This is a genomic window from Arthrobacter bambusae, from assembly GCF_030812595.1.
Taxonomy (GTDB): domain Bacteria; phylum Actinomycetota; class Actinomycetes; order Actinomycetales; family Micrococcaceae; genus Arthrobacter; species Arthrobacter bambusae_B.
The window spans coordinates 57672-114320 of the sequence record NZ_JAUSSZ010000006.1; the positions used below are offsets into that span (position 1 = coordinate 57672).

Here is a 56649-nt window from a genome sequence, read left to right on the forward strand (position 1 = left end):
CGCACCAACCAGGTTGAGCACCGCGGCCAAGGCAACAGCCGTCTTTGGCTTGATGGCACCCGTGGCGATCGGAGTCGCCATCGCGTTCGCAGTGTCGTGGAACCCGTTGGTGAAGTCAAAAAATAAGGCCAGCGCTATAACAAGCGCGACCATGAAGGTGATTCCCACCTAGTGCCCAATCTGCAGAGTCGACGATGCGCAGTTCCACTTCCCCGGGGCCTGCCTGATGCAAGCAGTTCAGAGAGTGTTCATCTGACTGTACTCGCGGAATTCATGATGGCGGGCGTGGAACCTTAAAAATCCTACGTGCCATTGCCAGCATGGCCAAACATGGAATCATCCAAGGAATTGCCGAACAGCCGCGATATCGCTCCGTGACAGTCCCCGCCGCGGGTCCGGGGAGATCCACAGCACCCGGGGGCCAAGGAATTCGGCCCAGGACCGGGCCGCGGCCTCATGGTTCAGCTGATCGTCCATCCATACGATGCGGTCGGCTCCGGACTCGTGGACATCCTTCAGCAAAACGTCCAGCTTCCACCACTCGCCGGACTGCTCGCAACCATCGCTGCTCAAGACGGTCCAATGCTCGCCATGCAGGCCAATAGCCGGGCACAGGAACTGCGGCGCAAGCTGCTGCCAGGTGGTCAGCCAGACAAACCTCGCCGCGGGATGGGTGGCCAGCTCATTGAGCTCGTCCACCAGTTCAGAGGCGTAAACGACGTCCAGGATCCCGGCGTCGGCGATTCTCCATTCAGTGCCCCAATCGGTGCAGCCCACGGGACCGAAGGGGTTCACCACGCCGTCGACGTCCAGATAGAGCGACACGGTGGTCATGCAGCCCCCTCCCGGATGTGCCCCCAAGGCCAGCGTAAGCCACTCGCCGGCGTCAGGGCAGTCCGGGGACAGCTTGCCGGCTCAGCTCGCGCGCAGGGTTGCCGCCGAAGACACTGTGCGCGGGGACGTCCTCCCCCTTCATCAGGAACGAATCGGCTTCGAGCACGGATCCTTCATTCATTGTGGTGCCGTAATGGACGAATGCACTTACGCCCAGTGTGCAGCCGGCGCCGATGTTGACGGCATCGAGCTTGAAGGTGCCGTCTTCCATGGAGTGGCATTGCGCGACGGCGTAAGCGTTGAGGGTGCAGTAGTCCCCAATGGTGACGAGGGTCTTTTCCGGCAGCCCGCAACCGTCGTCGAAGACCTTCTTGCCCATCCGGGCCCCCAGGATTCGCCAAATCACGGCTTTGAACGGCGTACCGTTGAACATTTGGACAATGCCCCCCGCTCCGAGTTTCCAGTAGCGCTCATGCCGCCAGAAGGGCACTTCGTAAATGGAACAAAAGGTCGGCGAAAGCCTCCTGAATCCGAGGGACGCCCACTCGACGAGGATCATCACGACGCCGGTGGTGATGACCATGGTTCCGACCGCGGCCAAGGCGGCGAGCGCTCCCAGGGAGGGCAGGAAAGCCTGCGATGCCCAGGCGGTGAGGAGAATCACATACAGCTCGGCCCAGCGGGCCAGCAGGTAGTAGATCACCGTCACGGTGTTGTGCAGGTTCTTTGCCGGGATCCGGCGCGCCCGTTCCTCAGGGGTCCTGAACCGGTCAAAGGTGCTGTCACGGTCCACAGTGCGCGGTATCTCAAAGGGTGGTGAGCCCAGGAGTCCCACCCCTTCGCGGAGCGGACCCTCCAAAGGCACCATCGTCTTGGTCCCCAGCAGGCAGTTATCCCCGATCCTGGCTCCGGCGGGGTAGGCGATGTTGTTCCCGAAGAAGCTCCTGGCCCCTATGACGGCAGGAGAGAGGCGGAATGCGGTGTTCGAGTAGTCGGCGTGGATGATCGACAGGCCATCCGAGACCATGGTGCCGCTGCCGACTGTGGTCAGGGTGGGGCTGTCATGCTTGAGCCCCACGCCGAAATTGGATCCGGTCTGCACGAGGTCCGGCTGGTGGTAGCCGAGAACGTTCAGGTAGTAGACGATCAGGGAGCTATCTCCGGTGAGCTGGAGGAGCGCCTTGAGGTTGGTCAGGCGCTGGGCTGTCCGAAAGAGTCCGAACCGGAAGCTGTAGAGCGGGTAGTCCTTGCCCGGGGCCAGAAGCAACGCAAGCAGCCTGGGAAGAGTGGCGGCGAGGGCGAAAGCGGCCAGGATGCTGCCGAAAAGAAGGACGGCCGAGATCAGCAGGAGCGCTTGCCAGAAAAGCGGCCGCGCCGGGTTCGTTTCTCCTGCGGGGAGCGAGGCGAGTACGAGGTCGATGGCTCCAAGCCCGATGGAAGACACCAGGACCATGTGGACCAGCAGGCTCCAGAAACTGAAGCTGGCCCGGCGGGCCGGCCCCGAATTGGCTCGTCCTGCCCTGCGGTAACTGACGTCGGTGGGCTCGGCAGGCGAGCCGGCCCACGCTCCCCCAGGCGGAACAGCCTGGAAGCGATGCAGGCAGGAGCTGTGCCCCAGTTGGGAGTCGTCGCCCATGGCCGTGTCAATGTCCAGCGTCGACTGTTCGCCGATCAGGACATTGCTGCCCAAAGTGACCGGCCCCGTCTGGATCCGGCCTGCCTGGGCACGGTAGCAATTGAAGGTGGTGTCCCTCCGGATAACCGTTCCACCCCCTACGGTCAGCAGGTCGGTGCAGGCGGGAATCCTTGACGAAAGGATCGTGACGCGCGGGCCGATCCTCGCCCCCAGTGCCCTGAGGTAGAGGGGGAAGACCGGGGTCCCGACGAACAAACGGAGCGGGCTTGTGTTGACTAAGGTCTTGACGAACCAGAAGCGGACATACCGCAAGGACCAGATAGGGAACTCCGCCGGCTTCCACCGGCCGATGAGCGCCCATTTGAGCGCAATGGGCATGACTGCCAAAGCCAGGAACGATATGGTGCCGACGACGGCGGAGCGCGCCAACAGGACGCCTGGCTGCCGGGACCCGCCGATCCACTGCTCGCCGGTGAAGGGGATGAGCACGACCACGTAGGCATAGAGCAGGCTGGCCAATGCCTGCAGGAGCCCGCACAGAAGGTACTGGGGAGTGCCTACCCGCAGGTACGGTTCAGCCGTCGCGGTTTCCGTGCCTTCGGCCGCGGACAGCGCACTCGCCCTGTCGTGAGCGGCGTCCAGGGCGGCTGCCAGCGCGGCGATGGTCGGATGTGCATAGATTTCGCGCATCGAGACTGAGGGTGCGTTGGCTACCTTGCGGACGTTTGCGCAGAAATGTGCCATCAGCAGGGAGTTCGCCCCGAGGTCGTTGAAGAAATTGGCGGTGGTGGAAACTGACGCGAGCTGGAGGGCCGCAGCCAAAGCCGGGGCGAGGGTCCGTTCCGTCGGTGTCACCGGCATGGTGTCGGCCACGTCCGTACTCACGGCGCGTGGGCCGGCCGGGGGTGGAAGGCGGCTGCGGTCAACCTTTCCACTCACCATCATCGGCATGCTCCGGACCGGCTGGAAATACCCCGGCACCATGTAGGCGGGGAGCCGCTCGCGCAGCCAGGCACGGATGTCTCCACCGTCCTCTTCGAGTGCGTTCTGGCGCAGCGTGTAATAGGCGGCAAGTTCGGTGATACCCGGTTCGGGCTCCCAGGTCTTCACGACAGCCATCGCTATCCCGGGCCTCTGCAGGAGGACGCTTTCGATTTCGCTCAGCTCGATCCGATAACCCCGGACTTTCACCTGCGTATCGGTGCGGCCGTGGTACTCGATCTCGTCGTGTTCGTTGAACCGGCCAAGGTCACCGGTGCGATAAATGCGATGGGACGGGTTGTCCTCCAAGCCAAGGAAATCGGGAATGAATGCCCTTTCCGTTAGTTCCGGCCGGTTGATGTAGCCCCGGGCCAGCCCCACGCCCGCCAGGCCGATTTCGCCCAGCTCCCCGTGGGGCAAGGCGCGGTCCTGGACGGGATCCAGGATGACCGCCGAATAGCCGGGCAACGGTTTGCCCAGGGTCACGGGCTTGCCCGGCTCCGCAGTGCCCCACGTTGCTGTCACCGTCGCCTCGGTTGGGCCGTAGACATTCAGGAAACGCCGGCCCGGCCGATGCCAACGCTCCACAAGGTCCTCCGGGCAGGCTTCACCGGAGACGAGCAGGAACCGCAGCCCGGGGACGTCGTCGTCGAGCGTGGCGAGCAGGGTCGGCACGCAACAAAGGGCCGTGATGTTCCGGGCCTCGATGAACTCGGCAAGATCCGGACCGAGGAGGTTGTTCCCGGGCGGCCGGGGCACCAAGGTGGCCCCCACCATCCAAGGCACCCAGATCTCCTCCACCGAGAAATCGAAAGCCGTGGTCATGCCCTGGTAGACCCGGTCGAGGGGTTCGTAGCCGTACGTCTCGGCCGCAGTTCTCACGAAGTGGCAGATGCTGGCGTGCGCTATCGCGACTCCCTTCGGCCGTCCGGTGGATCCCGAGGTGTAGATGATGTAGGCCAGCCCGTCGGCAGGGGACTCCTCCCCCGCCCAGGCCAAGCGGGCAGGGTCGAATGCGGCAATGCGGCGGTCCTCCTTGTCCACACGGACCGCAAGCGCCGCAGTGCCGGGCGGCAGGCCGTCCGCGAGGCGGGAGGCAGTCAAGATCATGGTGACATCGGCGTCGGCCGCAATGTAGGCAATTCGCTCGGAAGGGAACGCCGGGTCGAGGGGCACGTAGACGGCATGGGCCTTGAGGACCCCCAGCATGCTGACATAGGTCCGCACCGGGTCATCGAACAGCAGTGCGATCCTGTCGCGCGGCCTTACCCCACGGGCTAAAAGGTAGCGGGCGAGCCGGTTGGCCCGGGCGTCCAGTTCCTGGTAGCTAAGCGACCCTTCCGCAGTCTCCACGGCGGGATGACTGCTGCGGCCTTCGGCTCGTTGGCGGTCGCACCGGTCTTCGAAGAGCTCCTCAAGCCTCTCGCCGGGACTCCACCGGATGGATTTCCCGGGGGCCTTGCCGAGGAGGACCGGAGCGCCGTCCCTGAGGTGGATCATAGCTCCCGGCCCGGCAGCCGCTTCCCCGGGCGGCCGGCCTTGGTGAATGTGCCTTTCCATCTGCCCCTCCTGGTCCTGGGTCCGGCGCTAGCGGGGCGCCCTCGCGGTCCTGCCTTGGGTGACGGTGCCCTGCTCCGCCCTGATGCTGTGTTCGGCGATGGCGCTGTGTTCGGCAATTGCAGTTTGTTCGGCAATGGCAGTTTGTTCGGCGATGGCAGCCAGAAGGAGTCCGCAAGCGGCATCGACGATTTCTTCCGTGATGTTCAGCGGAGGCAGGAGCCTGACCACGCAGTCATCCCGGCCGCCGCATTCGAGTATCAGGCCCCGTTCCAAGGCATTACGCTGCACTGCGCGGGCCAGGCCGCCGGCAGGACGGCCTGTCTCCGGATCGGCGAGCTCGATTCCCCACATCAGCCCACGGCCCCGAACCTCGCGCACCCACCGGTTGCCTGCCAACGGCTCGAGAAGCCGGGCGATCTGCGCACCGCGGCTGCGGACGTTGCCAAGAACGTCGTCACGCCGGATGATCCCCACGGCTGCAGTCCCCGCGGCGAAGGCTAGCTGGTTTCCGCGGAATGTCCCGGTGTGGGCGCCGGGAAGCCACCGGTCGAGGTCTTTGTTATAGATGATCAGCGCAACGGGGAGACCTATTCCGCTGAGGGCCTTGGATGCAACGATGACATCGGGCTCGATTCCGTACTGTTCGAACGCGAACCAGGTTCCGGTGCGTCCGCACCCGGTCTGGATCTCATCGATGATCAAGGGGATTCCCAGCTCACGGGTTACCCTGCGCACGGTTCGCGCGAATTCCGCGGTAGCCGGCACGACTCCCCCTTCACCTTGGACCATTTCCATGATGACGGCCGCGGGAAGAGGTATGCCGCCGAGCGGGTCTTTGAGGGAATGTTCGAAGTACTGCACACAGTTGGTCGAGCAGGTCTCCGGGTCCAGGCCCACGGGACACTGTGCACAGTAGGAATAAGGGAAGAAGTGCACTCCGGGGATCCCGTTCGCCACCGGTTGCTTCTGTCCAACCAATCCGGTGAGCGCCATCCCGACAGCACTGCTGCCGTGGAATCCACCTTGGAAGCACACGATGTCCCCGCGCCCGGTGGCCGTCTTGCACAATTTGATGGCGGCGTCCACAGCATTCGCACCGGTCGGTCCGCAGAAGTGGATCTTCATCCGCTCCGCGAGTCCCCAGGGAAGCATGGACAGCTGCGCCCTGATGAAGGCATCCTTTGCCGGCGTCGGGAAATCAAGCCCGTGGCTCAGGTTCCGCACTTGTCCGGTCACGACCTCAACCAGTTCCGGATGACTGTGCCCGAGGGACAGAACCCCGGCACCAGCCAGGAAATCAATGAATACATTGTCATCGACGTCCCGCACGAAGGCTCCGGAGCCCTCGGCGATCGCGATGGGAAGATGCCGCGGATAGGTGCGTGCATTTGATTCGTTGGCTTCCTGGCGAGCCAACAATTCGGCTGATAAGGGTCCGGGGAGGGGCCCGGTTACGTGTGCCGTCAAGGTCTCCTGCTGGGGGTGTGTGTACATGGCGATCGGGTCCTTATCCCGTGGATCCGCGGTGGCGGATCAAATGACTGAGCGCTTCCCGCGCCGTTGCCTTTCGCGATGCGGGAAGGATGGGGTGGCGACGCTCCGGCCCCGTTACGTCGCTTTGCTGGCCTCCTCGCCCGCTTGGTCAAGCCCGAAGGCCAACCGCACGGCGCGCCGCGCGTCCTCAAGCACTGCGGCACGGACAACGACGTCGATGCGCATGTCCGACGCTGAGACCAACTCGATCTCGGCTCCCGCTTCCGACAGGGCCTTGAAGAGCTGCGAAAACACTTCGGCGTCGGTGCGCATGCCCAGCCCGATCAGCGAAAGCCTGCCGATCTGGCCGTCGTACTGGAGGTCCATGAAGCCAATGGCCCCCTGGGCAGCGGACAGGGCGGTGCGGACACGGAAGCCGTCCCGGCTGGGAACCGCCAGGGAAATGTCGCTCCCGCCGGCGCGCGCGAAGGAAGCGTTTTGAACGGCCATGTCGACCTGGGCGCGCTCATCGGCGAGAAGCCCGAAGATTTCCGCGGGCTTTCCCACGCCATCCGCGACGCCTATCACCTTGAGCTTCGCCACCGACTTGTCACTGAGAACCGCGGAGACCACAGGCCGCTCAACGGCGGGAGCCCGTTCCCAGACCGGCTTATGGTCCCACTCCGCTACCTGGTCCTGGCCTGGGAGGATCAGGGTTCCCATGCCACGGGTGAAGGACGAGCGCACATGGAGGGGGACCCCGAAACGGCGCGCATACTCGAGGCATCTGGCGTGGACGACTTTGGAACCCGACGCAGCCAGCTCCAGCATTTCCTCGTTTGAGATGACGTCGATTTTGCGCGCACGGGGAACGATGCGCGGGTCAGCGGTATAGACGCCGTCGACGTCGGTATAGATCTCGCACATGCCGGCACCCAGCGCCGCGGCCAAGGCGACGGCCGTGATGTCCGAACCTCCCCGGCCCAAGGTGGTGATCTCTTTTTTCTTCAGGCCCTTCCCCTGGAAACCGGCCACGATGGCAACTTCTTCGCGCTTCAAGCATGCGCGGATATGGTGCGGATCCACGTTGACAATGTGGGCCTTGCCATGGATTCCGTCGGTGATCAGTCCGGCCTTTTTTCCACTGAAGGTGCGGGAAGGAACACCCAGGTCGGACAATGCAATCGCCAAGAGCGTCACGGAGATCCGTTCACCCGTGGTCAGCAGCGCGTCCAGTTCGCCGGCGGGAGGACTGGGACTGAGGGACACGGCGAGGTCAAGCAGTTCGTCGGTGGTGTCACCCATGGCCGAAACCACCACCACCAGCGGATGTCCGGCCTCGCGGGTCTCGGCGATCCGCCGGGCCACTCGCTTGATGCCTGCCGCATCGGCAACGGAGGAGCCCCCGTATTTCTGCACTATGAGGTCCCGGGCCCGAAGATTTGTGCGCGTACGTAGCGCCGTCTGTTCGAGACCGGGGAAATGTTCTGGTCCGTCTACCTCCGGATGCCGACGGTCTGCTGGTAAGTCACGAATGCTGACTGCCTGCCGGTACATGGAGCCTCCTGCAGCCCAAATACCCCCTTGCCGATCTTACAACGTATCGGCCTCGCCAGCGGTTCACAGAGACGACAAAAGGAACTTTAAGATAATTCACTATCTTGACGTTCGTCACAAGAATGATATTCTGAATGCATGGAAAATCGCACCGGCCACTCCGCAGCGAGCATCAGGACCCAAGGCGTCAGGCCACTCGAGGACACAGTCCGCACCGATTTCAGCCAGGCAATGTCCTACGGCGGATATTTGGACCTTGATCGCCTCCTCACCGCCCAGCACCCGTTGAGCACCCCCGAACACCATGACGAATTGCTGTTCATCATCCAGCACCAGACCAGCGAACTGTGGCTCAAGCTGATCCTGCATGAGCTTCTCGAAGCCCGCCGGCTCCTCGACGTGGACAACCTTGCCAAAGCCCTCAAATGCATCGCACGGGTCAAGGCGATCCAGCGGACCATGACCGAGCAGTGGTCTGTGCTGGGCACGCTCACTCCGCGGGAGTACTCCGAGTTCCGTCGCTTCCTGGGCAGCTCCTCAGGCTTCCAGTCCCACCAGTACCGCGGCGTAGAGTTCCTGCTCGGGAACAAGAACCGCGCCATGCTCCGGGTCTTCGAGAGCGATCCGTCGGCGCACAGCCAGCTCAGCACCCTCTTGGCGGAACCGACGCTGTATGACGCCTTCCTGGCGGTGCTGGCCCGGGCCGGTTACGCCGTCCCGAAGAGGATCCTGGAACGTGATACGAGCGAACCGTGGACTTTCCAGGAAGACCTGGTCCCGGTCTTCCAGGAGATCTACGAGTCGGACGCCACCCCGTGGGGTTTCTACGAGGCTTGCGAAGACCTGGTAGACATCGAGGACAACTTCCATGCCTGGCGCTTCCGCCACTTGCGCACGGTGCAGCGGACCATCGGATTCAAGGTGGGCACGGGCGGTTCCTCAGGCGTCGATTTCCTCAAGCGGGCCCTTGACTTGACCTTCTTCCCGGAGCTTTACGCCGTCCGCACCGAAATCGGCAACTGAACGGTATTCCAAGAAACCCCATCCGTCACTTCAGGAGAGACATGAACAGCGCGCAGCAAACGCAACGGCCGACGTCGGCAGAACTCGACGCCACCGATCCCCTCGCCGAGCAGCGTGAGGCCTTTTACGTCCCGTCCGACGGCCAGCTCACCGCCTACCTCGACGGGAACTCGCTCGGCAGGCCGCTGAAGGCGACGTCGGCGAAGCTCGCCTCCTTCGTCGAGGACGCCTGGGGCAGCCGCCTGATCCGGGGCTGGGACGAACAGTGGATGGACGAGCCCACAACGGTCGGGGACCGGATCGGCGTCGTCACCCTGGGCGCGGCTGCGGGCCAGGTGACCGTGGGCGATTCGACGTCCGTGTTGCTCTACAAACTCATCCGGGCGGCAGTTGACGCCCAGCCCGGCCGCGATGAGATCGTCGTGGACCGGGACAACTTTCCCACGGACCGTTTCATCATCGAGGGCATCGCCGCGGAGAAGGGCGCCACCATCAAATGGGTCGCGTCCAATCCGGCCAGCGGCGTCCGGACCACGGACCTTGAAGGGCTGCTCGGCGAGCGGACCGCCGTCGTCGTGCTCAGCCACGTCGCGTACCGTTCCGGTTTCCTCGCCGATGCCGCGGCGGTCACCGCGATGGTCAAGGACTCCGGAGCGCTCATGCTCTGGGACCTCTGCCACTCCGTGGGCTCGGTGCCCCTCGAACTGGACGCCTGGGGCGTGGACCTCGCCGTGGGTTGCACGTACAAATACCTCAACGGTGGCCCGGGCTCCCCTGCCTTCGCTTACGTCAACACTTCGCAGCAGGAGCGCCTGCAGCAGCCGATTTGGGGCTGGATGGGCGCGGATAATCCCTTCGGCATGACAGAAAGCTACAAGCCGGCAAAGGGAATCCGAAGCTTCATCACCGGCACTCCCCCGGTGTTGGCCATGCAGCCGCTCAAGGACATGGTTGAGCTGATCGCCTCGGTGGGTATGGAGGCCGTGCGGGAGAAGTCCATCAAGCTCACTGAATTCGCAGCCGCCTTGGCTGAGGACATGCTGGTCCCGCTCGGCGCCGAGATTGTCAGCCCGCGCAACAGTGCGGAGCGCGGCTCGCACATCACAGTGGACCATCCCCTTTTCGGCAAGGTGACCCAGGCGCTGTGGGAACGGGGAGTCATTCCGGATTTCCGTCCGCCGCACGGACTGCGGATCGGCCTCTCGCCGCTCAGCACCAGCTATGCGGAGGTTGAGCTGGGAGTGACCGCCATCCGGGACGCCCTGACCGAACTCCTGTGAGCGCCGTCCTTGACGACATGGACTCCCGGCCAGGGAGCACCACGTCGTTGCTGCGAACGGTTATCGGCCTGTACCTCCGCGACGCCGGCGGATGGATGTCCACCAGGCACATCATCGCCCTTATGGAGGCCCTCGGCCTGACCGCTGCTGCATCAAGAACCGCGTTGTCGCGGTTGAAGAAGAAGGACATCGTTCTTCCGCAACTGCGTCACGGCGTTCCCGGGTTCGCCGTCACCGAGGGTGCCGCAGCGATGCTCGCGCGCGGCGACCGCCGGATCTTCACCCCCCGCCTGATGTCGTCCGAGGACCGCTGGTGCCTCGTATCGTTTTCCATCCCGGAGACGGAGCGGGAAAAGCGGCACCAGTTGCGGCGGAGATTGCACTGGATCGGCTGCGGAACGGTGGCGGCAGGGTTGTGGATCTGCCCCGATTCGCTCCGGGAGGAAGTGGAGGAGATCCTGGAGGACCTGGGGCTGCGCGCCATGGCCACGGTGTTCGTTGCGGACACTCCCCTGGTCGGCGGGAACCTCCGCGATGCCGCCTCCGGATGGTGGGACTTGGAGGCGGTCGCGGAACTGCATCGCGACTTCATCCGGCATCATGGTTCCGCAGCCGACGACGGCGGTCCGGTTGAGGGCTCCGACGGCGGCCCACCCACAGCCGGGACCTTCGCCCGCTATGTCCGATGCATCGACCGGTGGCGGATCATTCCCTACCTGGATCCGGGGCTGCCCGCTGGGTTTCTCCCCGAGGATTGGCCAGGCACGGCGGGAATCGCCCTCTTCGAGCGCATCCGGTCCGAGTATGCGAGTCCTAGCGCGGAATTCGTGCGGAGGACGTTGGAAGGGTAGTCGCTGAAGCACGTGATCGGGCCGGGCTTCAGGAGTAGTCTGGAACCATGAACTTCCCCGATGGTGGATGGTTCGCGAGGTTGTCATGACCCGCGTCTGGTTGCGTTGGTTGCCGGCCGCGCTGGTTCCGGTGGCCCTTGCTACGGCAGCCTTGTCCGGTTCCTACCAGGCAGGAGCTGCGACGACCCTGCCGCACAAAACGGCAGCGGAAGTCATCGCGATGATCGGCCACGCCGACGTCCGTGCTCTGTCAGGAACCCTTCAACAAAGTTCCGATCTGGGTCTCCCCCAACTTCCCTCCGTCGGGCCGACCGCAAGCCAGGGTCCCGCTTCGGTCATGGAGCTTTTGAGCGGCTCGCACACGGCCCGGGTCTACCTGGACGGCCCCGGCAAAGCCAGGTTCCAGGTGATGGACATGCTCGCCGAGCGTGACGTCGTCCGCAATGGCACCGATCTCTGGCTCTACAACTCGGCCGACAACAGTGCGGCGCACATGACGATGCCCGCTGAGCCGGCCCGCACACCGGCCCCGCACGCGGCACCGGCTCCGGGAGTAACCACTCCTGAAGTCCTCGCGCAGCACTTCCTCGCCGCCGTCGGGCCCACTACGGACGTGACCGTGGGCGACGGAACCACGGTGGTCGGCCGCACCGCGTACCAACTCGTGATCAAGCCGCGCAGTACCGGCACGCTCGTCGATTCCGTGACGATCGCCGTCGATTCCGCCTCGGGCCTGCCGATCGGCGTCGACGTGCGGGCACGGGGCCAGGGCCCAGCGGCCTTTTCACTCGCATTCACTGACCTGAGCTTGTCCACGCCGGACGCCGCCCTGTTCAGTTTCACTCCGCCCCGGGGTGCCGCAGTCGAAGAGAAAGCAACCCCGCAACTGCGCGCCCTCCCCGGTAAGACCGGGCAGGCGCCGCAGGCCAAGGCGGCATTCGCACGCCCAACGATCGCGGGCTCTGGCTGGGACGCAGTGATGGGCCTGCCCGCGGGCACGGTGCCCGCTGATGTCCGTTCGGCTCCGATGTTGGCCCAACTCACCCAGCCGATCCCGGGCGGCCGCGCCCTGACGACCAGCCTGGTAACGGTTTTGATGCTCGACGACGGCCGCGTCTTCGCGGGAATGGTGCCACTCGAGCGGCTGCAGGCCGCAGCCGCCGCGAAATGACGGAGGGACCTCCGCCGGCTGAACTGGCGATAGAGACGCAAAGCCTCGGCAAACGCTTCGGCCACCGTGCCGCCGTCGACGGCGTCGACCTGGCCGTGCCCCGCGGCTCAGTCTTTGGCTTCCTCGGCCCGAACGGCTCCGGCAAGACCACGACCATCCGCTTGCTGCTTGGCTTGGCGGCCGCCTCCAACGGCCGGATACGGGTCCTTGGCGGGGAGATGCCGCGCCAGCTGGCAACAGTCCTTCCCAATGTTGGCTCGCTGGTGGAAGGACCCGCCTTCTACCCTTTCCTGTCGGGGGCAGCGAATCTTCGGCGCTTGGACAGCGCCGATCTTCATGCCTCCCCGCGGACCCGCTCCGCTCGGGTGGATGAAGCGCTCGAGAGGGTGGGGTTGTCCCATGCAGCAGGCAAAAGGGTGCGTGCGTATTCCCTCGGGATGAAGCAGCGGCTGGGGATTGCGCATGCCCTGCTGCGCCCGCGCGAACTGCTTGTCCTGGACGAGCCCACCAACGGCCTGGATCCGCAAGGAACCCGGGAGGTGCGCAGCCTGGTCCGGTCGCTGGCGGCTGGAGGCACCACCGTGTTCGTTTCGAGCCATCTCCTCGCCGAAGTGGAGCAGATGTGCACCCATGTGGGCGTCATGAGCGTAGGCAAGCTCGTGGCCCAAGGAACCCTGCACGAACTGCGCGCCGCGGGGAAGGCCACGATCCGGCTCCGCACACCCGATATCGAGGCTGCTGTCCGTGTCCTCTCGAGGCTGGGCCTGCAGTCCGAACTTTCTGCTCCGCCGCCCGGCTCGTATGGTCCCGATGGCCGGAGCCTCGTCAGTACCGGGCCGCCCGGGCGGGAGGTGGCGCCCGAGGCGATCGTCGCCGCCCTCGTGGCCGATGGCGTCAGGGTCCGGGGCTTTGGCGTGGAGAACGCCACTTTGGAGGAGCGCTTCGTCTCCCTCACCGGAGAGGGGTTCGACATTGCTGGCTGAACAAGGAACCGGAGTCATGACCGGCGCTTCAGGCGCCCGGCCACCGAGCTCGTGGCCGCTCATGGCCTCCGAGCTCTCGGTGCTGTTCAGGCGGCTGCGGACCTGGGCAATGCTCCTGGCGCTCGCGGCGATCCCCATCCTCATTGCCGCGGCCGTCAAGCTGAGTGCGCATCCCGTGGCGCCGGGCCGGGGTCCGCCCTTCCTGGACCGGATCAGCCAAAACGGGCTCTTCGTCGGCGTGACGGCGATGATCGTTTCCGTGCCTTTGTTCCTGCCCCTCACCATCGGAGTAGTGGCCGGCGACACGATTGCCGGAGAAGCGAACCTTGGCACGCTCAGGTATCTGCTCGTGGCGCCGGCAGGACGGGTGCGGCTTTTGCTCATCAAGTACGCGGCTGCCGCCGTCTTCTGCCTGGCCGCGACCGTGACTGTGGCCGCCGCCGGCGCGCTGGCCGGCGTCGCGCTCTTCCCGGTGGGCCCCGTAACGCTGCTGTCCGGCGACACGATCGGCGTGGGCGAATCCGTGCTGCGGTCCCTGCTGATTGCCGCATACATCGCGGTGTCGCTCTTGGGGCTGTCCGCTATAGGGCTGGCGATTTCCACCTTCACGGACGTGCCGGTGGGAGCCATGGCGGCAACCGTCGTCTTGTCCGTCGTATCGCAAGTGGCAGATAACCTTCCGCAACTTGAGTGGCTGCACCCTTGGCTGTTCAGCCATTACTGGTTGGGGTTCGCCGATCTCTTGCGCCAACCCATCTCGTGGACGAGCTTCGGCGACAACGCCCTGCTGCAGGCGGGCTACATTCTGGTGGCCGGGGCCTTGGCTTACGGCAAGTTCACGAGCAAGGATGTCCTGTCCTGACACACTGCCTGCCCGTAAGCTCATGGAATGGCAAGATTCTTCGATGTCCACCCGCAGGACCCCCAACCACGCGCGATCGCCCAGGTGGTGAAAATCCTGCAGTCCGGCGGCCTGATCGCCTACCCCACCGATTCCGGCTACGCACTGGGCGCCCAAATCGGCAATCGGGAAGCCCTCGATCGCATCCGCTCGATCCGGCAGCTCGACAGCAAGCACCATTTCACCTTGGTCTGCAAGGATTTCGCGCAGCTCGGACAATTGGTCATGATCGACAACGACGTTTTCCGAAGCATCAAGGCCGTCACGCCTGGAGGCTACACGTTCATCCTGCCCGCAACGAAGGAAGTTCCGCGCCGACTCCTGCACCCCAAGAAAAAGACGGTGGGGGTCCGGATTCCGGACCACAAATTTGTCCAGGCCCTGCTGGCCGAACTGGGCGAACCGCTCCTTTCCAGCACGTTGCTGCTCCCCGACGAGGAGGAGCCCCTGACCGAGGGCTGGGAGATCAAGGAACGCCTGGACAACCTGGTGGAGGCCGTGATCGATTCCGGAGACACCGGCGCAGAGCCCACAACCGTGGTGGACTTCACGAGCGGCACAGCCGAAGTGGTCCGGCGCGGCACCGGCGATCCCTCCCGATTCGAGTGAGCGTGCGCGTCGCCGAATCCCGCGTCACGATCGACGTCGATGGCACACCGATCTCCGGTATCTACGGCCGGCCTGACAAGCCGTTTGCGACCCTCGCGCTCGCCCATGGAGCGGGCGCGGGCATGGAGCATCCGTTCCTGGACGGTCTCGCGCACGCGTTGAACGACGACGGCGTCGCGACTTTGCGCTTCAACTTCCCCTACCGGGAAGCCGGCAAGAGGTTCCCTGACCGGCCACCCGCGGCGATCGCTGCCTGGCGGGCCGTCATGGAGGTAGCGGCGTCCCGTTCGGAGGGCGAGCCGCTGTGGGCGGCCGGCAAGTCCTTCGGCGGCCGCATGGCGTCGATGGCGGTCGCCGAAGGCATGTCCGCGGCGGGACTCGTCTACCTCGGCTACCCGCTGCACCCGCCGGGCAAACCCGAGAAGCTCCGCGATGAGCACCTCTATGGACTCACGCTGCCAATGCTCTTCCTGCAGGGTACCCGGGACACCTTCGCGACGCCGGAGCTGCTCGAAAACGTGGTGGCCCGCATTGGACCCAATGCCTCCATCGAGTGGTGGGACGGCGGCGGCCATTCCTTCGAACGCGCGGGAGTCAAGAAGAGTGCGGCGGACATCGGAGCGTCGTTGGCGGCCCCGGTGACAGCATTCCTTCGCGGGGAGGGCTGAGCCTGCCTGGCAGGGGCCGGGCGTGAAGCTTTTCGCTCGATCTCAGGCTTTCGCTGCGGCAACGGCAACGCCAGGGGGCAGCGGCTCGTGCCGCAGGTACTCCCGGCGGAATCGGCCGCTGCCCGCAGTCAGCCCCCGCAGCACGATCGCGTATCGCAGCAGTTCCTGTTCCGGGACTTCGGCGCTGATCTCCGTGGTCTCCCGGCCCACGGATGTCGTTCCGGTCACGCGCCCCCGACGGGAGGACAGATCGCTCATGACGGCACCCACGTGGTCGTCGGCCACGAGGACCGTCACCGCCGAAATCGGTTCAAGGAGCTGAACGCTGCCGGCCGCGGCGGCCTCCCGCAAGGCCAACGCTCCGGCCGCCTGGAAAGCCGCGTCCGATGAATCGACGCTGTGCGTCTTGCCGCCTACCAGGGTCACCCTGATGTCGACCACCGGGAACCCTGCCCGAACGCCCTTGCTCATCTGGGCCCGGACGCCCTTCTCTACCGAAACGACGTAGGTGGCGGGGATGACCCCGCCAACAATCCTGTCGACGAACTCGAAACCGGCCCCCCGTTCCAGGGGCTCCACTTCGATATCGCAGATCGCGTACTGTCCATGTCCGCCGGATTGCTTGACGTAGCGCCCGTGGCCGGCGGACTGGGCCGCGAAGGTCTCCCGGAGGGGCGTGATGACGTCCACCGTCTGAAGCTTCACCCCCTGCTCCCGCAAGCGGTCCAGGACCGCCTCCGAGTGGGCCTCGCCCATGCACCAAAGGACCAGCTGGTGCGTCTCGGAGTTGCGCTCCACCCTGAGGGTCGGATCTCCGGCAGCGACCTTGGCCAGGCTCTTGGCCAGCGCATCCTCATCGCCGTGCGAGGCCGCTTCGATCGCTACAGGCATCAGCGGCTCGGGCATGTCCCAGGTTTCGACGAGCAGTGGAGCCTCGCGGGCGGATACAGTGTCTCCCGTCTCGGCGCTCGCCACCTTCGCCAACGCGCAGATGTCGCCGGCCACGGCGAACTGAACCGGCCGAAGGGTGGACCCCAGCGGCGAGTAAAGATGCGTGATCCGCTCGTCGCTGTCGTGGTCGGGGTGGCCCCGTTCGGCCAGGCCGTGCCCGCCCACGTGCACGGCGGAATCCTCGCGAAGCGTCCCGGAGAAGAGCCGGACCAGGCACACCCGCCCCAGGAACGGGTCAACGGTAGTCCGCACGACTTCACCAAGGAGCGGGCCATCCGGATCGCATGTCAAGGGTTCCACCGGGGTCCCGCCCAAGTCAGTTACGGTCGGCAGTCTTCGCTCCGTGGGAGGCGGAAACGCCCGGGTCAGCACCTCCAGCAGTTCGGTCGTGCCCACTCCTGTCACGGAGGAGGTTGCCAGCACCGGAAAGAACGTCCCCCGGACAATCGCCGTCTCCAAATCGTCTACGAGGGTATCTACGGGCACTTCCTCGCCTCCAAGGTACCGGTCCATCAAGGTCTCATCCTCGCTCTCGGAAATGATGCCCTCGATGAGCTCCCCGCGGACACCATCCGCGCCAGCCAATTCTTCCGCGGTCGCGGGACGTACCGCAGGCCGTGGCTCACCCGGGGTGTACTCAGATACTGAGCCCGAGAGTAGGCCGAGCACCCCCGAGACGGCATCGCCGTTGCGGACCGGCAAGTGAAGGGGCAGGACGGAATCGCCGAAGGCGGCCCGGCATTCGGCCAGGACAGCGTCGTAGTTCGCCCGCGGATGGTCAAGCCGGCTGATCACCACTGCCCGGGGCATGCCAACGCGCTCGCATTCACCCCAGAGGGCTGTGGTTCCGACGTCGACGCCGTCAACTGCCGACACCACGAACAACGCCGCATCCGCGGCACGCAGGCCCGCGCGCAGCTCTCCCATGAAATCGGCGTAGCCCGGGGTGTCGAGAAGGTTCACTTTGATTCCGTCGAAGACCACGGGCGCCGCCGACAGTCCGATGGATCGCTGCTGGTGGATGGCCGTCGCTTCGGAATCGCTCACAGTGGTCCCATCGACGATGGTACCCATGCGGGAAACGACGCCGGCAGCGTAGAGAAGTGATTCGAGCAGCATCGTCTTTCCCGCGCCAGAGCGGCCGATCAGGACTACGTTGCGGATATTCGCGGGCCGATCGGCCGGCGCCGAGGAAGGGTCCGCCCGTCGAAGATCAGGGTTGGTCCGGTTCGCCCCCTTCGTCGCACTGCCTGAGCCTTTCACCGACATGAGCACCTCCTGGAGTAGAGCCGGATCCCCCGCGTCCTTTGCTAACCGATTCCACACCCTGGACCGGCGCACGGCAAGAGCAATCCGGGCGCTCTGCGCCGAAACCGCGGGCTTACGAGAGCATGCCCCACACCATGCGAAGGGAAAAGGCCGCGCTCGCTGCAATGACAACTGCGAAAGCCACCAGCCACAGCAAGGACGGCACCCCGGTGGCACGGGCCAGGATGTAGGCGTCCGAGGACGCGAGCCGATCCCGGCGGCGGGTGTGGACCGAAGCCACCTTGAACCAGTCCCGCACGGCACCCACTTCGAGGGCTATGCCGAGTCCGAGCACCACATGGCTGACAGTCGAGGCAGTGGCGAACATGACAAGTAGTTGGGCAATCGCCGCGCTCAGGAGGGCCACGAAGATACCGGTGAAGTTCCGTAGAAAAACCAGTGCGAGCAGCAGTACAAGCGCACCGATGGACATTGCCGCTCCCGACCGGCCAGCCGAGACAGACCAGATGAGCGCCACGCCTACCACCGCGGGACTCGGATATCCCCAAAATCCGGACCAGGCCGCGCCGAACTTGCCCCGCCCACTGCTGAGCAGCTGGCCGGAATGGTCCAGCCCGATCCGGAGCCCGTGGACAACCCGACCCGTCATGAGGGCAGCGAATGCGTGCCCCAGCTCATGGACGAACGTGACGTAGAGGCCGAACCAACGCCACGTGGCCCGGGGGATACTCAGTACGACGGCCGCAACCAGGACGCCCCACACAACGGGCGCAGCGAGGTTCGGGACCTCTGCCGTGGTGAATCCCCGCAGCACGGCCTGCCACCAGTCGTTGGCCAGGTCAGCGGGACGCAATTCCATGTTCATCACCGTGGCATCCTAAAGAAAAAGCCTGTGAATGCCTCCCAGGCGCTGGAGCCGGCGGCGAGCCGACGTCACATCTTGCGCTTGGTCCTGGCCGTGGCGGGCGCTGTCCACGGGTCTTCGGGCCATGGATGCTTCGGATCGCGGCCGCGCATTTCTGCGCGGACCTGGGCATAGGGGCCGGACCAGAAGGAAGCCAAGTCATCCGTGACAGCCACCGGCCGCCTGGCCGGAGAAAGCAAGTGGAACAGGACCGCCACGCGTCCGCCCACCAGACGGGGCGTGTCAGCCCAGCCGAAGCACTCCTGCAGCTTCACGGCGAGCACCGGCCGGCCGCCGTCGTCCGCAACGTCCGGATAGTCGATCCGCACCTTTGAACCGCTCGGCACCTCAAGCCATTCGGGCACCAGCTCACCGAGGCGGCCCGCTTCCGGCCACGGCAAAAGCCGCCGCAACGGCTCGGCGAGGTCGATCCCGCTCGTGGCAGCGCCTCCTGCGAGCGCTTCGAGTTCCGGGGCCAGCCATTTGTCCAGCCGTGCCAGCAATGCCGGTTCGGAGACGTCCGGCCAGGGGTCGCCCAGTTCCCGATGCAGCAACGCCAATCGCCTGCGCAACGCATCCGCAGCACTCGACCATCCAATGGTCCCCAGGCCCTCTTTCGCCAAGGCACGGGCTACGGCTGGGCGTCCATCCTCGATGGAGGGGCGCACCGGCGTCGAAGAAAGAACGATCGCTCCCAGGCGCCGTTCCTGCCGGGCGGTGACGCGGCCCTGCTTGAATTCGGCTTCAACCGTGTTGCTCAGGAGATGGCCGGCGGCAGCTTCCGCGGCATCTGCCGCCAAAGGCGCGGCGGAGCGGATGACGGCGCCGGTCCCTGCGGCGTCCCTGCCGTCCCCGCGGGACACTTCGGCCACGGCGAGCCATTCGTGGCCCGTGAGCGGACTGCCCGCCGGCAGTCCGGCCCGTGTCCCGGAGGTCAGCAGGTAGCGTTCAGGTCCACCGCCTGGAACGCGGCGCGCCACGCGGTCCGGGAACGCGAGCGCTACGACGAACCCGACTGCTTCGCCCGGGTCTGCCGGTGCGGCCAGCGACGTCCCGACGCCGGATCCCTCCCGGCGCGCCATCGCCTCCATGCGGCGGACATCCGCGGCCCAACGCCGGGCGGCGTGGTCCTGGCCGGTCCGGAGCGCGGCCAGGAGACGCGTCAGGTCAGCACCGGGAGCACGTTGCTCCCCCGCAACAAGTGCGACTGCCTCGGCAGCCGTACGATGCCCGACGGCGGCGGCCCCATCCAGCAGCGCGCGTGCCAGGCGCGGGTCGGCGGGAATCCTTGCGAGTGTCTTTCCCACGTCCGTGGCGAGCCCGTCCGGGTAGATCGCGCCGAGTTCCCGCAGCACTTCAATGGCGTCCGCCATCGCGGCCTGGGGCGGTGCGTCCGGAAGTGCCAGTCCCCGGCCACCCGGTGATCCCCAACAGGCCAGGACCAGTGCGGCGCCCGTCAGGTCGGCGGCCGCGATTTCCGGTGTGGGGTGGGCTGGTGCGGCACCGTACGCCTTTTGCTCGTAGCAGCGGACCACGCGCCCGGGCCCTTGGCGGGCCGCGCGTCCGGCGCGCTGGTCGGCGGAGGCGCGGGAGCAGGAAACCGTGACCAAGCCGGACATGCCTCGGGCGGCGTCACGCCGCAGCTCACGGGACAGCCCCGAATCGATGACCAGCCGCACTCCCGGAACTGTCAGCGAGGATTCGGCCAGGGCGGTCGAGACAATGATCCGGGCAGATTCGCCAGGTGCCCGGCCTGAGACGGCGCGGTCTTGTTCCGCGGGGCTTGCCTGTCCGTAAAGCTCCAATACTTCCGCTTCCGGCATCCTCCCGGCCAGCCGGGCGCGCAGCCGGGCAGCGACGTAGGAGACCTCCCATGCGCCTGGGACGAACACCAGGGCGTCGACGTCCGGATCAGTTGCGAGTGTTTCGGTATACGACGCCGCGGCTGTGTCCGCTACATGGTCCAGGAAGGCTCGGGTCACGCCGCGTCCGTCCAACCGCGGCGCGGCTGCAGGCATCCAGTCCACCGTCAAGGGATGCAGTGGGGATGGACAGTCGACGACGGGTGCCGGCCCGCCGCCGTCGGGCTTTGTGTCTCCGCCCGCACCGACGGCGGCACCGCCAATCAGCCCGGCGAACCGCGGGGCGTCCAGGGTTGCCGACATCGCGACGAAGGTGAGGTCGTCCCGCAGCTCGCGGACCTCAATGAGCATTCCGAGCAACAGGTCGGTCTCCAGGCCGCGTTCGTGAACTTCGTCCAGGATCACGGCGCCGGCGGTCTCAAGCCCCGGATCCGCGAGCAGGCGGCGCAGGAGGATTCCAGGTGTGACGAACTCAATGATTGTCCCGGGGCCGGCCTGGCTTTCTCCGCGGACCGTGTACCCGACGCGCTCGCCGAGCCGGCTGCCGTCGAGGGCGGCGAGTCGCCGTGCCGCCGAGCGTGCGGCGACACGCCGAGGCTGGGTCACCATCACCCTGCGAGGCTTTTTCCCGGCGACGGCGGCGGCCTCGATGTTGGCAAGCAAGGGTGGCACCAGGGTCGTCTTGCCGGTCCCCGGGGGCGCCTGCACGACGGCGGCTCCCGCAGTTCCGCCTCCTACAGTTCCGTCGCCTACAGTTCCGTGTTCACCGAGGGCTTTGGCGAGTTCCCCCAACGATTCCCCGAAAACCAGTCCCGTCCCGATCGTGTCGAGGTCGAAAGGACGGTATGCGAGCGCGGCGTTCCGGTGACCGAGTGGGGATTTCACTCCTCCATTGTGCCTATGTGCGAACCCGCCCCTGAATGGTGGACTCTTCGCCGGATCGGGAGGACGATTAAAAGGCAGTTGCTAGAAGGAGGTCTGCGATGTGCTACGGCTACAGCAAGGATTTCCGGCGGGACACCAGGAAAGATGCCTCACAGGAACCAGAGGAACGCCCTGAACCCAAGGTTGACGCGAAGGACTTCAAGTTCTGGGCCTTCCCGCGCCGCCACCGTGAGTTCACGAACGATCCGGAGCCGGTTATCGACCGGACCCGCGAAAGGGTCTAAGCCACGAAATTGAAAGGAATGTCCCCCCAGGGGGCGTTCCTTTCGACTGTCTGGATGACGCCAGTTCCCTTGGATCGTGGCGCCCCGGTTCGCTCCTGGGGATGGCACCGCAGGGCCTACAACTTTCGTGGATACAGGGATTTACTGGAAGTACAACGTGCGCGGGTTCGTCCGCCTCGCTGCGGAAATTGGGCTCCCTTTTCCCTCTACTGCCACCGAAGGATCTCCGTCATGAACGCATCAGCACCACGCGATGAAGGCGGTGACCGGCCATGACTGCGGACGCCATCACATGGATTATCGTCTTGATTATCCTGCTGGTCATCTGGTTTGCGATGGCCGTCCACATCGTCACCCAGTATGAGCGCGGTGTCCTGTTAAGGCTGGGAAAGATCCAAGGCCTCAGGACTCCGGGGCTTGTGATCATCATCCCGTTCGTCGATCGGCTGAGGAAAGTTTCACTGCGGATCGTCACCATGCCCATCCAATCCCAAGGGATCATCACCCGGGACAACGTGAGCCTGGACATTTCCGCGGTCGCCTATTTCCGGGTGGTCGACGCTATCAAGTCCGTCCTCGCCATTGAAAATGTCTACGCGGCAATTGACCAGATCGCGCAAACCACGCTGCGCAAAGTAGTGGGCCAGCACACGCTTGACGAAACGCTCGCGGAAACGGACGTCATCAATGCCAACATCCGTCAGATCCTGGATGGACTGACCTTGGAATGGGGCGTCGAAGTGACCCTCGTGGAGCTCAAGGACATCCAGCTGCCGGACAGCATGAAGCGCGCCATGGCTCGCCAGGCCGAGGCCGAGCGTGAGAAGCGCGCCAAGATCATCGCCGCCGAAGGCGAATCCCTGGCCGCCGCCGCATTGGGCACGGCCTCAGACACCATGATGGCCCATCCATTGGCCCTGCAATTGCGCAACCTGCAGTCCATGGTGGAGATCGGCGTGGACAAGAACACCACCGTCGTCTTCCCGGCGCCCTTGATGAGCACCATCGGCGAACTCGGCGCTTTCCTTGCCCGCGAAGCCGCCGCCGCGAAAGCCGCACAACCACCGAGGACCATGACGGGAAGAACTATGGCGGCCGGGTGAAACTGAATTGCGCCAAAGCACCGGCCCCGCATGGAATCCATGTGCGGGCCGGTGCCAGCCGGGGTAGCTCGTCCCTGAGCCTAGGACGTGGCGCCTACGGAGGTTCCTTCCGCCGCGAAAACGGCTTCCGCTACATCCTCGCGCAGATGGTAGTCCCGGGCTTCGACCGGATACAAGGAACCACTGACCACGTAATAGCCGCGGCCTTCCCCTGGGCCGCCGGCCGCCGCATCTATGGCGGCGATCATCCTTGGATCCAACGGCTTTTCTGTGCCTATCTCGCGCAATCGAGCGAGGTCGTCGGCCTCCAGGCGACGGAGTAAACCCGGGATATCGCACATCTCAAAACACCGTCCTGTTCGGTCCATGGGAATCGTTTGCGCCGTCGCCCCAGCCCTTGGTGCATGCCAAGAACAGTAGGCCCGGGGGGCGCTCGTGACAAGGGTCCAATCCCTGTGAGTCCGTTGTTTGGACAGTGCTTGCTGCTGGTGGTGGTTTCATGCCTAGTTCTCAGGACGGTTACCTACTGTTCAGTAACTGGCGGCAGCATCGTCCGGGTGACTTCTCCATGCAAAGCCCACTCGGGCGAAAATGCCACTTTTTCCTCAACCCGGCGCGGCTTCCTGGCCGCCGCACTGACCGGCGCAGCTTTGACCCTGACGCCGGTTTCGTTCGCGTCAGCCGATACCGGAACCAGCAAGACCAAGACCATCACCGGCCATTTGGACCCGGGCGCCGCAGACTTCGTGTACTTGCCGGTCGAAGTTCCGGCAGGCGTCAACAAGATCAGCGTTTCCTACACCTACAGCAAGCCCCAGGTGGCTTCCGGACTACTCGGGAATGCCTGCGACATCGGAATCTTTGATGAGAAGGGCACCGACCTTGCCGGTAAGGGCTTCCGCGGCTGGTCCGGCGGATTCCGTACCGAATTCAGCATCAGCGCTGGCGACACGACCCCGGGCTACCTGCCCGGACCGATCGGGAAGGGCACGTGGAACATCGTCCTGGGCCCGTACCAGGTAGCCGAGCAGGGCCTCGACTACACCGTCAACGTCACGCTTGAGTACGGACCTGACGGCACTCCCTTCAAGGCACAGTACCCGCCGCAGCAGATCGCCGGCCGCGGCGCAGGCTGGTACCGCGGCGATGCGCACCTGCACACCGTCTACTCCGACGGAAAGCGCACCCCCGAAGAGGTTGCAGCCGGCGCCCGTGCCGCGCGGCTCGACTTCATGATCTCCACGGATCACAACACGCCCGCGTCCCACGGTGTCTGGGGGCCGCTCGCCGGAAACGACTTGCTCATCCTCACGGGTGAGGAAGTTACCACCCGCAACGGTCACTACCTCGCGCTCGGCCTCGAACCCGGCGAGTGGATTGACTGGCGCTACCGCGCCCGCGACAAGGGATTCGAGCAGGAAGCACAGCGGATCCACGCTTCCGGCGGAATCGTGGTCCCGGCCCACCCGTACTGCCCGTACGTCGCCTGCCGCTGGAAGTTCGGCTATGACGACGCCGACGCCGTTGAGGTTTGGACCGGCCCGTGGACCTTGGACGACGAGTCTTCCGTCAACACGTGGGACTCGATGCTGGCCCACTCCGTGCGCACGGGCGGCCGTTGGCTCCCTGCCATGGGAAACAGCGACGCGCACAGTGTCCCGCAGGTCATCGGGCTCCCCCACAACGTGGTCAACGCCTCGGCACTGTCACGTGATGCCCTGCTGGACGGCATCCGGAACGGGCGGAACTGGATCGCAGAGTCTGCCGACGTCTCGGTGGACTTCCAGGTGACCTCCGGCGGCAAGAGCGCGACTGTCGGCGAGCGGCTCAGCCTCGCGGCAGATGCTCCTGTCACGGTGACGGCGAAAATCGCCGGCGTGCCCAACGGCGTCGTGCGTTTCATCACGGATGAAGGACAGACCCAGCAAATCACGCTTCCCGCGTCGGGCCAGGGAACCAGCACGTGGATCACGACGCCGCAGCTCGCGGCATACGTGCGCGTGGAGGTCAGGCATCCGAAGATCGACGGAACCTCCGGCAGCGGTACCGAGATGGGTACGACCATCCCGCTCGGCCCCATGGCGGCGTTGACCAACCCGATCTTCCTCGGTAAGAACTAGCCCGCACCGCTCAGGGAGGCCTTGCCAGTACACCTATCATCAGGGCCTCCCTCACGTCGGAGTGATCCTGTTTGATGGATAGTGCCCTCCCTCCGTCCACAACAGGAGAAAAATGCTGACCGTAAATGCTTACGCCGCCCCGTCCGCGGGCGGGGACCTCGTCCCCACCACCATTGAGCGCCGCGACGTCGGCGCCCACGACGTTCTGATCGAGATCAAATTCGCTGGCATCTGCCATTCGGACATCCACACCGTCCGCGGCGACTGGGGACCGCAATCGTACCCGCTGGCCCCAGGTCATGAAATCGCCGGAATTGTCACCGAAGTCGGAGCCGAAGTCAGCCGGCACAAAGTCGGGGATCGCGTGGGAGTCGGCTGCATGGTCAACTCCTGCCGCGAATGTGAGAACTGCCGCAAGGGCGAGGAACAGTACTGCCTGCAGGGGATGACCGGGACCTACGGTGCGGTTGACCGTGACGGTACCATCACCCAGGGCGGCTACTCCACCCACGTCGTCGTGACCGAGGACTTCGTTGTACGGATCCCCGAAGGAATAGGGCTCGACGCCGCCGCTCCCCTGCTGTGCGCAGGCATCACCACCTTTTCGCCGCTGCGTCACTGGGGTGCCGGCCCCGGCAAGAGGGTTGCCGTCGTAGGGCTCGGCGGCCTTGGCCATATGGCCGTCAAGCTCGCCCACGCGATGGGTGCCGAAGTCACCGTGTTGTCCCAGTCGCTGAAGAAGATGGAGGACGGCCTGAGGCTGGGCGCGGACCACTACTTCGCCACGAGCGATCCGGCCACTTTCGAGGAGCTTGCGCGGTCCTTCGACCTCATCATCAACACCGTCAGCGCCCCGATCGACATCAGCGCCTACCTTCAGTTGCTGACGCTCGACGGCGCACTGGTGAACGTGGGCGCACCGGCGGAGCCGCTGCCGGTCAACGCGTTCGCGCTTATCGGCGGACGCCGGTCCTTCGCCGGTTCCATGATCGGGGGCATCCGCGAGACCCAGGAAATGCTCGATTTCTGCGCGGAGCATGGACTGGGTGCCGAGATCGAGGTCATCCCGGCCGACAAGATCAACGACGCCTACGAGCGCGTACTCGCGTCCGACGTGCGGTACCGCTTCGTGATCGATAGCTCAACGCTGGGCTAGAGGCAGCGAATGCCCCTGCGGGCGCAGGCATCACGGGTCGTTGGCCGCGTGCTTGCGCTTCGTGGGGGCTTTTGCTGTCCGGGGGCCAGTTTGGCGACGGGACGATCACCTACGATGATGTCCCCATGAGGGAAACACGATGAACAAGAACCGGCTTGAGGCATTCAGTGACGGCGTCCTGGCCATTGTCATCACCATCATGGTGCTCGAACTGCGGGCGCCCCCGGAACCGAGCTGGAATGGACTTCTCAGCGTCCTCCCGACATTCCTCAGCTACCTGCTCAGCTTCGTCTACGTGGGGATCTACTGGAACAACCACCACCACATGATCCATTTGGCCGACCGGGTCAACGGAGCCATCCTCTGGGCGAATCTTCACCTTTTGTTCTGGCTCTCGCTCTTCCCGTTCAGCACGCGCTGGATGGATGAATCGGGCTTCGTCGAAGTCCCCGTGCTGGCCTATGGGTTCAACCTGCTCTGCGCCGCGATTGCCTACTTCGTCCTACAGCAGGCATTGATTCACCAGCAAGGGCGCCAAGGTGCGCTCGCCCAGGCGGTTAGCAAGGACTGGAAGGGGAAGACCTCTCCCTTCATCTATCTTGCAGGCCTTGGCCTTTGCTTTGTTGAGCCCCTGCTGGCCGTCGCCGCGTACACCGTGGTGGCGCTGATCTGGCTCGTTCCCGACCGACGGGTGGAGCACTTCGTCACCCGCGCACACCAAGAACGCCCGGAGTTGGGCAAGCCGGGCCAGCCAGAAAACACTTCAGGCTCAGATCTTCCGTGAGCGGCGCTCCAACAAAAGGGTGTCGCGCCAATGGCCGGCCAACGGACCGGCACTCATGCGCGCAATGCGTTCGCGTCGGCCAACCACAGTGAAGCCGTTCGCCTGATGAAGGCGGATGCTGGCCTCGTTTTCGGGGAAGATGCTGGACTGGATCGTCCAGATGCCATGCGCTTCGGTCGACGCGGCAAGCGCTTTCAGCAGCCGGCTTCCGATACCGCGCCCGCGGGCAGGGCCGGCGACGTATACCGAGTGTTCGACCACACCGGCATAGGCCGGACGCGCAGACACAGCGGAAACGGCCGTCCACCCCAACACCTCGCCCGACCCCTCAGCAACGAAGCGGTGGTCAGGAAGGCGGCTTGCATCGAATTGCTCCCAGTCCGGAGCCGCCGCTTCGAAAGTTGCCTGCCCGGTCTCGATGCCTTCAGTGAAAATCGCGCGGACTTCTGGCCAATCCCCAGGACTCATGGGCCGGATCAGGACGGCTCCGGCTTCGGTCAACATTTACCCATTATGCACTTGGACGGACGAACCCTTGATTGAAGTCCTCGTCCTTGTTGCACTTGTCTATGAGCAAAGAACAGTTGATCATCATCGGATCCGGCCCCGCCGGCTACACCGCTGCAATTTACGCGGCCCGGGCCGGATTGAACCCCTTGGTGCTTGGCGGGTCGGTCACCGCCGGCGGCGCACTGATGAACACGACAGAGGTGGAGAATTTCCCGGGCTTTCCTGCCGGCATCCAGGGGCCCGAACTCATGGATGGCCTGCAGCAGCAGGCCGAGCGCTTCGGTGCCAAGATAGCGTTCGACGACGTCACTGAAGTCCGGCTGCGTGGGCACTTCAAGCGCGTGGTGACCGGAGCGGGTGACACACACGAGGCCCCTGCCGTGATCCTCGCGACCGGCTCCGCCTACAAAGAACTCGGCTTGCCCGAGGAGAAGATGCTGGCCGGACACGGCGTATCGTGGTGCGCCACATGCGACGGCTTCTTCTTCCGCGAGCAGGAAATCATCGTGGTGGGCGGGGGTGATTCCGCCATGGAAGAGGCGATGTTCCTCACGCGGTTCGCAAAGACCGTGACCGTCGTCGTCCGCAGGGGAGAGCTCCGGGCCTCCCGGATCATGGCCCAGCGCGCCAAGGACAATCCGAAAATCCGCTTCGCGTGGCATTCGGCCATCACCGCAATCCACGGCGATGCCAAGGTCTCCGGCGTAACCCTGGCTGACACCCGCAGCGGCGAAACGCGCGAACACGCGGCTACGGGCATATTCGTGGCCATCGGACATGTCCCGCGGACGGAGTTGGTTGCGGGGCAGGTGGAGCTCGACGCCGAGGGTTACATCAAGGTGGACTCCCCCACCACCGTTACCAATCTCTCCGGAGTCTTCGCTTGCGGTGACGCAGTGGACCACCGATACCGCCAAGCCATTACGGCCGCCGGCACCGGTTGCGCCGCAGCCTTGGATGCCGAGCGGTATCTCGCCGCCCTTGAGGATGCGGACAGCATCGCCACCGCACTTGTTGAAGAACCCACCCACGCCTGAAGCCCCAAGCGCGCCAGTCAAGCCGTGCCTAAAATCTACTTTTCGGTGTGCCTAACTTAGCGGTATCCTCAGAATGTCCGTATCCCCGATGTTGAGGAAACCATGGCTGCCACGATCGCGGAGCAACCGGCGAGCAAGGCCCGATGGAAGTCCCGGCTGCTCTTGTTGGGGCCGGCTTTCGTGGCTGCGATCGCCTATGTGGATCCGGGAAACGTCGCGGCAAACCTCACAGCCGGAGCGAACTGCGGCTACCTGCTCGTATGGGTCCTGGTGGCAGCAAACATCATGGCAGTCCTGGTGCAGTACCAGTCCGCGAAACTCGGCTTGGCCACCGGCCAGAGCCTTCCGGAACTCCTGGGCAAACGCTTGGGAACCCATCGGCGCAGGCTTTTCTGGGTGCAGGCGGAGGTGGTGGCCGGAGCTACCGACATGGCCGAAGTCATCGGCGGAGCCGTAGCCCTCAACCTGCTCTTCGGACTACCGCTTTTCATGGGCGGAATCATCGTCGGCGTCGCATCCATGTTCCTCCTGGCCCTCCAGTCCTCACGCGGCCAGAAATCCTTTGAACACGCCATCATGATGCTCCTGGCGGTCATCGCCGTCGGTTTCGTCTCGGGGCTGTTCGTCAATCCCCCCGAACCCGGCGGAGTGCTGGCCGGCTTGGTGCCGCGCTTCGAGGGCACGGACACGGTCCTCCTTGCTGCGAGCATGCTCGGTGCCACCGTCATGCCGCATGCCATCTACCTCCATTCGGCCTTGGCCCGTGACCGGCATGGCTTCTCGGAAGATCCCGCAGTACGGACAAGGCTCATCAAGACCACCCGCGTGGACGTCGCGGGGGCCTTGATGCTGGCCGGAGTCGTGAACATCGCCATGCTGCTTTTGGCTGCAACGAGCCTGCGGGGGGTCGAAGGCACCGCAACGATCGCGGGGGCCCACGCTGCCGTTACCTCGGCCCTTGGTCCAGTCATCGGCGTGGCTTTCGGCGTCGGTTTGCTTGCCTCGGGCCTGGCTTCAACATCCGTCGGATGCTACGCCGGCGCGACTGTCATGGGGGGACTCCTCAAAATCCGGGTGCCCATGCTGCTCCGCCGGGTGATCACACTGGCCCCGGCCTTGGTCATTCTCGGCGTTGGGATAGAACCTACCCTGGCACTCGTGCTGAGCCAGGTGCTGCTGAGCTTCGGCATACCTTTCGCGTTGATTCCGCTGATCCGGCTCACCGGCAAGCGCGAAGTCATGGGCATCCACACGGATTCCGCGCCGTTGAAAATTGCCGGGTGGACCAGCGCCGCACTCATCGTGGGCCTCAACTGCGTCCTTATCGTCTTGACACTCATGGGGAAGTCCTAGGCTTCATCCCGCAGCGCCGGCGCACATTCGGGAGGATGGCCGGACTAAGACTCGGTGTGAGCGCCTAAGGAGAACCCTCATGAGCAACCCCCAGGCCCTGGCCCGTCGGCTGGGTACCTTCGACGCGGTCGTGATCGGGTTGGGCTCCCGCCAGGTCCGCGCCGTCCCCGGCCAACACTTTCGGGGATGGACTGCTTGCCCATGGTGGGTACGGAATCCTGCAATCCGCCGGCTTGTTATTCTTCGCCTTTGCCGGCTACGCGAGGATCGCGACCATGGGAGAGGAAGTGCGCAACCGCCTCGTCAGGCTCAGTCGCTAGTTCACGATCTGGAGCGCAAGGAGGGTGGCGGGGCTGGACAAAAAGCCGAATCAGGGGTGGACGGCGAAGGGCGCACAGAGCAGGATTGAGCCATGAGCAACCATGAGGCACTTCTGAAGCAGGCCAGCGTTACCGCCACGGAAGCCACGCTCGTGGCGAAGTTCGAGATCGAGGGCAACATCCCTGGCTCCGGCGCCTTTGTTGTGGGCCTGGTCGCTGCGACTCCGGACTATTCCTCTCAACGAAGACTCGGCATCGAGTTCATGAACGGGGAGGCAATCGCCTTCTTCTCCTTTAACCACGACCAAAGCGCCGAAGAGAACTACGACCTCAAGGGTGTCGAACACTCGGAAAATACCATCACGGGCCACTTCCCCCTCTCGGCGATCAACGGCCTCGGCAAAGGACATGTGATGACGGCCTTCAGTGAAGCCGACGGCCGGGAGTACCAGTCCGGCGTCGTCGTGGAAGAGTCGCTCTAGGACCGGATACCTGAGATCCGAGGGACCGCACATCGGGTCCATCCCATGGTGTGTGCGCTTGCTGCGTGTCGCGCTGTTTCCCTGCGGACCGTGTCATGCGACACATGAGCGCGAAGGAATAGCTCCTGCCGGGTTACCGTTGACGCCAGTAGTTTAAAAACGCAGACCCGAAACACACAAAGACACAGGAGAATCCGTGGACTTCACCCCCGAATCCGGCACTATCACCATGTTCTCGACCACTTGGTGCGGTTACTGCAACCGACTGAAGAAGCAGCTGGACGCCAAGGGCATCGGCTACAACGAGATCAACATCGAAGAGGTTGAGGGCACTGCCGAACTCGTGGAGAAGCTGAACGGCGGCAACCAGACCGTCCCCACGGTCCTATTCCCGGACGGCACCGCGGCCACCAACCCGTCCGCCGCCGAGGTCGAAGCGCGCCTCGCCGCCTAACTCCGCCGGAGTCCGGGGGTCCCGCTGGAGTCCGGCGGTCCCGCTGGGTTTCCGTCTACAACGGCGCCTTGGTGCTCGTCACGGGGAGCAGGCTCCGGAACTCGCCGTCGATGAGTTCGGCGTATTCTGCGTATGCGGCGACGACGGCTTCTTCCACCGCGGGTACGTCCAGCTGCGGCAAGAGGTCGTTGGCCGCGCCGGCGGTGGCGGGGTCCCAATCCAGTCCGAGGGCTTGATAGCTGGCTGTCAGGACTTCGCGGATGGGCGCCGAGTTCTCAACGACTATCACCGAGCTGAACAGCCATCCTCCGGAGACCACCCGCTGGGCGGTGCCCACCAACTTGATCTGGTGTGTTGGAAAATCCGGGTCCAGGCCGTGGACGCTGAACTCACCCGGGCAGTATTCGCCGGGGATCTCCCCGACGGCGGCCTGCACCCCGAGGCGGCGGAGCGCGCCTGCCAAGAGCTCGCCAAAGAAGGAGAATCGGGACTTCGCCCCGGCGATCGCGTCCGTGTGCGGCTCCACATGGTCGATCACCAAAGTGCCCCGGTGGTAGGCGGCCGCCCGGCCGCCCGCCTTGCGGATCAACGGTTCGAACCCCAGGTCCTTGCATGCCTCGGACGCAGCTTGGAATCCCGGCAGCTTGGCATCGCGTTGCCCGAACGCCACGGTGGGGCGGGGTCGGTACAACCGCAGTGTTGGCCCGAGCAGCCCCCGCCGGGCACGATTGAGGAGCTCGATCCCGAAGTCCAGGTCATCGGCGACGCCGAGCGATTCTTCCTGGCGCGTCACCGTCAGCGTGCGCTGTGTTCCGGTATGGTCCGCAACCATCAGCTCTTCCTCAGCGTGAGGATCTGCTCAGCGCGGCCGAAAGGGCCACTGATGTCGTGCAGTACCGTGGACGTCAGGCCGATGCCGTCATTGCCGAAGGACACCATGTTGTCCAGGCCGAGCCACTCGCCCGCAGGTTCGCGGTACATGTGGATCTGCAGGTCAAGATTGGGAAAAATGTAGCTGTTCTTGCCAGGCGAAACGCGGGCAGCAATGCCGTTGGCCGTGTCCACGAGTCCAACGAGCCTTGCGAGGTCGAGGCTGTCCGCGGCATCGGTAAGCGGATATGCGGTGCGGATCCAGACTTTGCCCGAGCCTGCCCGGTGTCCTTCCGCGATTCGCATTTCCAAGGACCGGATGTAGCCGCCGGGCCACACACTGGCGCCGTCCCACGGCTTGCATTCGTCCGGGGCCGGCATGGCGAGGTCTTCTATGGCGGCGACGGCACTTGTATCACTCGTGGCCATGCGCCAGGCGGTGGCCCGGATCGCCACCCGTCCTGCCGCCGAGAGTTCCGCCTGAATCAGTTCAATCGTCCTGCCGGGGCGGACCGTGGCTGTGGTGATTTCGAATTCGCCGCCCGGGATCAATCCCAGGATTTCGTAGCTAAGGCGGGCCATCCGGACGTCGTCGCGGGGCTCATGGCGGAGCAGTGCATCAGCCATGAGGCCCGATGCCGGTGCCATGTGCTGCTCATGCGGATTCCACGCGCCCTGGGCGTGGATGGTTGAGCGCAACCGCCCATTCCCGAGTGCTTCATAGTAGAAGTCGCCTTCCGCGAGGTCCGGAAGCTCAATACTCAACGCCTGCCCTTTCGCCGGTCCGGTAATGGAACTCAGACCACTGTATCTTCTGGCGCCACAGCCGTCCGACGTCGACGCCAAATGACCAGACAGACGGCAAGTACGGCAAGCACGGCAACGGAGGCGGCCAGGAGAACGGCAGCCAAGGGGGAGCCCGCCATGACAGCAAGCCACGCATCTATCGCCGCCAACCCGATGGTCGCGTAGACGAAGGCCCAGATGCCCGAGCCCACGATTGCCGCAGGGAGATAGCGGCTGAGCGGCATTCTCGCAGCCCCAGCCGCCAGGTTGACGGCGGTTTGGAGTCCGATTGTCAGGAAGGTAAGTACGACGGCGTATGGGCCGAAGCGCTGTACCAGGACCTGCGCTTTGCTAACTTTGGGGCGATGCAGGGCGCGCGCAAAGCGCGTCCGCCCCATTCCCGCGGCTGCGCCGCGGCCGATCCAGTATGTCGCGTTGACGCGGACCATCACTACAGCGAAGAGCGCGATAAGAGCCACCTCAAAGGGCAGGTCCAGAATCTGATCCACGCGCGCCTCCCCGGTCTCCCTCGCCGCTAAGTTTTACCTTAGCTCAACGTGAAAGACGGCCGGCAGCTCAACGTGAAAGACGGCCAGCCGTCGCGGCTACGGCCTGCCGCCTGCGTGATCGATCGTGAAATCACCACCCGGGTACAGGATGGTCTCGTGGCCATCGTCAAATCGCACGAAATACGGCGGCGCACCATTTGCACCGCGGACTTCGATGATCTCGCCGTGCCGGTCGGATGCCCCCACCGTTCTGCCGTGAATGATGATCCGATCTCCCTGGGCTGCTTCCACAGGAATCACCTCCCAGCTTTCAGATTACGAGTGTTGGGCCGTCGTGGGAACAGGCTGTACGCACCCGATTGGCTGCCGCAGGAGGGCGTTGGTCACCCCTCACCGCTCGAACCTTGGAGCAGGCTGTGAATTCAGATTTGGGTGGTTTTTGTGTTCAACCTGTGCGACTGAAGGCGTACCCTACATTCATACGCCGCCTGGGGGCCCTCGTCTCGTGGAGGAGCCATGCGCAGACCGGATCAGCGTTTCAGGAAGCAAGGCCCACGGGTCGCCGGATTTCCTCGGATAAAAAACCCGAACAAGCACAAGCGGATCGGTGCCGTCCTGGGTGCCCTGCTGCTCACCGCGGGCGCCCTTAGCGGAGTCGCCGTTCCGGCACATGCAGCAGCAACCACCATCGTGAGTCTGACCTTCGACGACGGCAACGACAACCAGCTCGCCGCCGAACAGGTCTTGAAAGCCCATGGGCTCGTGGGAACCTTCTTCATCACCACCAGCTGGATCGGCACCCCGGGCTACCTGACCCAGGCCAATCTGCACTCCATCGCTGGTGACGGCAACGAGATCGGGGGCCACACTGTTACACACCCGGATCTGACCACGCTGACCACCGCAGCTGCCAGCGCCGAAATCTGCAACGGCAAGTCGACGCTCGAAAGCTGGGGATTCCAAGTCAGCAACTTCGCCTATCCATTTGCCGCGGAAAACGCGTCCGTTCAGACGGATGTGAAGAACTGTGGATTCGCCAGCGCACGCGGACTGGGCGATATCCGTTCCCCGGCAAGCTGCGCAAGCTGCCCGTTCGCAGAGACCCTCCCTCCGGCAAACCCCCTGGTCACCAAGGCTCCGGATGAAGTGGACAGCACATGGACCCTGCAGAATCTGGAGGACCTGGTCACCAACGCCGAGTCGACGGGCGGTTGGTTGGAGTTGACTTTCCACCACATCGCGGTCGGAACCGATCCCACCCTGACCATTAGCCCAACGCTCTTCGATACGTTCGTCACCTGGCTGGCCGCACGGACGGGCAACGGGACAACCTCCGTCCGGACCGTCGCCCAGGCCTTGGGGCAGTCGACCACGCCGCCACCCCCGCCGCCACCACCGGCGTCGAGCCCTTTTAGCGACGTCCCCAGCAATTACCCGTACTTTACCGAGATCAACTGGCTCGCAACGCAGGGGATCTCCACCGGCTGGGACGAAGGAAACGGCATCAAGACCTACCGCCCGCTGCAACCCGTGAACCGTGACGCCATGGCGGCCTTCCTGTACCGCCTGGCAGGCAGCCCGCCGTATACAGCCCCGGCAGTTTCTCCCTTCGCCGACCTGACACCACAAACTGCGTTCTACAAGGAGATCAACTGGCTCGCAACGCAGGGCATCTCCACCGGCTGGGACGAAGGAAACGGCATCAAGACCTACCGCCCGCTGCAACCCGTGAACCGTGATGCCATGGCGGCCTTCATGTACCGCATGGCAGGCAGCCCGGCCTACGCGGCTCCGGCGGCTTCCCCGTTCACCGATGTGACGCCACAGACTCCGTTCTACAAGGAGATCAACTGGCTGGCCTTCACCAGAATCTCAACCGGGTGGACTGAAGCGAACAAGACCGTGACCTTTCGGCCTGTAACTGCCGTTGCCCGGGATGCAATGGCGGCCTTCATGTACCGCTACAACACGCTTTTTCCTAAAAACTAAACTCCGTCTTCCCGGGAGCTAAGCGCGGGGAACTGCAGTTCGGGCCGATGCTTGGCCACCTCTTTCAGGATGGTGGAAACTGCATCCCGGACCACCTCGGCGTCTCCACCATCTTCGCGAGGTGCGTCGAGCGCCGCCGTGGCGTGGCGTACAAATGCGCCCCAATCGCCGCTTCCGGCACGGAGTGCCCTCAGTGGCGACATCAGGGCGGCGCGGCGCAGCCACTCGTCAGGTTCCTGCGCCCATCGATCCAGCACGCCGTCAGCACGCGCCCTGGGCTGCCCATCCAGCCGGGCGATCAACGGTCCAACAACGTCCACCGCAAGCGGATCGACTAGTTCGCGCCGCCCTCCATCGCGGACAAAACCCTCGAGGCGCGTCAAATCGGTATTGGTCAGCAGATCGACGTTCGACTGCAACAACACAATTGCCGCGAGCCGGCGTTCGAAAACGGGAACCGCCCACAATTCCGAGCTCAAGGCAGTGACCTCGTCGTGCGCGAGCCCCGAGTGGCGGCGGAGGGCGTCGCGGACAGTGCCGCGGACGGCACCGACTGAGGAGCCGTAATAACGGAGACCGCCTCCTAGCCGGGCCTGCGTATCTTCTGCGCGGATCCATGAGCTCTCCCGGCGTAAAGCCTCATCGATAAACCGGGCGGCGTCACTCATGTGAACATTCTTCCGCAACAGGTGCGCTCAGACGTACTCGCCAAACCCAAGGCAGCATGTCCTGCCCGGGGCACGCAAACGATGGGGAAAACAGCCGTGCAGTGAGACACTCGGTTTCATGCGCGAATTCGTGGTTCTCGGCACCGCTTCGCAGGTTCCCACCAGGACCCGGAACCACAACGGGTATGTGCTCCGCTGGGATGGGCAGGGCCTGCTCTTCGACCCTGGAGAAGGCACACAGCGTCAAATGATCCAGGCGGGTGTCTCGGCCAGCCAAATCACGCGCATCTGCATCACCCATGCCCACGGCGACCACTGCTTTGGGCTTCCAGGGGTGCTTTCCCGGATGGCACTGGATCGCGTTCCGCATCCGGTCCATCTGCACTATCCCGCGTCCGGCGAGGAGATGATCCGCGCGCTCGTCGCGGTGGCCTCCCCCGGCGTCGACCTCCGGCTGCATCCGCATGGGGCCGCGGGAGCCGTCGCTTCGGGCTTGGAGGTGCGCCCGCTGTTGCATCGGATCGAGACGTACGGCTACAGGGTTGCAGAACCTGACGGCCGCAGTCTCCTTCCGGAGCGGTTGGCGGCGGCCGGAATTACCGGGCGGGACATCAGCCTCCTCCAGCAGGACGGGAGCGTGGGCGGCGTGCGCCTGGACGATGTGAGCGTGCCGAGGCCCGGTCAAAGCTTTGCCTTCGTGATGGATACGGCGCCATGCGCCGGTGCGGAAGAACTCGCCGAGGGCGTCGATCTTCTCGTGGCGGAGTCCACATTCAGCGACGACGACGGCGAGCTCGCCGCCCAGTACCGCCATCTGACGGCGGGGCAAGCGGGCACATTGGCTGCCACCGCCCGCGCGGGCATGCTCATTCTCACCCATTTCTCATCACGCTACACCGACGTCGGGCTGCTCGCGCAGCAGGCCGGGGCGCGGTCCGGAGGGATCCCGGTGGTCGCGGCGAACGACTTGGACCGGATTCCCTTTCCGAAACGGCAGCGGTGGTCCAGCCGGTAAGGGCGATGCTGTCCAAGGCCGGTGGTGAGTAAGCCACCCGGAGTTTGCCGGCCGTAAAACGAGTACACTCCACTCGTTTCGGATCGCGGGAAAAGACTGTTGAATATATGTAGGAACACATTCGGCACCTCGACAGCTACCGGCCCTGACGGGACCGGAAAAGACGGGGCCGACGGCGGGAGGGCCCCTGGAGCCCGGGGCTCGGGGCTCTCTACCCCAGACGCCGCCGGCCCCCCGTTTTGGGCGTTGCCGGCCCCTCGTTTTGGACGTTGCCGGCCTGGCATCCGGAAATTCGTGCCAAGCGCCGTCCCGTGGGAAGGTCAGGGCTAGCCGTAATCCCTTTTCCGGGCAGGCATTTCCTCGGGATCAGTCCGTGTCCGGCATTACTGTCAGTGGCCGTCGATAGATTCGCGGTGAAATGACCGCCGAGAAAGGATCCGCCCCCGGATGTCCGTACCAGCTTCGTTTGAATCAGCGCCACCGAAGTCCGTCATGCCAGATTGGTATCCGGAGCTGCTGGCCTCGGTATCACATCAGATCCATTCCGGCAGGTCCAGGGCGGTCTCCGCCGCAAACCGGGAGATGCTTCTTTCCTACTGGGCCATCGGCAAGCAACTGGCACAGCGGGAATCCGAGAAGGGATGGGGAAGCAAAGTAGTCACACGGCTCTCAGCAGACGTCCGCTCAGCCTTCCCGGAGGCGAAAGGCTTCTCGCCACGAAACCTCCGTTATATGAAGTCCTTTGCGGAGGCTTGGCCGGACTTCCCAATGTTGCAACAGTCTGTTGCAACATTGCCCTGGGGCCACAATGTCATCTTGCTCGACAAGCTGGCGGACCCAGCTGACAGGGCTTGGTACGCCGACCAGGCCCTGGCCGAGGGGTGGTCGCGCAATGTTCTGGCACTTCAGATCGAAAGCAGGCTTCACGAGCGCTCCGGCAAGGCAATCACCAACTTCAAGGCGACTATGCCGCCGTCGGACTCTGATCTTGCGCAACAAGCGTTCAAGGACCCCTATGTCTTCGATTTCGTCGCGATGGCGGGCAAGCGGGACGAGCGCGACCTTGAAAGCCAGTTGATCCGGCACGTTGAAAAGTTCCTCTTGGAACTAGGCCAGGGCTTTGCGTTCGTGGGTCGGCAGGTGAGGCTCACGATCAGCAGCGACGAGTTCTTCACGGATCTGCTGTTCTACAACTTCAAACTGCGCTGCTTCGTGGTGATTGAACTGAAGGCCACCGCCTTCAAACCGGAATACCTTGGGCAAATCAACATGTACATGTCTGCCGTGGACGATCTGCTCGCGCACGCCGACGATCAGCCAACCATCGGGCTCTTGCTGTGCAAGACCAAAAACAACGTGGTGGCCGAATACGCCCTGCGCGGGTTCAACAAGCCGGTTGGCATCGCGGAATGGGAAGCCGAGATCGCGGGATCCCTGCCCGAAATCGCTTCGACATTGCCCAGCATCAGCCAGCTGGAGGCTGAGCTTTCGCAAGGCGTCAACAACCAGCGGGGATTGGTGTGAGGCAGCCCCGGCGTCTGCGCTAAATTGTCGGTGCCTCGTGTGATGCTTTGGGTATGGGGAGTAGGACCGGTTCGAGCGCAGACAACAGCGCGGGCGCGGCCAGCGGCGCGGCCTTGGATGCCATTGCCGCGTCCGTTGCCGTGCTTGCTGCCTGCATTGGCACGGGCGCGGACGGCTCCGAGTCGCCGGGCCCCACTCCCCCGGCAGACGCCGAGCCGCATGACGGCTCCGATCCGCTGCGTGACCCTGCCCTGTTGCACGGCTCCGATCCGCTGCGCCGGCTGGCGGATGCTTGTCTGGACGGCCTGGCGGAAGTAGTCCGGCTGGAAGCCCGGACCGCCGCCCTGAAAACGAAGCTGGCCGCGGACTATGTGCGGGCTGCCAGGTCCCTGGTGTCTCCGGTGGCCTCACCTCACGAGCGCACCGCCCAGGAGCTTGCACTGGTTGCCGAGGTCGCCTGCGTCCTGACCGTCAGTGAACGCACCGCCGGGGCCTTCCTGTCCGCATCCCGGGCACTGACCACGGCTCTGCCTCTGACCCTGGCCGCCCTTCAGTCCGGGGCGATCTCGTGGCAACACGCACGGATCATGGTCGAGGAAACCGAGGACCTGGAACCTGCCGGAGCCGAAGCGATGGAAGCACACTTCCTGGACCCCGAAGCACCGACCCCTGCCCGGGGCTGCCCCGCCGGGGAGCTCGTCCCGGCCCGGTTCCGCGCCAAGGCACGCACCTGGCGGGAACGCCACCACCCGGTCGGCATCGAAGAACGCCACGCGAAAAAAGTCGGGGACCGGCGGGTCGAATACCTCCCGGACCGGGACGGCATGGCGTGGCTCTCGGCGCACCTGCCTGCAGCGACCGCGGCGGGAATCTGGGAACGGACCACCGCGGCTGCCCGCGCCCTCCAAGGCCCTCACGAGACCCGGACCCTCGCCCAGCTCCGCGCCGACATCACCGCCACCTGGCTCCTTACCAACCAGGCCACCGGCACTAACACCACCGGAACACCCGGCGGCGGCTCGGGAGTGGGCGGAAGGCCCGACGGGGGCGCCGGACCAGGGCGGGCTTGTCCGGTCCCGTCCCCGAGGGCGCAGGTCCTGGTCACCGTACCCGTCCTGGCGCTGCTGGGCGCCACGGACGAACCGGCCATGCTTGACGGCTATGGGCCTATCCCGCCCTCGATCGCCCGCCGCCTGATTGCCGACGGCGCGGACTCCTTCCACCGCGTCCTGACCGACCCCCGTGACGGCGCCCCGTTGGAAATCGGACGCACCAGTTACCGCCTCACGAAGGCCCAGCGTCAATGGCTCCGGCTTCGCGACGGCAAATGCCCCTTCCCCGGCTGCAACAACCACTCCTTGGACAATGAAGCAGACCATCTCTTGGCGTGGGCCGACGGAGGCACCACCGGGATCTCCAACCTGGGCCAGCCCTGCCCCAAACACCACCGCCTCAAACACCGGACCGGATGGACGCCCACCGCGGCCAGCAAGGACCACCCGCCCGGGTGGACATCACCGTCCCGGCGGCTCTACTCCAGCGAGCACCAGGACTGGGAACCACCCCACTGGCCACCCGACACCCCAATCACGGACACGGACATGGAGAGAGACGGGGACACGCACCGAGGCACGAGCATCGGACCGGACCGAGCTACCGCACATCAGGAACACGAACTCCCGGTGGATCCGTTCCCCGACTGGCACCTGTTCACCGCCGCACACCCTTGGCCCGACGCCGACGACGCCGACCCCGCTAACGATCCGCCATGGCCAGCGCCCCTGAACGACCCCTTCCCGGAATGCGCCGCGTTCCACGACCCCTGATCGAGTTGAAACCTTCCGGGAGGTCCCGTGCCAGGAAACAGGCATTACATTACCCAGCGGCTGCCCCCGAGCTGCATAGCTGGTCAGGTGTTGCGGTGTGCCGGGGCGAAAGGCCTCACGCGGTGGGTTTCTTCGGCGCGAATGAGGTGCATGAGCGCGTTGATGAGGGCCAAGTGGGTGAACGCTTGCGGGAAGTTGCCGAGATGACGCCCACTCACCGGATCCAGCTCCTCGGCGTAGAGCCCCAGTGGACTGGCGTTGGACAGCAGGCGTTCACATAATGCTTTGGCTCGGGCCACTTCTCCGATCTCAACGAGGGCTGAGACGAGCCAAAACGAGCACATGGTGAAAGTCCCCTCATCGCCCGCGAGCCCGTCGTCGGTCTGTTCGGGGCGGTAGCGCAGGACGAGTCCGTTCCGGGTGAGTTCATCGGCGATGGCCAAAACGGTGGCACGAACGCGGGGATCACTGGCTGGCAGGAACCGGACGAGCGGGACAAGGAGCAGCGAAGCATCGAGGTTCGTGGTGCCGAAGGACTGGACAAACACTCCGCGATCGTCGACTCCGTTGCTGCAGATGTCGTCGTGGATCTCCGCCGCGACTGTGTCCCATTTACGGGCGTAATCAGCTTCGCCGTGCAACCGTGCCAACCGGGCGCCGCGATCCAGGGCGACCCAGCACATGAGCTTGGAGGAGGTGAAATGCTGCGGTTCGCCACGGACCTCCCAGATGCCGTGATCGGTGTCTCGCCAGTGGGAGGCAGCCTGCTCGACCTGGCGCAGCAGGATGGGCCATAGCGACTCGGGGAGCTGGTCACGGGACTTGGCATGGAGGTAAACGGAGTCCAGCATCGTGCCCCAAACGTCCAGCTGGCGTTGGTGGACCGCAGCGTTGCCTACGCGGACAGGCCGGGCCCCGTCGTAGCCTTCCAGACCCTCGACCACGGACTCGGGCAAGTCCCTTTCGCCCCCGATGCCGTACATAATCTGCAGCTCGTCCTCGGCGGCGACGTCGCGGATGAAGGAGAAGAAGTCGTCTGCCTCTCGGTCCAGGCCGAGCGTGTACAGCGCCCACAGCGCGAAGGTGGAGTCCCGCACCCAGGTGTATCGGTAGTCCCAGTTTCGCTCTCCCCGGGGCGTCTCGGGCAGCGACGTGGTGGCCGCGGCGATCAGCGCTCCGGTCGGCGCGTAGGTGAGCCCCTTCAACGTCAGCGCGCTGCGTTGCAGCTGCTCCCGCCAGGGGTGGTCCGGGAACTCCCCGACAGTGATCCATTGCCGCCAGAACTCGGTGGTCTGCCACTGCTTCTGGGTGGCTTCCTCCCAGGTCCTGGGTGGAGGCACCGACGCCCATGAGAGGGCGATGAACGCCTCCTCGCCCTCGGTCATCTGGCTGCGAATGATCGCGATGGGGCCCTCAATGCCCAAGCGGCGGTTGGTGGTGAGGCAGAGAACCAGATCCTCCTCGTCGCTGCTGATGGTACTGGCCTCCCCGTATCCGGGACTGACGAACTCCCATCGTGCCCGGCGTCGGCCGTAGTCGAAGACAGGCTCGCATAGGACGGACAGCTCTACGGATCCGCTGACACACCGGACGGTACGCAGCAGGCAATGCTCCGCTTCGTAGTTCGTCGGCGGGCGGCGGTATCTGCGCGCCCTCTTCTCCGTGTGGTGCCAGGGGCCCATCACCAGGGCATCCCTCACAATCATCCAGCCCGTTCTGGTCTGCCAGGTGGTCTCTAAAATGAGGCTCCCGGGCAGATAGCGGCGCGCAGCGGGCTCCCGGACGCCGTATGGCGCAACCTTGAAACCGCCCGCGGCCCGGTCGAGAATGCTGGAAAAAGCACTCGGTGAATCATGACGCGGCAGGCACATCCACTCCACCTGCCCGCTCGGGGCGATCAGGCAGTTGGCCTCACAGTCGGACAGGAACGCGTAGTCTGCGATCGGCGGGAACGGGCTCATGCCCGGCGCAGGCCGCTTCCCGCCCGCACCCCCAGATCCGCCGTCGATCATCATTCACCCAGTATGGCTCCGCGACACTGGACATGACCATGCAGCCGCGGAGAAGAACAACGGCCTGCAGCACACCGCCGATGATTGCGATCCGCGTCATAGACCGATTCTGTCCCGCGCCCCGGCATCCCGGCACCCCTTGCGATATCGGGCTCCGCGCTAACAGATTCGGAGGCGCGGGTTCCGGACCGGTCCTTCAGCCGAGTTCGCGCCAGCCGTGGCGGGTCAGCTTCAGCAACTCAGCCAGTTCGCGGCGGTTCCGATGACGGTCTGCCCGGCGCTCATCGCGCAGACCGTCTGCGTCATGGCACAGCGGGCAGCAGCAGGTCCTCGTTCCGGTGTACTGGAGTTCCCAGTGGCAGAACCCCGGGGCCATGGAGACACCCGTGTCCTCGACCCGTTTCAGGTACTCCTGGACGGTGGCAGGGAGGTCGCAGATGCCGTCCCGGTGATCGTGGACAGCAACGCGGCGCAAAGTGCCGTCCCACAGGCGGATACGAAACGGCTGGGTCTTCTCGGTACGGGACATATGACGCTCCAACACTTCTGCGGCAGCGTCCATCCCACGGGATTACGGGTAGGTCACTGCCGCCTAGATAGGTCGGCGTCACGAGGTCTGCGGAACATGAGGCCCATTTTGGCACCTGGCCAGGGCACATGACCAGCCGGCGACTGTCCGTTAGCGATCGCATCGAGGCGCCGGAGCGCCCTTTTTCGTAGTGGTGGCTTGTGCTCACATGTGCAGCCGGACGATGAAGAGGAAGTAGCACCAGACGGGCAGCGAAAGCACTGACAACACGGCAATCGCGGTCCGCACTAGGGATTGCTTGCGCAGGGTCGCCGAAAGCAGCCTGAATGTGAGGATTCCGATGATTCCTCCGACGCAGTTCAGGATCACGTCGTCGATGTCCGATGCTCCAACCGCAAACGCGCCCTGAATGATCTCTACGGCGACGCTGACCGAGGCGACCGTGAGCATGGTCAGCCATGCGCTCGCCCGAGGTCGGAACCACGATACGTAGACTCCAAGCGGGACGAAGATCAGGATGTTCCCGACGACGTTGGCGAATGCCACCCTCCCGGTCCCGGACGAGTGGCTGGACACATATTCCGCGATACTCGCGAACGGGATGAGATTTATCGAGCTCTCGGAACCCGGTGCGCGAGAGAAGAGAAGCAACCTTAAGAGGAAGGCCGCGTAGAGAACGACGGCGGCGAAGATGGCCACGGTCTCCGCCTTCGCCCGTTTCGTGGTCAATCGCCAGCCCGGCACATCATCCGTGGCTGCGGTGGGTTGCGGTTGTACATCCATCCGGACGGACGTTACAGAGGGAACCTGTCGTGTTCCTGTGAAACCTGGAGTCGACACCGCCGCCGTAGGGAAAATCCTCCACCCTATTCCCTACGGAGGAACCAGAAAACAGGGAGACCTCTTTCAGTTATCGCCCAGCATCGGCTCGTACAGTAGTTGCGGGTCGGAAACACCCCGGCCCGCAAACGATTCGAAAGCGGAAGGAAATAGGTAGAAATGCCGACAACCCCCACATTGAAGACCCGCCTCGGCGTAGGAGCAGCAGCGGTCATCGCTGCCGGCGCCATTGCCACCGTGGGCATCAGTGCCGCCTCAGCATCCCCCACGTCTCCGTCCCCCTCGGCGACGTCAACGGCTACCCCGTCCTCCCAAGCCAAGACAGGCGCCCGCGCCGGCATGTCCGGCGTCGGGGCTTTCCTGCACATCCAGGCGAACAGCCCGCAGGCTGCAGGTGACCGCGCAGCGAAGGCCGCTACCGCCCTGGTGAATCACCCGCAGGTATTCGCCAAACTCCCCGCCGCGCTGCAGGCGGATGTGAACGCCCTCAAGGCTGCCGCACCGGCTGACCGGGTGGCCGCGGCCTACAAGATCAAGACCACGGCCCTGTCCGGCGGGTACGGCGCAGACATCCAGAAGCGCGCCGAAGCTGCCGAGAAGAACGCGACCGGCTCCGCCGGCCTGCGCTCGGAACTGCGCAAGGCTTTCAGCTCGGCCAACCCGGGCGCCGGATTCCAGAAGGTCGCCGACCAGGTCATCAGCCACCCGAAGCTTCTCGCGAAGCTCCCTGCCAACCTGCAGGCTGACCTGAAGACCCTCAAGGCGGCAGCGCCGGCCGACTTGGACGCCCAGGCCAAAAAGATCAAGGACACCGCGCTGAACGGCGGATACGGTGCCCAGATCCAGAAGGCTGCCGAGGCTCTCGAAAAGAAAGCGGCGGCCGCGGCACCGACTGCATAACAGCATCCTTTATTCCGGCAGAGGCCGGGGAGTATTCCGGCAGAGGCCGGGCAGCCCCTGTGGTTGCCCGGCCTCTGCTTACCCGGAGCGGGAAGCTCGGGGATTTCATGCTCGCGTTAGCCTACGAAGATGCAGAACGGATGACCGGCCGGATCGGCGTAGACGAACAGCGGCTCATTCGGATCCTCCGAACGATCAAAGCGGAGCTCGGCCCCTAATGCCAGTGCCCTGGAGTGTTGATGTGTGAGGGCTTCCCGGTCAGGAACAGTGAAATCGAGGTGCATCTGCATTGGCACATCAGGCGAAGGCCACGTCGTCCGCTTCAAATGATCAACCTGCTGAAAAGCGAGCTTACGAACGCCCTGCGCATCAGTGAGGACAAGCCAGTCGACATCATCAGGGAAGCCCTCGGCGGCGGGCTCGTCTCCTGACCGGTACTGGAGTCCGAGAAGCTGGCGGTAGAACTCCGCCAGTCCTCGCACATCTGTAGTGTCGAGAACCGTGTGAAGTAACTGAGGAAATCCGGCCATGGGCCGAGACTAACAATGACCAGCGTCTTCCAGCCAGCGCCGCTTTGCTTCGAATGGAGGATGTAGGGCACATCAGCAGATGGATGGAGCCGAAGACTGCCCCTGCTCCCGGTCTGTCCACCAGGAGTGCTTGCATCATTCCGCTTTCCAGGACGGGCGACTTTTAGCAGTGCACTCGTGCGCTCAGGCTCGGCTCGCGCCGGCGGGGACGGCCGACAGCAGCTTCCGGTAGCGCACGGCGTGCGCGGCCAGTTCATCGTGGCTCACCCTGGGCGCGGCGTGAAGGATCAGGGGTTCCGCCATCTCCAACCCGCACAGGTGGGCGGAGGCTTCCAAGGGTCGCAGCAGTTCGGCCATAGTGAAGCGGTTGTGTCCTGTGGCCGTGTAGGACAACTCCGGGCCGCCCGTGGAGATGACCAGCTGCAGACGCTTGCCGTGCAAAGCGTCCCCGCCTGCACCGTAGGCGAAGCCGTAGGTAAGGACTTGGTTCATCCACTCCTTCAGCACGCCGGGAACGGAGTACCAGTGCCAGGGAAACTGCAGCACGATCATGTCGTGCTCCCGCAGGAGCTGCTGCTCCCGGGCGGCGTCGAATCGCCGGTCCGGGTAGATGGACCCGAGGTCCCGGACGGTTACACCGTCCAGGTCAGTGAGGGCCCCGGCGAGCTGAGCGGTGATCCGGGAGGTATTCAGGTCCGGATGGGCGACGATGACAAGGGTGCGGGGCGCGGTCATGGGCGGGCTGTGCTTCTTTCAGGGTATCTGCAGGAGGCCGGCTTGGCGGAAGTTAGTCGTTGGTGAGGACGACGCGGAAGCGTGCACGACCTGACATCATACGGTCGAAGCCTTCTGCTGCCTTCTCCAGCGGGTAGGTCTCGATCATCGGGCGAACGCCGGTCAGCGCGGCGAAGCGGAGGGTGTCTTCGGAGTCCTTCGCGGTGCCTGAAGCGTGGCCGGCGATGGTGCGGCTGCCGCCGACGAGGTCACCCGCGTTCACGGCGAGCGGTGTGTGCGGAACGCCCAGAACGACGAGCCGCCCACGGGCGCTCAGCCCCGGTACGGTGACGGACATCGCCTCGGCGTCGGTGACAGTCGCCAGAACGACGGTGGCGCCGCCGAGTCGCTTGAGTTCAGCCGCGACGTCGGTGGTGGTGCTGTCGATGTAGTGGTGTGCGCCGAGCTCCTTGGCGAAGGATTCCTTTTCGGCGCCGCGGGCGATGGCTACGGTTTCAAAGCCCATCTTCGCGGCGAACTGGACGCCGAGGTGGCCGAGGCCGCCGAGTCCCAGAACTGCGACCAGGTCTCCGGGGCGTGCGCAGCTGTGGCGGAGCCCGTTGAAGGTGGTGACGCCGGCACACATCAGGGGGGCCGCGTCGGCGAAGCTGAGTGCGTCCGGGATCAGTGCGAGGGCGTCGGCCGGGGCGACCAGGTACTCGGCGTGGCCGCCGTCGGAGGTCAGGCCGGTGGTCTTTCCGACCTTGCAGGAGATGAAGTCCCCGCGCTGGCACGATTCGCATTCGAAGCATGCCCCGCCGAACCAACCCACGCCCACGCGCTGGCCCGGTGTCCAGCGGGTGACGCCTTCGCCTACGGTCTCGACGGTTCCGGCGACCTCGTGGCCTGGTGTCCGCGGGTAGGACGAGGCGAAGCCTGCCGCGCCCATGGCGTCGCTGTGGCAGATGCCGCTCGCCGCGACCTTGATCAGGACATGCCCGCGGGGAACCTCGGGAACATCGAGCTCGACGGCCTCAAGGGAAGTGCCGGGATTGGCGAATTGGACAGCTTTCATGGTGATGGTCTCTTTCGTCGTCAGTGGCATGCGGTCGGCAGCGCCCCCCAGGATGGGGGCACGGCTGTGGTTTGGAAATTAGCGGACAATCTTGAAGTTGAACTCGGGTGTGCCGAGGGCGCCCCAGAGGCGGAGCCAGACGGGCAGGAGGATCTCGGTGCCGCGGGCGGTGGTGATGTCGCCGAGGTCGATCACATCACGGTGCCCGAACTCTTTCAAGAGCCCGGTGACGGTGTCCTTGGCCTCGGCGTCGTTACCTGAAACGAAGACCGTGCCGGGGTCGCCGAGGCGGTCCGGATAGGCCATGAGGCCGGCGTTGAGGGTGTTCAGGGACTTCACCACCCGCGCTTGCGGGTAAGCGCGGTGGATCTGCTCGCCGAGGGAGTCGGTGTCCTTGACGAACAGGGTGGGCGGCATCCCGTTGCTGAAGTCCAGCGGGTTGGCGATGTCCAGGATGATCTTACCCTCAAGGTTCCCGGCCCCGGCCTGGGCCAGGACGTCCAGGGAAGCGCTGCCGTTGATCGCGTTGATGATGAGCTCGGCGCCGGCAGCCGCATCGGCGAAGCCTGCCAGGGTGGTCCCGGGATTCTCCGCGGCCCAGGCCGCGAACGGTGCGGTGCCCATGGCGTCGGACTCGGTGCGGGCCAAGGTGGTCTCGGGGTTACGCGTTCCGATGGTGACGGTATGGCCAAGTTCAATGAGGCGGGCCGCGATGGTGCGGCCAACTGTGCCGGTTCCGAGGATTGCGGTCTTCATGGATGGATCTCCTTGCTAGATACAGATTGCGGCTTGCTCATACAGGTTTTTGTTCGGCGCGGAATCCGAATGGTTAGCCATCAGCTGATCTGGACCCCGCCGTCGACGTCCAGGACAGTGCCCGTGATGAAGGTGTTTCCCATCAGGAACACGGCCGCGGTGGCGACGTCGTCGGGCAGTCCCGCGCGGCCGGCAGGCACGTTCGCTGCGTAGCCGGCGAGCATGCCTCGGCGCATCTTTTCGGGCATTCCGGCGTAGGCCGGGGTGTCCACCAGGCCGGGGGCGATCACGTTGACCCGAACCGGAGCGAGGTCGATGGCATTGGCCTTGCCGAAGGCCTCAAGCGCAGCGTTGATCGCAGCCAGCCGACGTCGCGCCACCTACGGTCGATGCCTTCCAGGAGTTCAGCCGGGAGGGGGCCTCGGCCGGCGGCCTCGATGTTCCGGCGCAGGTGGGGCAGTTTGGCGGTGCCGACGATGGCAGCCGATTGGCCGGCTTCAACCTGAGGACCGGCCTTCCCTACGGCAGTACCGACCGGCAAGAGCCGTTCCTTGATCTTCCCGCACAGTGGCGTTAGGCAACCGACTGAACCGGGGGGAGGCTTAAAGTTCCTACGCAGCAAAAGTTGGGACTTCGTCAAAACCATAAGCATGCTTGCTATTTTTGCCCACTCACGCCTATGCTGGTTCCCTGTCCGAGTCCGGACCGTTGCCGGAATGCCCCCTCCATTAGAAGGTGGGCCGGCATCAGGCAGCCCCTCGTCGTTCCCTGGCGGTGAGGGGCTGTTTTCGGGTTTAAGGCTTGTGGTCGATGATCCGCCGTCGCGCAGTAACACGCCGCGTAGCAATTGACAGCGGTCTCACCGTGGTCTTCGCATCTGAAAAATAGGGGAAATCATGAAAGCGAAGAGGGTGATGGCAAGCCTTGCCTTGACCGGAGTTCTTGCAGCGACGGGCGCCGTGGCTGCTAATGCTTGGACCCAGTACCCAGCTGAGGGTGGAACGTGGAATTACGGGTATAACACCGGGATCTACTCGGACTAACCCGTTGGCGAGCTTTGAAGGCCCGCTGCGGCAAGGGCCAATCCTACGGGGGACCACGTCTAAATGCTCAAAACTCTTGTGCGGCTGACATCGTTCGGCATCGCCATTTTCCTATCCATTCTCGCCGGGATTGTTATCTCCACAGCCGACGATGCCTTCCCATTGGGAGCAGATTTCAAGGTGCGCCTTGACTTCACCCACAGCCAGCTGACAAAAGACCAAGCCATCGCGGATCTGGATTCGATCGCAGACGCCTCGGGCCTGCGGCTCGCCAAGCTCGTCGCCGACCCGAACGACTTCTTCAATTCCCGATCTCTCTACGCATTCGGACAGAATGCCTCGGCGGAGACCCGGAAAATTGACTGGTTCAAGCCCGGAATGACTGGCCAGCTGCTTCCATCCGGCGAACTGGGAACCGCTTCGCTCAATGGTCCCTACGTTTACTCAGGGAGCCCTACCGCCGTCGGACAGTTCATCGGCTGGATTGATTCCCATGGGATTGGCAGGAATGTCGTCGCACAACAACACGCGGCCTTCGTATTTCAGGACTATGGGCTCATCGAGGAAGAATCGATCGCCGTCAACGTCGCACTCTCAAAGCTCCCTGTGTTCGGGCGCCGATCCAGCCGGAGGGCCGGAGTCGTCGGCCTCGTTTCCGGCGACGAGTCCGGAGAACCGTGCCGCCGCCGGCTCCCGGCACTCCGGCCCGCAAGCGTGCCACATCAAGGGCCAGCGGCCATTCCATCCCGGAAGGCTTACAAATCGGGCCCTGCACGTTTACAGCGCAGGGCCCGATCTCACAAGAGAACTAGAACTCCCAGTCCTCATCCTCAGTATTGACAGCCTTGCCAATCACGTAGCTCGAACCCGACCCCGAGAAGAAGTCGTGGTTCTCGTCAGCATTGGGTGACAGGGCTGAAAGGATGGCCGGGTTCACGTCCGTGACGGAAGCCGGGAACATGGCCTCGTAGCCGAGGTTCATGAGGGCCTTGTTGGCGTTGTAGTGCAGGAACTTCTTGACATCCTCGGCCAGGCCGACACCGTCGTAGAGGTCGTGCGTGTACTGGACCTCGTTTTCGTACAGCTCGAAGAGCAGCTCAAACGTGTAGTCCTTGATCTCCTGGCGCTTCTCCTCGGAGACCTTTTCGAGCCCCTTCTGGAACTTGTAGCCGATGTAGTAACCGTGGACAGCTTCGTCGCGGATGATCAAGCGGATGAGGTCTGCCGTGTTCGTGAGCTTGGCACGGGAGGACCAGTACATCGGAAGGTAGAAACCGGAGTAGAACAGGAATGATTCCAGCAGCGTGGAAGCCACTTTGCGCTTGAGGGGATCGTCGCCCTGGTAGTAGTCCATGACGATCTGCGCCTTCTTCTGCAGGTTCTCGTTCTCGAGGGACCAGCGGAAGGCGTCGTCGATCTCCTTGGTGGAGCACAGGGTGGAGAAGATCGACGAGTACGACTTCGCGTGCACCGACTCCATGAAGGCGATGTTCGTGTACACAGCCTCCTCATGCGGGGTGAGGGCATCCGGGATCAAGGAAACGGCGCCGACCGTGCCCTGGATGGTGTCCAGAAGGGTCAGGCCCGTGAACACGCGCATCGTCAGCTGCTGCTCTTCAGGCGTCAGCGTGTGCCAGGACTGGACGTCGTTGGACAGCGGCACCTTCTCAGGCAGCCAGAAGTTGTTGACCAGGCGGTTCCAGACCTCCACGTCCTTGTCATCCTGGATGCGGTTCCAGTTGATCGCTTCGACGTGGCTGAGCAGCTTGACCTTCTCGGTCATTTCGTCCCCTTAACGTATGTGTTCTTTAAGGTAAGCGTACGACGCCGGGCGCTCACCCGGCGTCGTACTCTTCAGTTTTCAGGCGCGGCGGCTGCCGCAAATAAACAACCGTTATCGGTTACAGCATGCAGGAAACGCAGCCCTCAACCTCGGTCCCTTCCAGCGCAAGCTGGCGGAGGCGGATGTAGTAGAGCGTCTTGATGCCCTTGCGCCATGCGTAGATCTGCGCCTTGTTGATGTCACGCGTGGTGGCGGTGTCCTTGAAGAACAGTGTCAGGGACAGGCCCTGGTCCACGTGCTGCGTGGCGGCGGCGTAGGTGTCGATGATCTTCTCGTAGCCGATCTCGTACGCGTCCTGGTAGTACTCCAGGTTGTCGTTGTCGAGGTAGGGAGCCGGGTAGTAGACGCGGCCGATCTTGCCTTCCTTGCGGATTTCGATCTTGGCAGCCACCGGGTGGATCGACGACGTCGAGTTGTTGATGTAGCTGATGGAACCGGTGGGCGGCACGGCCTGCAGGTTCTGGTTGTAGATGCCGTGCTCCATGACGGAAGCCTTCAACTCGCGCCAGTCGTCCTGCGTCGGAATGTGGATGCCAGCGAAGAGCTCGCGAACGCGCTCGGTCTCCGGGGCCCATTCCTGCTCGGTGTACTTGTCGAAGAACTCGCCGCTTGCGTACGTGGAGTTCTCGAATCCACCGAAGGGCTGACCGGTCTCGATGGCCAGCTTGTTCGAGGCCCGGAGGGCGTGGAACAGCACCGTGTAGAAGTAGATGTTGGTGAAGTCCAGTCCTTCTTCGGAACCGTAGTGGACATGCTCACGGGCAAGGTAGCCGTGCAGGTTCATCTGGCCGAGGCCGATCGCGTGGCTCTGGGCGTTGCCCTGCGCGATGGACGGAACCGAGTTGATGTAGGACATGTCCGACACCGCGCTGAGGGCACGGATGGAGGTCTCGATCGACAGGCCGAAGTCCGGGGAATCCATGGTCTTGGCGATGTTCATCGAACCAAGGTTGCAGGAGATGTCCTTGCCGACCGTCTCGTAGGTCAAGTCCTCGTTGTAGATGGAGGGCGTGGAAACCTGCAGGATCTCCGAGCACAGGTTGCTCATGGTGATCTTGCCGGCGATCGGGTTGGCCCGGTTCACGGTGTCCTCGAACATGATGTACGGGTAGCCGGACTCGAACTGGATCTCCGCGAGGGTCTGGAAGAACTCGCGGGCGTTGATCTTGGTCTTCTTGATCCGGGAATCGTCAACCATCTCGTAGTACTTCTCGGTAACTGAAACGTCCGAGAACGGCACGCCGTAGACCCGCTCGACGTCGTACGGCGAGAAGAGGTACATGTCCTCGTTCTTCTTGGCCAGCTCGAACGTGATGTCCGGGACCACGACGCCGAGGGACAGCGTCTTGATGCGGATCTTCTCGTCGGCGTTTTCACGCTTGGTGTCCAGGAAGCGGTAGATGTCCGGGTGGTGGGCGTGCAGGTACACCGCACCTGCACCCTGGCGGGCACCGAGCTGGTTGGCGTAGGAGAAGCTGTCTTCGAGGAGCTTCATGACCGGAATGACGCCGGAGGACTGGTTCTCGATCTGCTTGATCGGGGCGCCGTGCTCGCGGATGTTGGTCAGCGAGAGGGCTACGCCGCCGCCGCGCTTGGACAACTGCAGCGCCGAGTTGATGCCGCGGGCGATCGACTCCATGTTGTCTTCGATGCGCAACAGGAAGCAGGAGACCAGCTCGCCGCGCTGGGCCTTGCCGGCGTTGAGGAACGTGGGCGTCGCGGGCTGGAAGCGGCCGTCGATGATTTCGTCGACGAGGCGGCTGGCCAGTTCTTCGTTTCCGCGGGCAAGGTGCAGGGCAACCATGCAGACGCGGTCTTCGTAGCGCTCCAGGAAACGCTTGCCATCGAAAGTCTTGAGCGTGTACGAGGTGTAGAACTTGAAGGCGCCGAGGAAGGTCTCGAAGCGGAATTTCTTCTTGTAGGCGCGGTTGAACAGGTCACGGATGAAGTTCATCGTGTACTGGTCGAGGGTCTCGCGCTCGTAGTACTGGTTCTTGACCAGGTAGTCCAGCTTTTCTTCCAAGTCATGGAAGAAAACGGTGTTGTTGTTCACGTGCTGCAGGAAGTACTGATGCGCGGCCTCGCGGTCGGCCTCGAACTGGATTTCTCCGTTCGGCCCGTAGAGGTTCAACATGGCGTTGAGCTCATGGTAGCCAAGGCCCTTGTAGGCCTCCGGCAATGGCTTCTTGGTTGCCTTGACTGCTTCCACGGCGGTGGCCTGCCCTTCGGACCTGGTTACTTCTGTATCTGCGACAGTCGTGTCCAAAACTTTTCCAATCCTTGATTGACCCGGTCAACATCTTCCGGGGTCCCCATGAGTTCGAATCGATAAAGAAGCGGAACCCGGCATTTGGTGGCGATGATGTCCCCCGCCATGCAGTAGTTTTCCGCGAAGTTGGTGTTTCCTGCTCCGATGACGCCGCGGATCAGTTCCCTGTTCTGCGGGTTGTTCAGAAACCTGATGACTTGCTTGGGCACTGATCCTTCACCATTCGTGCCGCCATACGTGGGCAGCACAAGGACGAAGGGTTCCAGTGCGAGCAGCGGCGCGTCCTTGGCGTGGAGCGGAATGCGTGCCGCGTCAACGCCGAGCTTCTGGACGAAGCGCTTGGTGTTCTCAGATGAGGAGGAAAAGTAGATGAGGTGACTCCGCGTGCTGACACCTTCGGTCATTGCTTGAGCAGGTGCTGTTTCCAGCGCTGCCATGGGAGTCACCTCGACTACATTTGGAATACTTAATTGTTGTGGCGCAGCCGTGAAGGACTAGGCCACCGAAGCGGCAGCCAGTGCCAGCTCTTCGATCTTGTCCGGACGGAATCCTGACCAGTGGTCCTGCTCGGTCACCACGACGGGGGCCTGCATGTATCCAAGGGCCTTCAGGCGCTCAAGGGCCTCGGCATCCTGGGAGATGTCAACGCTCTGGTAGGCGATGCCCTTCTTGTCGAGTGCGCGGTAGGTTGCGTTGCACTGAACACAGGCCGGCTTCGTGTAAACCGTAACAGTCATGGTTCCTGTCCCCTTTGTTGAAGTCTCTGATCTTCGTTCGGCAGGCCCCGCCGGTTCCGGTTCCGAGTCCGATGCTGGCCCACTGGGCCGCCGAGGCGGCCAAACGCTCTATTCATGTCTTGTGCTGGTTTCCCGCTCAATCCGTAAATTGATACTACATGTAGTGCAAGCGCCTCAGCGGAACCCCAAGATGATGTATTACAAGTATGTCATTTAACGCACCGGTAGTCCACAGGCAAAGGGGGTAAAAATGTCCGGGAATCCGCCAAATCCGTAGACGTAATCCACACCCTGTGGACTACTTAGCCACAAATTAATCGCCAGCGTGTCGCTTGGTCACCGGCGTGTCGCACTGGAGCCAGCGGAGCCGCAGCGGTGCCGCAGCGGAGACCGAATTCACACCGCTATGCTGGCTGGGCACGGTTTTCGGCCGGCACCGAGCCTAAGGATCACTGATGGTCAACCTTCTCCACCTGCGGACGCTGCTTGAAGTCACGCGGCTCGGTTCCTTCGCGGCCGCCGCCGGGCGGCTGGGCTACACCGCCTCAGCCGTATCCCAACAGATGGCGGCACTGGAACGGGACACCGGCGTCGAACTCTTCCACCGCTCCGCGCGCAGCGTGGTTCCCACCGAAGCCGCCCTGACCATGGTGCGCCACGCCTCCAAGGTGCTTACCGACGTCGAGACCCTGCTGGCTGCCGCCTCGAGGAGCACGGACTCCCCCATCCAGGAACTGCGGCTTGGCATCTTCCCAAGCCTGGCAACGTACGTCCTGCCGGACATCCTGCGGAACCCGCGCTGGAAGAAGCTGGGCATTGAACTCCGCGTGTGGGTGGCCGAGCCTTCCCAGACCATCCAAGGGCTGCGCACCGGCGGCGAACTGGACCTGGCGCTCGTGTACCAAGTGGGCCAGTCCGGTCTCGCGTGGCCCCACACCCTGGAACGGCACTGGATCGGCGACGACAACTTCCGGGTGGTGCTCCCCGCATCGTGGGGCATCCGGGAAGACGCCGAAATGCAGGCCTCGCAGCTCTCCGACATGCCCTGGATCATGCACCACCCAGGAACCAGTGACGCAGTAGTGATCGAACGACTGTTTGCCAGTTGCAATCTGCACCCGCGCGTAGTGGCCTACAGCGATGACTTCCACGCGAGCCTCGAGATGGCGGCAGCGGGACTCGGCGCCGCCCTCGTTCCGGAGCTGGCGCTACGGCACCGGCCGCCCGGCGTCGTGGTTCTGGATGTGCCGGACATCCGGCTCGCCCGCAATGTGTTCACGCTGCTCCTCAACGAGAAGCGCACAGCGCAAGTGCAGCTCTTCACCGAACTGCTGGCCGACACGCTTCGCGGAAGCACCGCGGCGGTCCTGGCAGGGAGCGCGGCCGCCACGCCCAAATCGGCGCAAAAGTCAACGCCCAAACCGCGCTCCTGAAATCTTCCCGGATGCTGGAACACGCCGCTTGTTTGGGACTATCTTGAAGACATGAGCAAGGTAGCGAGCAAGCATTTCGGGGAAATCGAGCTCAACCACGGGCGGGAGCACTGCTACGTGGCCTCGCACGAGCTCGCCGGAAATCCCCTCGAACTGGATCTGAACGTCACGGCACATGACCACTTCGACGAGAAGGCGCTCCACAAGGTGGACTACCGCCTGAGCTACCTCCCCGAACTGGTGGACCAGGTCCGGGACATGATTTCCGAGGAGCTGGACCAGGACGGCACCAACCCCCAGCAGTTCCTCCATTTCCACTGCAGCCAGCTCAAGGAAGAGCAACTGCAGGCGGTGTTCGGCATCCGCGACAGGACGCAGCTCACCAAGGACGTTTTCCTCAAGGCCCTCAAACTAGGTCATGTCGCGATCTACCCCGGCCAGCCGGAGCGCTATTTCGTCCTGGATTTCACCCTCGGCTCGCACTTCACCGACGAGCTGCTGGTAGCGGCTGCGGACGAGGACGGCGTAGTGGACGACGAGATCCTCTGGGAATGACCTGACACCGGAGGCAGAACTGAAAAGTACGACGGCGGCCGGCCACCTTTCGAGGTGACCGGCCGCCGTTGTTTGTACTAGCAGTCGTCTGAACTACGTGAGCACTACTTGGCTGCTTCGAGCAGTCCGGCGCGGACCGTCTTGGTGGCCTTGACCAGGTTGCGCAGGGACTCCTCAGTCTCGGCGTAGCCACGGGTCTTCAGGCCGCAGTCCGGGTTGACCCAGAGCTGGCGGGACGGAACGTGCTTGACGGCGGTGGACAGCAGCTCGGTGACTTCGGCCTCGCCCGGAACACGCGGCGAGTGGATGTCGTAGACGCCGGGACCAACGCCGCGGCCGAAGTGGTGCGCCTCGAGGTCGTGGACAACCTCCATGCGTGAGCGTGCTGCCTCGATGGATGTGACGTCGGCGTCGAGGCCGTCGATCGCGTCGATGATCACGCCGAACTCCGAGTAGCAGAGGTGGGTGTGGATTTGGGTGGCGTCGGCAGCACCGGCGGTAGCCAGGCGGAAGGAGTCGACGGACCACTTCAGGTAGGCGGCGTGGTCAGCCTTGCGCAGGGGCAGGAGTTCGCGCAGCGCGGGCTCGTCCACCTGGATGACCTTGATGCCGGCGGCTTCGAGGTCGGCGATTTCGTCCCGCAGTGCCAGGCCGACCTGGTTGGCGGTCTCCCCCAACGGCTGGTCGTCGCGGACGAAGGACCAGGCCAGGATGGTGACCGGACCGGTAAGCATGCCCTTCATCGGCTTGCTGGTGAGGGACTGCGCGTATTCGGCCCAGGCAACCGTGATGGGAGCCGAGCGGGTCACGTCGCCCCACAGGATGGACGGACGGGTGCAGCGGGAGCCGTAGGACTGGACCCAGCCGTGGACCGTCACGTCGAAGCCTTCGAGGTTCTCGGCGAAGTACTGGACCATGTCGTTGCGTTCCGGCTCGCCGTGCACCAGGACGTCGTAGCCGAGCTCTTCCTGCAGCTCGACGACGCGCTTGATCTCGTCCTTCATGAGCTGTTCGTACTGCTCGTTGGTGAGATCGCCCTTGTTGTTGCGGGCACGGGCGGAGCGGATTTCCGAGGTCTGGGGGAACGAACCGACGGTGGTGGTGGGCAGCGGCGGCAGGTGCAGCGCTGCTTCCTGGGCGGCCTCGCGGACCGAGTATTCGGAGCGGCTGAAGTCGGCCTCGGTGAGCGCAGCGGTCCGGGCGCGGACGTCGGCGCGCTGGACGC

General features: G+C 64.3%; 52 protein-coding genes and 2 pseudogenes (2 of these 54 running past the window's edge). 26 read left to right on the top strand and 28 right to left on the bottom strand.

The window, feature by feature from the left end; genetic code table 11:
* From J2S96_RS09835 to J2S96_RS09855, 5 genes are all read right to left on the bottom strand, one after another.
* Positions 1-168, bottom strand: the start of a protein-coding gene (locus tag J2S96_RS09835) for an inorganic phosphate transporter (RefSeq protein ID WP_306862453.1). The gene continues 1047 nt to the left of window position 1, outside the view; the window shows 168 of its 1215 coding nt (coding positions 1-168); it begins with the start codon at positions 166-168; the stop codon falls past the left edge of the window.
* Between the two features lie 168 nt (positions 169-336).
* Positions 337-834, bottom strand: a complete 498-nt coding sequence (locus J2S96_RS09840; RefSeq protein WP_306862455.1) for an HAD domain-containing protein — start codon at positions 832-834, stop codon at positions 337-339.
* A 52-nt stretch (positions 835-886) separates the two neighbouring features.
* Positions 887-5011: a Pls/PosA family non-ribosomal peptide synthetase gene (locus tag J2S96_RS09845; protein WP_306862457.1), complete on the bottom strand. Its 4125-nt coding sequence runs from the start codon at positions 5009-5011 to the stop codon at positions 887-889.
* 27 nt (positions 5012-5038) lie between these two features.
* The gene (locus J2S96_RS09850; RefSeq protein WP_306862461.1) at positions 5039-6505 is read right to left on the bottom strand and encodes a diaminobutyrate--2-oxoglutarate transaminase family protein; all 1467 of its coding nucleotides are present in this window, start codon (positions 6503-6505) and stop codon (positions 5039-5041) included.
* Positions 6506-6619: 114 nt separating this feature from the next.
* A complete protein-coding gene (locus J2S96_RS09855; RefSeq protein WP_306862464.1) occupies positions 6620-7903 on the bottom strand; it encodes an aspartate kinase in 1284 nt (427 codons plus the stop codon).
* Between the two features lie 276 nt (positions 7904-8179).
* Here J2S96_RS09855 and kynA point away from each other — a divergent pair, with 276 nt between their 5' ends.
* The 8 genes from kynA (at position 8180) to J2S96_RS09895 (ending at position 15527) form a co-directional block, all read left to right on the top strand.
* The gene (gene kynA, locus J2S96_RS09860; RefSeq protein ID WP_306862468.1) at positions 8180-9064 is read left to right on the top strand and encodes a tryptophan 2,3-dioxygenase; all 885 of its coding nucleotides are present in this window, start codon (positions 8180-8182) and stop codon (positions 9062-9064) included.
* Positions 9065-9105: 41 nt separating this feature from the next.
* Positions 9106-10344 carry a kynureninase gene (gene kynU, locus J2S96_RS09865; RefSeq protein ID WP_306862470.1) on the top strand — a complete coding sequence of 413 codons (1239 nt, stop codon included), beginning with the start codon at positions 9106-9108 and terminating at the stop codon, positions 10342-10344.
* Positions 10341-11195: a PaaX family transcriptional regulator gene (locus J2S96_RS09870; RefSeq protein WP_306862472.1), complete on the top strand. Its 855-nt coding sequence runs from the start codon at positions 10341-10343 to the stop codon at positions 11193-11195. The genes kynU and J2S96_RS09870 overlap by 4 nt, the downstream gene beginning before the upstream one ends.
* Positions 11196-11280: 85 nt before the next feature.
* Complete coding sequence (locus tag J2S96_RS09875) at positions 11281-12366, top strand: LolA family protein (RefSeq protein WP_306862474.1); 1086 nt, start codon at positions 11281-11283, stop codon at positions 12364-12366.
* Positions 12363-13349, top strand: coding sequence for an ABC transporter ATP-binding protein (locus tag J2S96_RS09880; RefSeq protein WP_306862477.1), 987 nt, complete (start codon positions 12363-12365; stop codon positions 13347-13349). Before J2S96_RS09875 ends, J2S96_RS09880 begins: the two co-directional genes overlap by 4 nt.
* A gap of 16 nt (positions 13350-13365) precedes the next feature.
* Positions 13366-14211 carry an ABC transporter permease gene (locus J2S96_RS09885; RefSeq protein WP_306862479.1) on the top strand — a complete coding sequence of 282 codons (846 nt, stop codon included), beginning with the start codon at positions 13366-13368 and terminating at the stop codon, positions 14209-14211.
* Between the two features lie 27 nt (positions 14212-14238).
* A complete protein-coding gene (locus J2S96_RS09890) occupies positions 14239-14859 on the top strand; it encodes an L-threonylcarbamoyladenylate synthase (protein WP_306862482.1) in 621 nt (206 codons plus the stop codon).
* 2 nt (positions 14860-14861) lie between these two features.
* Positions 14862-15527, top strand: coding sequence for an alpha/beta hydrolase family protein (locus J2S96_RS09895; RefSeq protein ID WP_306862807.1), 666 nt, complete (start codon positions 14862-14864; stop codon positions 15525-15527).
* 42 nt (positions 15528-15569) lie between these two features.
* Here J2S96_RS09895 and J2S96_RS09900 read toward each other — a convergent pair whose 3' ends face one another.
* From J2S96_RS09900 to hrpB, 3 genes are all read right to left on the bottom strand, one after another.
* Positions 15570-17747, bottom strand: a complete 2178-nt coding sequence (locus tag J2S96_RS09900; protein ID WP_306862485.1) for an elongation factor G-like protein EF-G2 — start codon at positions 17745-17747, stop codon at positions 15570-15572.
* A gap of 112 nt (positions 17748-17859) precedes the next feature.
* Positions 17860-18612 carry a M50 family metallopeptidase gene (locus J2S96_RS09905; protein WP_306862810.1) on the bottom strand — a complete coding sequence of 251 codons (753 nt, stop codon included), beginning with the start codon at positions 18610-18612 and terminating at the stop codon, positions 17860-17862.
* Positions 18613-18680: 68 nt separating this feature from the next.
* Positions 18681-21398: an ATP-dependent helicase HrpB gene (gene hrpB, locus J2S96_RS09910; RefSeq protein ID WP_306862487.1), complete on the bottom strand. Its 2718-nt coding sequence runs from the start codon at positions 21396-21398 to the stop codon at positions 18681-18683.
* A gap of 98 nt (positions 21399-21496) precedes the next feature.
* On the opposite strand from hrpB, the gene J2S96_RS09915 reads away from it, so the two are divergent.
* Positions 21497-21682, top strand: a complete 186-nt coding sequence (locus J2S96_RS09915) for a hypothetical protein (protein WP_306862490.1) — start codon at positions 21497-21499, stop codon at positions 21680-21682.
* Positions 21683-21954: 272 nt separating this feature from the next.
* Positions 21955-22785 carry a slipin family protein gene (locus tag J2S96_RS09920; RefSeq protein ID WP_306862492.1) on the top strand — a complete coding sequence of 277 codons (831 nt, stop codon included), beginning with the start codon at positions 21955-21957 and terminating at the stop codon, positions 22783-22785.
* A gap of 80 nt (positions 22786-22865) precedes the next feature.
* On the opposite strand, the gene J2S96_RS09925 is transcribed toward J2S96_RS09920, so the two are convergent.
* Positions 22866-23033, bottom strand: a complete 168-nt coding sequence (locus tag J2S96_RS09925; protein ID WP_306862494.1) for a hypothetical protein — start codon at positions 23031-23033, stop codon at positions 22866-22868.
* A 309-nt stretch (positions 23034-23342) separates the two neighbouring features.
* Here J2S96_RS09925 and J2S96_RS09930 point away from each other — a divergent pair, with 309 nt between their 5' ends.
* The 3 genes from J2S96_RS09930 (at position 23343) to J2S96_RS09940 (ending at position 26845) form a co-directional block, all read left to right on the top strand.
* On the top strand, positions 23343-24905 hold the full coding sequence (locus J2S96_RS09930) for a CehA/McbA family metallohydrolase (protein ID WP_306862497.1): 1563 nt from the start codon (positions 23343-23345) through the stop codon (positions 24903-24905).
* Positions 24906-25017: 112 nt separating this feature from the next.
* On the top strand, positions 25018-26061 hold the full coding sequence (locus tag J2S96_RS09935; protein ID WP_306862500.1) for an NAD(P)-dependent alcohol dehydrogenase: 1044 nt from the start codon (positions 25018-25020) through the stop codon (positions 26059-26061).
* Between the two features lie 139 nt (positions 26062-26200).
* Complete coding sequence (locus J2S96_RS09940; RefSeq protein WP_306862503.1) at positions 26201-26845, top strand: TMEM175 family protein; 645 nt, start codon at positions 26201-26203, stop codon at positions 26843-26845.
* Here the strand turns inward: J2S96_RS09940 and J2S96_RS09945 are convergent.
* Complete coding sequence (locus J2S96_RS09945; protein WP_306862506.1) at positions 26831-27349, bottom strand: GNAT family N-acetyltransferase; 519 nt, start codon at positions 27347-27349, stop codon at positions 26831-26833. The two genes, J2S96_RS09940 and J2S96_RS09945, sit on opposite strands and share 15 nt — an antisense overlap.
* A gap of 65 nt (positions 27350-27414) precedes the next feature.
* Between J2S96_RS09945 and trxB the strand changes: the two genes are divergently transcribed.
* From trxB to J2S96_RS09965, 4 genes are all read left to right on the top strand, one after another.
* Entirely contained in the window at positions 27415-28392 is a 978-nt protein-coding gene (gene trxB, locus J2S96_RS09950; RefSeq protein ID WP_306862509.1) for a thioredoxin-disulfide reductase, read from the top strand.
* Positions 28393-28494: 102 nt separating this feature from the next.
* On the top strand, positions 28495-29745 hold the full coding sequence (locus J2S96_RS09955) for an Nramp family divalent metal transporter (protein ID WP_306862512.1): 1251 nt from the start codon (positions 28495-28497) through the stop codon (positions 29743-29745).
* Between the two features lie 412 nt (positions 29746-30157).
* Entirely contained in the window at positions 30158-30547 is a 390-nt protein-coding gene (locus J2S96_RS09960; RefSeq protein WP_306862515.1) for a hypothetical protein, read from the top strand.
* 196 nt (positions 30548-30743) lie between these two features.
* The gene (locus tag J2S96_RS09965) at positions 30744-31001 is read left to right on the top strand and encodes a mycoredoxin (RefSeq protein ID WP_059389319.1); all 258 of its coding nucleotides are present in this window, start codon (positions 30744-30746) and stop codon (positions 30999-31001) included.
* A gap of 55 nt (positions 31002-31056) precedes the next feature.
* Here J2S96_RS09965 and J2S96_RS09970 read toward each other — a convergent pair whose 3' ends face one another.
* The 4 genes from J2S96_RS09970 to J2S96_RS09985 form a co-directional block, all read right to left on the bottom strand.
* Positions 31057-31833: a lipoate--protein ligase family protein gene (locus J2S96_RS09970; RefSeq protein ID WP_306862518.1), complete on the bottom strand. Its 777-nt coding sequence runs from the start codon at positions 31831-31833 to the stop codon at positions 31057-31059.
* Complete coding sequence (locus J2S96_RS09975) at positions 31833-32636, bottom strand: thioesterase family protein (RefSeq protein WP_306862521.1); 804 nt, start codon at positions 32634-32636, stop codon at positions 31833-31835. Before J2S96_RS09975 ends, J2S96_RS09970 begins: the two co-directional genes overlap by 1 nt.
* A gap of 32 nt (positions 32637-32668) precedes the next feature.
* Positions 32669-33166, bottom strand: coding sequence for a DedA family protein (locus J2S96_RS09980; RefSeq protein ID WP_306862524.1), 498 nt, complete (start codon positions 33164-33166; stop codon positions 32669-32671).
* Positions 33167-33262: 96 nt separating this feature from the next.
* On the bottom strand, positions 33263-33457 hold the full coding sequence (locus J2S96_RS09985) for a DUF1918 domain-containing protein (protein ID WP_306862526.1): 195 nt from the start codon (positions 33455-33457) through the stop codon (positions 33263-33265).
* A 225-nt stretch (positions 33458-33682) separates the two neighbouring features.
* On the opposite strand from J2S96_RS09985, the pseudogene J2S96_RS20185 reads away from it, so the two are divergent.
* Both J2S96_RS20185 and J2S96_RS20190 read left to right on the top strand, forming a co-directional pair.
* A pseudogene (locus J2S96_RS20185) lies at positions 33683-34192 on the top strand (polysaccharide deacetylase family protein); the annotation flags it as partial.
* A gap of 372 nt (positions 34193-34564) precedes the next feature.
* Positions 34565-35155 (top strand): annotated as a pseudogene (locus J2S96_RS20190) (S-layer homology domain-containing protein); the annotation flags it as partial.
* On the opposite strand, the gene J2S96_RS09995 reads toward J2S96_RS20190, so the two are convergent.
* Positions 35152-35823 (bottom strand): DNA alkylation repair protein, encoded by a 672-nt coding sequence (locus tag J2S96_RS09995; RefSeq protein ID WP_306862531.1) that lies wholly within the window; start codon positions 35821-35823, stop codon positions 35152-35154. The pseudogene J2S96_RS20190 and the gene J2S96_RS09995 overlap by 4 nt on opposite strands.
* A 118-nt stretch (positions 35824-35941) precedes the next feature.
* Between J2S96_RS09995 and J2S96_RS10000 the strand changes: the two genes are divergently transcribed.
* The 3 genes from J2S96_RS10000 (at position 35942) to J2S96_RS10010 (ending at position 40188) form a co-directional block, all read left to right on the top strand.
* On the top strand, positions 35942-36838 hold the full coding sequence (locus tag J2S96_RS10000; protein WP_306862534.1) for a ribonuclease Z: 897 nt from the start codon (positions 35942-35944) through the stop codon (positions 36836-36838).
* 447 nt (positions 36839-37285) lie between these two features.
* Positions 37286-38362, top strand: a complete 1077-nt coding sequence (locus J2S96_RS10005; RefSeq protein ID WP_306862537.1) for a PDDEXK nuclease domain-containing protein — start codon at positions 37286-37288, stop codon at positions 38360-38362.
* Positions 38363-38415: 53 nt separating this feature from the next.
* The gene (locus tag J2S96_RS10010; RefSeq protein ID WP_306862540.1) at positions 38416-40188 is read left to right on the top strand and encodes an HNH endonuclease signature motif containing protein; all 1773 of its coding nucleotides are present in this window, start codon (positions 38416-38418) and stop codon (positions 40186-40188) included.
* A gap of 83 nt (positions 40189-40271) precedes the next feature.
* On the opposite strand, the gene J2S96_RS10015 is transcribed toward J2S96_RS10010, so the two are convergent.
* The 3 genes from J2S96_RS10015 to J2S96_RS10025 all read right to left on the bottom strand — a co-directional run bounded on the left by J2S96_RS10015 (position 40272) and on the right by J2S96_RS10025 (position 43512).
* Positions 40272-42203, bottom strand: a complete 1932-nt coding sequence (locus J2S96_RS10015; RefSeq protein WP_306862543.1) for a glycoside hydrolase family 15 protein — start codon at positions 42201-42203, stop codon at positions 40272-40274.
* Positions 42204-42396: 193 nt separating this feature from the next.
* The gene (locus J2S96_RS10020) at positions 42397-42729 is read right to left on the bottom strand and encodes a hypothetical protein (protein WP_306862546.1); all 333 of its coding nucleotides are present in this window, start codon (positions 42727-42729) and stop codon (positions 42397-42399) included.
* A 204-nt stretch (positions 42730-42933) separates the two neighbouring features.
* Positions 42934-43512, bottom strand: coding sequence for a VanZ family protein (locus J2S96_RS10025; RefSeq protein WP_306862548.1), 579 nt, complete (start codon positions 43510-43512; stop codon positions 42934-42936).
* 216 nt (positions 43513-43728) lie between these two features.
* Here J2S96_RS10025 and J2S96_RS10030 point away from each other — a divergent pair, with 216 nt between their 5' ends.
* A complete protein-coding gene (locus tag J2S96_RS10030) occupies positions 43729-44469 on the top strand; it encodes a hypothetical protein (RefSeq protein ID WP_306862551.1) in 741 nt (246 codons plus the stop codon).
* 116 nt (positions 44470-44585) lie between these two features.
* Here the strand turns inward: J2S96_RS10030 and J2S96_RS10035 are convergent, their stop codons facing one another.
* The 5 genes from J2S96_RS10035 to J2S96_RS10055 all read right to left on the bottom strand — a co-directional run bounded on the left by J2S96_RS10035 (position 44586) and on the right by J2S96_RS10055 (position 47924).
* Positions 44586-44999: a VOC family protein gene (locus tag J2S96_RS10035; RefSeq protein ID WP_306862554.1), complete on the bottom strand. Its 414-nt coding sequence runs from the start codon at positions 44997-44999 to the stop codon at positions 44586-44588.
* Positions 45000-45182: 183 nt separating this feature from the next.
* Positions 45183-45734: an NAD(P)H-dependent oxidoreductase gene (locus J2S96_RS10040; RefSeq protein WP_306862557.1), complete on the bottom strand. Its 552-nt coding sequence runs from the start codon at positions 45732-45734 to the stop codon at positions 45183-45185.
* 52 nt (positions 45735-45786) lie between these two features.
* Positions 45787-46788 carry an alcohol dehydrogenase catalytic domain-containing protein gene (locus J2S96_RS10045; protein ID WP_306862561.1) on the bottom strand — a complete coding sequence of 334 codons (1002 nt, stop codon included), beginning with the start codon at positions 46786-46788 and terminating at the stop codon, positions 45787-45789.
* A 78-nt stretch (positions 46789-46866) separates the two neighbouring features.
* Complete coding sequence (locus tag J2S96_RS10050) at positions 46867-47544, bottom strand: NADPH-dependent F420 reductase (RefSeq protein WP_306862563.1); 678 nt, start codon at positions 47542-47544, stop codon at positions 46867-46869.
* 80 nt (positions 47545-47624) lie between these two features.
* On the bottom strand, positions 47625-47924 hold the full coding sequence (locus tag J2S96_RS10055; RefSeq protein ID WP_306862566.1) for an SDR family oxidoreductase: 300 nt from the start codon (positions 47922-47924) through the stop codon (positions 47625-47627).
* Positions 47925-48650: 726 nt separating this feature from the next.
* On the opposite strand from J2S96_RS10055, the gene J2S96_RS10060 reads away from it, so the two are divergent.
* Positions 48651-49427, top strand: a complete 777-nt coding sequence (locus J2S96_RS10060; RefSeq protein ID WP_306862567.1) for a hypothetical protein — start codon at positions 48651-48653, stop codon at positions 49425-49427.
* Here the strand turns inward: J2S96_RS10060 and nrdF are convergent.
* The 4 genes from nrdF to nrdH all read right to left on the bottom strand — a co-directional run bounded on the left by nrdF (position 49396) and on the right by nrdH (position 53436).
* Positions 49396-50370 carry a class 1b ribonucleoside-diphosphate reductase subunit beta gene (gene nrdF / locus J2S96_RS10065; RefSeq protein WP_074590806.1) on the bottom strand — a complete coding sequence of 325 codons (975 nt, stop codon included), beginning with the start codon at positions 50368-50370 and terminating at the stop codon, positions 49396-49398. The two genes, J2S96_RS10060 and nrdF, sit on opposite strands and share 32 nt — an antisense overlap.
* A gap of 118 nt (positions 50371-50488) precedes the next feature.
* Positions 50489-52609, bottom strand: a complete 2121-nt coding sequence (gene nrdE, locus J2S96_RS10070; RefSeq protein ID WP_306862813.1) for a class 1b ribonucleoside-diphosphate reductase subunit alpha — start codon at positions 52607-52609, stop codon at positions 50489-50491.
* Between the two features lie 56 nt (positions 52610-52665).
* The gene (nrdI, locus tag J2S96_RS10075) at positions 52666-53136 is read right to left on the bottom strand and encodes a class Ib ribonucleoside-diphosphate reductase assembly flavoprotein NrdI (RefSeq protein WP_306862570.1); all 471 of its coding nucleotides are present in this window, start codon (positions 53134-53136) and stop codon (positions 52666-52668) included.
* Positions 53137-53193: 57 nt separating this feature from the next.
* Positions 53194-53436, bottom strand: coding sequence for a glutaredoxin-like protein NrdH (gene nrdH / locus J2S96_RS10080; protein WP_028267421.1), 243 nt, complete (start codon positions 53434-53436; stop codon positions 53194-53196).
* A gap of 455 nt (positions 53437-53891) precedes the next feature.
* Between nrdH and J2S96_RS10085 the strand changes: the two genes are divergently transcribed.
* Positions 53892-54869, top strand: coding sequence for a LysR family transcriptional regulator (locus tag J2S96_RS10085; protein ID WP_306862574.1), 978 nt, complete (start codon positions 53892-53894; stop codon positions 54867-54869).
* Between the two features lie 51 nt (positions 54870-54920).
* On the top strand, positions 54921-55424 hold the full coding sequence (locus J2S96_RS10090; protein WP_306862577.1) for a DUF2004 domain-containing protein: 504 nt from the start codon (positions 54921-54923) through the stop codon (positions 55422-55424).
* 104 nt (positions 55425-55528) lie between these two features.
* Here J2S96_RS10090 and metE read toward each other — a convergent pair whose 3' ends face one another.
* On the bottom strand, positions 55529-56649 hold the 3' portion of the coding sequence (gene metE, locus J2S96_RS10095) for a 5-methyltetrahydropteroyltriglutamate--homocysteine S-methyltransferase (RefSeq protein ID WP_306862580.1). 1213 nt of this gene lie beyond the right edge of the window; 1121 of the gene's 2334 nt are visible here — the last part of the coding sequence; the start codon falls outside the window, past its right edge — the gene reads right to left on this strand; its stop codon occupies positions 55529-55531.

What these genes read in the sequence shown, in the direction of transcription:
- J2S96_RS09915 (WP_306862490.1), top strand. Translation starts at nt 21,497, where the DNA reads ATGTGCTACGGCTACAGCAAGGATTTCCGGCGGGACACCAGGAAAGAT.
- J2S96_RS09955 (WP_306862512.1), top strand. Translation starts at nt 28,495, where the DNA reads ATGGCTGCCACGATCGCGGAGCAACCGGCGAGCAAGGCCCGATGGAAG.
- J2S96_RS10050 (WP_306862563.1), bottom strand. Translation starts at nt 47,544, where the DNA reads ATGAAGACCGCAATCCTCGGAACCGGCACAGTTGGCCGCACCATCGCG.
- J2S96_RS10030 (WP_306862551.1), top strand. Translation starts at nt 43,729, where the DNA reads ATGCCGACAACCCCCACATTGAAGACCCGCCTCGGCGTAGGAGCAGCA.
- kynU (WP_306862470.1), top strand. Translation starts at nt 9,106, where the DNA reads ATGAACAGCGCGCAGCAAACGCAACGGCCGACGTCGGCAGAACTCGAC.
- J2S96_RS09945 (WP_306862506.1), bottom strand. Translation starts at nt 27,349, where the DNA reads ATGTTGACCGAAGCCGGAGCCGTCCTGATCCGGCCCATGAGTCCTGGG.
- J2S96_RS10000 (WP_306862534.1), top strand. Translation starts at nt 35,942, where the DNA reads ATGCGCGAATTCGTGGTTCTCGGCACCGCTTCGCAGGTTCCCACCAGG.
- J2S96_RS09970 (WP_306862518.1), bottom strand. Translation starts at nt 31,833, where the DNA reads ATGGTTGCGGACCATACCGGAACACAGCGCACGCTGACGGTGACGCGC.
- J2S96_RS09920 (WP_306862492.1), top strand. Translation starts at nt 21,955, where the DNA reads ATGACTGCGGACGCCATCACATGGATTATCGTCTTGATTATCCTGCTG.
- J2S96_RS10090 (WP_306862577.1), top strand. Translation starts at nt 54,921, where the DNA reads ATGAGCAAGGTAGCGAGCAAGCATTTCGGGGAAATCGAGCTCAACCAC.
- nrdH (WP_028267421.1), bottom strand. Translation starts at nt 53,436, where the DNA reads ATGACTGTTACGGTTTACACGAAGCCGGCCTGTGTTCAGTGCAACGCA.
- J2S96_RS09845 (WP_306862457.1), bottom strand. Translation starts at nt 5,011, where the DNA reads ATGGAAAGGCACATTCACCAAGGCCGGCCGCCCGGGGAAGCGGCTGCC.
- J2S96_RS09875 (WP_306862474.1), top strand. Translation starts at nt 11,281, where the DNA reads ATGACCCGCGTCTGGTTGCGTTGGTTGCCGGCCGCGCTGGTTCCGGTG.
- J2S96_RS09885 (WP_306862479.1), top strand. Translation starts at nt 13,366, where the DNA reads ATGACCGGCGCTTCAGGCGCCCGGCCACCGAGCTCGTGGCCGCTCATG.
- kynA (WP_306862468.1), top strand. Translation starts at nt 8,180, where the DNA reads ATGGAAAATCGCACCGGCCACTCCGCAGCGAGCATCAGGACCCAAGGC.
- J2S96_RS09880 (WP_306862477.1), top strand. Translation starts at nt 12,363, where the DNA reads ATGACGGAGGGACCTCCGCCGGCTGAACTGGCGATAGAGACGCAAAGC.
- J2S96_RS10035 (WP_306862554.1), bottom strand. Translation starts at nt 44,999, where the DNA reads ATGGCCGGATTTCCTCAGTTACTTCACACGGTTCTCGACACTACAGAT.
- J2S96_RS09890 (WP_306862482.1), top strand. Translation starts at nt 14,239, where the DNA reads ATGGCAAGATTCTTCGATGTCCACCCGCAGGACCCCCAACCACGCGCG.
- J2S96_RS09940 (WP_306862503.1), top strand. Translation starts at nt 26,201, where the DNA reads ATGAACAAGAACCGGCTTGAGGCATTCAGTGACGGCGTCCTGGCCATT.
- J2S96_RS10085 (WP_306862574.1), top strand. Translation starts at nt 53,892, where the DNA reads ATGGTCAACCTTCTCCACCTGCGGACGCTGCTTGAAGTCACGCGGCTC.
- J2S96_RS09905 (WP_306862810.1), bottom strand. Translation starts at nt 18,612, where the DNA reads ATGAACATGGAATTGCGTCCCGCTGACCTGGCCAACGACTGGTGGCAG.
- J2S96_RS09900 (WP_306862485.1), bottom strand. Translation starts at nt 17,747, where the DNA reads ATGTCGGTGAAAGGCTCAGGCAGTGCGACGAAGGGGGCGAACCGGACC.
- J2S96_RS09935 (WP_306862500.1), top strand. Translation starts at nt 25,018, where the DNA reads ATGCTGACCGTAAATGCTTACGCCGCCCCGTCCGCGGGCGGGGACCTC.
- J2S96_RS09850 (WP_306862461.1), bottom strand. Translation starts at nt 6,505, where the DNA reads ATGTACACACACCCCCAGCAGGAGACCTTGACGGCACACGTAACCGGG.
- nrdF (WP_074590806.1), bottom strand. Translation starts at nt 50,370, where the DNA reads ATGACCGAGAAGGTCAAGCTGCTCAGCCACGTCGAAGCGATCAACTGG.
- J2S96_RS09995 (WP_306862531.1), bottom strand. Translation starts at nt 35,823, where the DNA reads ATGAGTGACGCCGCCCGGTTTATCGATGAGGCTTTACGCCGGGAGAGC.
- J2S96_RS09925 (WP_306862494.1), bottom strand. Translation starts at nt 23,033, where the DNA reads ATGATCGCCGCCATAGATGCGGCGGCCGGCGGCCCAGGGGAAGGCCGC.
- J2S96_RS10060 (WP_306862567.1), top strand. Translation starts at nt 48,651, where the DNA reads ATGCTCAAAACTCTTGTGCGGCTGACATCGTTCGGCATCGCCATTTTC.
- nrdI (WP_306862570.1), bottom strand. Translation starts at nt 53,136, where the DNA reads ATGGCAGCGCTGGAAACAGCACCTGCTCAAGCAATGACCGAAGGTGTC.
- J2S96_RS10015 (WP_306862543.1), bottom strand. Translation starts at nt 42,203, where the DNA reads ATGATGATCGACGGCGGATCTGGGGGTGCGGGCGGGAAGCGGCCTGCG.
- J2S96_RS10045 (WP_306862561.1), bottom strand. Translation starts at nt 46,788, where the DNA reads ATGAAAGCTGTCCAATTCGCCAATCCCGGCACTTCCCTTGAGGCCGTC.
- J2S96_RS10040 (WP_306862557.1), bottom strand. Translation starts at nt 45,734, where the DNA reads ATGACCGCGCCCCGCACCCTTGTCATCGTCGCCCATCCGGACCTGAAT.
- J2S96_RS10010 (WP_306862540.1), top strand. Translation starts at nt 38,416, where the DNA reads ATGGGGAGTAGGACCGGTTCGAGCGCAGACAACAGCGCGGGCGCGGCC.
- J2S96_RS09840 (WP_306862455.1), bottom strand. Translation starts at nt 834, where the DNA reads ATGACCACCGTGTCGCTCTATCTGGACGTCGACGGCGTGGTGAACCCC.
- J2S96_RS10020 (WP_306862546.1), bottom strand. Translation starts at nt 42,729, where the DNA reads ATGTCCCGTACCGAGAAGACCCAGCCGTTTCGTATCCGCCTGTGGGAC.
- trxB (WP_306862509.1), top strand. Translation starts at nt 27,415, where the DNA reads ATGAGCAAAGAACAGTTGATCATCATCGGATCCGGCCCCGCCGGCTAC.
- J2S96_RS10005 (WP_306862537.1), top strand. Translation starts at nt 37,286, where the DNA reads ATGTCCGTACCAGCTTCGTTTGAATCAGCGCCACCGAAGTCCGTCATG.
- J2S96_RS09960 (WP_306862515.1), top strand. Translation starts at nt 30,158, where the DNA reads ATGAGCAACCATGAGGCACTTCTGAAGCAGGCCAGCGTTACCGCCACG.
- J2S96_RS10025 (WP_306862548.1), bottom strand. Translation starts at nt 43,512, where the DNA reads ATGGATGTACAACCGCAACCCACCGCAGCCACGGATGATGTGCCGGGC.